The organism is Streptomyces sp. NPDC002643 (assembly GCF_053592555.1).
The window spans coordinates 193,210-250,322 of sequence record NZ_JBSFVY010000010.1 but is presented as its reverse complement, the minus strand read 5'-3'; the positions used below and the strand labels follow the sequence as shown (position 1 = coordinate 250,322).

The following is a 57,113-nucleotide window of genomic DNA, read 5'->3' as shown; positions in this document are numbered from 1 at the left end:
TCCGGCATCCCAGCGGAGCGTTGCCGCGTACATTGATCCACATGCCGCCGCTGCCCAAGTCCCGCACCAACCCAGACGGTTCAGCAACAATCCGCGTACTCAGCTACAACATCCGCTCCATGCGCGACGACACCACCGCCCTGGCCCGAGTCATCACCGCCTGCGCCCCCGACCTGGTCCTCATCCAGGAAGCCCCCCGCTTCTTCCGCTGGCGCAAGAAACTCGCGAGGCTCGCCGCGACCTCGGGCCTGGTCACCCTCTCCGGCGGCGCCACGGCGTCCGGCCCCGCCCTCCTCTGCGGCCTGAGGGCCACCGTGGAACGTACCGAGGACATCCTGCTCCCCCTCACCCCGGGCCTGCACAGACGAGGCTTCTCCACGGCAGTGGTCCGCTTCGGCGCCGCCCGCGTGGGCGTACTGTCCTGCCACCTCTCCCTGCGGAGGGACGAGCGCTACGAGCAGGGCGGCATGCTCCTGGACTATCTCGCCGCACTGGGCGTGGACCACGCGATCGCGGGCGGCGACCTCAACGAACGCCCCGACGGCCCCACGTTCAAACGCCTCGCCACCGAACTCCAGGACTGCTGGACCACGGCCCCCTGGGGCGGCGAGTACACCTCCACCCCGGCCGACCCCCACCAGCGCATCGACGCGATCATGGCCACACCGGGCATCGAGGTCCTCGGCTGCGGGGTCCCCCTCGGCCACCCCGGCATCACCGACCACGACCTGAGGGCGGCCACGGACCACCTCCCGGTCCTGGCCGCCCTCAAGATCCCCGCAGGGCACTAGTCCACCGGCCCCGGCCGTGTTCGACCGACGTAAAGCCTCGCTGTGTCCACCGGCGTCAGCCCACGCTGCGTCCACCGGCGTCAGCCCCCGCCGAATCGACCGGCGTCAGCCCCGCCGTGTCGACCGGCGTCAGACGACCGCCCCGCGCCCGGGATCGTCGTCGTCCTCGTCGTCGCCCTTCATCCGCATCACCAGCGTCGCGAACCCGCCGAGGAAGCCGCCGATGCCCAGGGTGGTGAGCCACCAGGTCATCTCCCAGCCGAGCAGCACGGCGAGCAGCAGCAGGACCGGACCGCCGACGACGCCCAGCCAGGCGAACTTGGCGGTGACGTCGGCCTCCGGCAGCGGCGGCGGCTCCGGCGGTACGAAGTGGCCCTCGTCGTCGTCCCCGTCGTCGTCCCCGCCCGTGTCCTCCCCGACCGGGTCCGGCACGCTGTAGTCGCGCGGACCGGCACCGGCACCGACACCCGGCGCGAACGCCACCGAACTGCCGAGCGGCTTGGGCGTCGAGGGCCCGGCGTCGTCGCCGGAGCCCCCGGAGGGCTTGTCGGCCGAGTCGTCCGGCTCCGCCTCCAGCAGGGCCAGGTCCTCCACCGACCGGAACGGCTTGGCCCCCGGCGGGTCCGGCGGCTCCTCACCGAACCCGGCGACGATGGCCCGCCACGCGGCGTCCTCGTCGAACGGCACGTGCTGCTCCTCGCCCGGCGGTTCACCGGAAGAGCCCCCCGAGGAGTTGTCGCGCGCGTCGCCCTGGCGCTCGCCGCGCGACACGCCCTGCTCCTCCGGCTCACGCTCGGAGTCGTGCTCAGCCACCAGTGGCCGTCCCTTCCCTCTGCCTCACGAATCCCACACCTGTCCTGTCCCGGACTGCTGTACGGATTCCGTGCCGGACTTCTTCACCCGGCTCCCGGACTCCTTCACCAGCCGGGTGACGAACGCGTGGCTCTCCTCGAAGATCCGGTCCGCGTCGTGGTCCAACGTCGCCACGTGGTAGCTCTGTTCCAGCAGGATCTCCGTGACGTCCCTGGACGACACCCGGCTGAGCACGCGCGCGGAGTCGGCCGGTGGCACCACATGGTCCTGGGGGCTGCGCAGAAGCAGCAGCGGCTGGGTGACCTGGGGCAACTCGCCATCGACGAGTCGGAAGAACCGCCGCAGCGAGTGCGCCGAGTGCAGCGGCACCTTGTCGTACCCCACCTCCACGACACCCTCCTTGGCGATGTCGCTGGCGATGCCCCTGGTGGTGGGGACGAGATGCCGTACGACGGGCAGGGCGTGGGCGGCCAGGCCGTGCACCTTGTTCGCCGGGTTGACGACCATGACGCCGTCGACCGCGTCCCCGTGCTTCGCGGCCAGCCGCAGCGCCAGCGCGCCGCCCATCGACAGCCCCGCCACGAAGACATGCGCACAGCGCTCGCGCAGGGCGTACAGCTCGCGGTCCACCTCCGCGTACCAGTCCTGCCAGCCGGTGATCCGCATGTCCTCCCAGCGGGTGCCGTGGCCCGGCAGCAGGGGCAGCGCGACCGTCAGACCGCGCTCGGCGAGGTACTCCGCCCAGGGGCGCAGCGACTGGGGACAACCGGTGAAGCCGTGGCAGAGCAGGACGCCGACGTCCCCGCCCTCGTGGCGGTAGGGCTCGGCTCCGGGGAGGACCGGCACGGTTCGGTCTCCTGTTCATGAGAAGGGTGTGAAACGAGTCCGGGTGTGGTTCACCGTACGCGACCGCACCGACACCGACCAGGGGCTTCGGCGAGCCGTGCGGTGCGTCCGAGGACCCCGGCATCGGCCGGGGCGTCGGACTCTTCCTCGGCCGTCCGGGTTAAGGTCTGATCCTCGGAAACACAGAGAGGCACTCGGTTGTTGTACGGCGCGATGAAGGTCGCCATCGGGGGACCGCTGAAGGTCACCTTCCGGCCCTGGGTGGAAGGTCTGGAGCACATTCCGGACGAGGGCCCGGCGATCCTGGCGAGCAACCACCTCTCGTTCTCCGACTCCTTCTTCCTGCCCGCGGTCCTCGACCGCAAGGTCACGTTCATCGCGAAGGCCGAGTACTTCACCACCCCCGGCGTCAAGGGCAAGCTGACGGCCGCCTTCTTCAAGGGCGTCGGCCAGCTCCCGGTGGACCGCTCCGGCGCGCGTGGCGCGGGCGAGGCCGCCGTGAAGAGCGGCATCCAGGTCATCGAGAGCGGTGAGCTGTTCGGTATCTACCCCGAGGGCACCCGCTCGCCCGACGGCCGCCTCTACCGCGGTAAGCCCGGCGGCCTCGCCCGCGTGGCCCTCGCCACCGGCGCCCCCGTCATCCCCGTCGCCATGATCGACACCGAGAAGATCCAGCCGCCGGGCAAGGTCCTGCCGAAGGTCATGCGCCCCGGCATCCGGATCGGCAAGCCGCTGGACTTCAGCCGCTACCAGGGCATGGAGCACGACCGCTTCGTCCTGCGCGCCCTGACCGACGAGGTCATGTACGAGATCATGAAGCTCTCCGGCCAGGAGTACGTCGACATCTACGCGACCGCCGCCAAGCGGCAGCTCGCGGACGCGGCCAAGGCGGAGAAGGAGGCCGGCAAGGCGGCGAAGGCGGCCCTGGCCAAGGCCGAGGCCGAGGCAAAGGCCAAGACCGAGACCGAGAAGGACCAGCGGGGTTCGTAGCGGCCGCGTTCCCGGTACGGTCGCGTACCTGGACATGACAGTCGTGGCCTCGTGAGCCTTGTGGACCTCGGGAACGCCATGGCCGTCACGGATGTCAAGGCGGTCACGGATGTGATCGCTGTCAGAGATGTCACGGCCGCCAGAGATGTCACGGTCGTCGTGGGTGGGGTGGGGGCATGCCGAAGCGTGAGCGGGTCATGACGATGTCGGTCGAGCAGCCGCTGTGGCGCGCGCTCACCGGCTATCGCGTCCTGACGACGATCTACGCGATCGGCCTGTTCATCAGCGCGTACGACAGCTTCACCCGCCCCTGGCTGGCCATGGCCTACTACGCGGTCCTGGTCGGCTGGACCCTGCTGACCCTGCCCAAGGTCGCGAACGCGGCCGGCTGCACCAAGCGGTTCCTGGCCGCCGACCTCACCCTCGCGATCGTCGGCATCCTGCTCACCCGGCTCGCCGACTCGACCGCGCGGATCGAGGCCGGCGGCCCGACGCTGCCGTCGATATGGACCGCCGGTGCCGTGCTGGCGTTCGCCATCAAGGGCGGCTGGCGCTGGGCCGCCTTCGCCTCCACCCTCGTCGCCGTCGCCAATCTGATCCACCGGGGCTCCCCGACCCGCGACACCATCCACAACGTGCTGCTGGTCTGGGTCGCCTCCATCGCCATCGGCTATGTCGTCGAGGTCGCCCGCGCCTCCGAGCGCACCCTCGCCCGCGCCCTGGAGATCGAGGCCGCCACCCGTGAACGCGAGCGCCTGGCCCGGGACATCCACGACAGCGTGCTCCAGGTCCTCGCCATGGTGCAGCGCCGTGGCACGGCCCTCGGCGGTGAGGCGGCGGAGCTGGGCAGGATGGCGGGCGAGCAGGAGATCGCCCTGCGCACCCTGGTCTCCGGCGGCCTGGTCCCGGTCTCGCGCATCTCGGAGGACGCGGCCGACGGCGCCCTGGTCCGCATGGTCGAGGAACCGGACGCCCCGGACACCGGGGACGCGTCGGACCCGGTGGATCTGCGTGCCCTGCTCGCCCCGTACGCCGGCGCCAGGGTCACCCTCTCCGAGCCCGGCAGCCCGGTACCGCTCGCCCGGCCCGCCGCACGCGAGCTGGCCGCGGCGGTCGGCGCCGCCCTGGACAATGTGCGCGAGCACGCGGGCGACGAGGCCCAGGCCTGGATTCTGGTCGAGGACTGGCCGGACGAGATCATCGTGACCGTACGGGACGACGGCCCCGGCATCCCCGAGGGCCGTCTCGCCCAGGCCGAGGGCGAGGGACGGCTCGGGGTGGCCCTGTCCATCCGGGGCCGACTGCGCGACATCGGCGGCACGGCCGAACTGATCTCGGTCCCCGGCCAGGGCACGGAAGTCGAACTGAAGGTACCCAAGGCCCTGGAACGCCCGAAGGACACACGGGGGAAGGCGGAGAAGCGGTGACGGAGAACAACACCACGGGTACTGGCGGGAGCGGTGGCCCCCTCAAGGTCATGGTGGTCGACGACCACCCCATGTGGCGCGACGCGGTCGCCCGCGACCTCGCCGAGTCCGGCTTCGAGGTGGTCGCCACGGCGGGCGACGGCGAGCAGGCGGTACGCCGGGCCAAGGCCGTCGGCCCCGACGTCCTCGTACTCGACCTGAACCTGCCCGAGAAGCCCGGCGTCCAGGTCTGCAAGGAACTGGTCGGCGCCAACCCCGCCCTGCGCGTCCTGGTCCTCTCGGCGAGCGGCGAACACGCGGACGTCCTGGAGGCCGTGAAGTCGGGCGCCACGGGCTACTTGGTCAAGTCGGCGTCCACCGAAGAACTGATCGACGCGGTCCGCCGTACGGCAGTCGGCGACCCCGTCTTCACCCCCGGCCTCGCGGGCCTGGTCCTCGGCGAGTACCGCCGCCTCGCCTCCGAACCGGCCCCCGCCCCGGGCGGCGACGAGCCCAAGGCCCCCCAACTCACCGACCGCGAGACCGAGGTGCTCCGCCTGGTCGCCAAGGGCCTGAGCTACAAGCAGATCGCCGAACGCCTGGTCATCTCCCACCGCACGGTCCAGAACCACGTCCAGAACACCCTCGGCAAGCTGCAACTCCACAACAGGGTCGAGCTGGTCCGCTACGCGATCGAACGCGGCCTCGACGACGAATGATCACCGCGCCCACCCCGACGGCAAATGATCATCGGAGCAGTGGGCCAATCCCAGCAGTAGACCGATCCCAGCAGTAGACCAATCCGAGGAGTAAACCAACCTCCCGACAGTTCACCGGAATTGCCCCTACTCGGTCATATCGAAGTGACCTGGGTCACCATTACCGTGCTGCGCAAGGCTCTTACGGCAATCGCGGCGAAGGGACATTTCCATGCGGGTCGGAGTACTGACCGGGGGCGGCGACTGCCCCGGGCTCAACGCCGTCATCCGGGGCATCGTCCGCAAGGGCGTGCAGGAGTACGACTACGACTTCGTCGGCTTCCGGGACGGCTGGCGGGGACCACTGGAGAACGACACCGTCCGCCTGGACATCCCCGCCGTACGCGGCATCCTCCCGCGGGGCGGCACCATCCTCGGCTCCTCGCGCACCAACCCCCTGAAACAGGAGAACGGCATCCGCCGGATCAAGGACAACCTCGCCAAGCAGGAGGTCGAGGCCCTGATCTGTATCGGCGGCGAGGACACCCTCGGCGTGGCCGCACGCCTGTCCGACGAATACGCCATCCCCTGCGTGGGCGTGCCGAAGACGATCGACAACGACCTCTCGGCCACGGACTACACCTTCGGCTTCGACACGGCGGTCGGCATCGCGACGGAGGCCATCGACCGCCTCCACACCACCGCCGAGTCCCATATGCGGGTCCTCGTCGTCGAGGTGATGGGCCGTCACGCCGGCTGGATCGCCATCCACTCCGGCCTCGCGGGCGGAGCCAACGCCATCCTCATCCCGGAGCAACGCTTCGACGTCGACAAGGTCTGCGCCTGGGTGACCTCCCGCTTCAAGGCGTCGTACGCGCCCATCGTGGTCGTCGCGGAAGGGGCGATGCCCAAGGACGGCGACATGGTCCTCAAGGACGAGTCCCTGGACTCCTTCGGCCATGTCCGCCTCTCCGGCGTGGGTGAATGGCTGGCCAAGCAGATCGAGAAACGCACGGGCAAGGAGGCCCGCACCACGGTCCTCGGCCACGTCCAGCGCGGCGGCACCCCCTCCGCCTTCGACCGCTGGCTCGCCACCCGCTTCGGCCTCCACGCCATCGACGCGGTTCACGACCGAGACTTCGGCAAGATGGTCGCCCTACGCGGCACGGACATCATCCGAGTCCCCATCGCCGAAGCCACGGCCAAACTGAAGACGGTAGACCCGAAGCTGTACGAGGAGGTAGGAGTCTTCTTCGGCTGAGGCGCGGACTCGTCTTTCCTGGGGGGCAAAGTGGCCGCAGGCCCTTTGCCCCCCAGGGGCGCGGGGAACTGCGCGAGCAACCCCAACGAACCCACAGCCCCTGGAGGGCGGGAATGGGTAGGGGCGGCGGGGGCGAAAGCACCCCCTACCGAGCCCGAAGCACCCGAACCCCCTCCACAAGCCCCCGCACCACCCCCACCCCACCCAACGTCAAAACCGACTCGGGATGAAACTGCACCCCCGCGAACCCATCCCCCCGCACCGCATGCACCTCCCCGTTCTCTGCCCGGCTCACCTCGACCCCCCGCGCCGCCAACTCCCCCCGCACCTCGTCATCACAACGCGCCACAAAACTGTTGTAGAACCCGACGACCTCCTCCCGCCCGAACAGATCGACCGCGACCTGCGCCCCCTGATACGGCACTTCCTTCCGCACGATCTCCAGCCCCAACTCGGCCGCGATCAGCTCATGCCCGAGACACACCCCGAGCACCCCGTGCCGATGCCCCCGCAGCACCTCGGCCGTCAGCCCCCGCAGAAACCGCATCTTGGGATCACCGAGATCGCAAGGATCACCGGGCCCCGGCCCCAGCACGACCGGCCCCTCATGCGCGAGCACCGCCTCCCGCAGCCCCGGCTCGTCGTACCGCCGAACGGTCACCTCAAGCCCACCCGACCGCAGCACATGCGCCAGCATCGAGGTGAAGGTGTCCTCCCCGTCGACGACAAGGGCGTGCCCGGTGATCTCGGCCGCGTGCTCCCGCATCCGCAGCCAGAACGGCGCCAGCCGATCCCGCCGCCCGTCCAGCGCCGCCCGCACCCGGGGATCGTCGGCGAGAGCCGGCCGTACCGACTCCACCGACGGCCGTGACGGCCGTACCCCGAGCGCCGCCAGCACCCCCGCCGCCTTGGCGTGCGTCTCCGCGACCTCGCTCACCGGATCGGACCCCCGTACGAGCGTGGCCCCCACCGCCACCTTCAGCCGCCCGTCGGCCCCGATGTCGGCCGTACGGATCAGAATCGGCGAGTCCAGGGTCTGCGCCCCACCCGCGTCCCGCCCGACGAGGGCCAGCGCCCCGGCGTAGTACCCGCGCCCACCCGCCTCATGCCGCTCGATCACCCGGCAGGCGTTCTGCACCGGCGATCCGGTGACCGTCGCCGCGAACATGGTCTCCCTCAGGACCTCCCGCACATCCAGCGAGGAACGCCCGCGCAGCTCGTACTCGGTGTGCGCGAGATGCGCCATCTCCTTCAGCCGGGGCCCGACCACCACCCCGCCCATGTCGCCGACCGTGCACATCATCTTGAGCTCCTCGTCGACGACCATCGACAGCTCCTCGATCTCCTTGCCGTCGGCGAGGAAGGCCAGCAGGTCCTCCGGTGTGGGGCCGGAGTCCGGGTAGCGGTACGTCCCGCTGATCGGGTTCATGACGACGGTCCCGCCCGACATCCGGACGTGCACCTCGGGGGAGGCCCCTACCAGCGTCCGCTCCCCGGTGTGGACGACGAACGTCCAGTACGCCCCCCGCTCGCCCTCCAGCAGCCGCCGGAACAGCGCGAGCGCGTCGGCGCGGCCGAAACCGGGGACCGAGCCCTCGTAGGTGCGCCGGATCACGAAGTTCGCGCCCTCGCCCCGCCCGATCTCCTCGCGCAGCACCCGGCCGACGATCTCCGCGTACGCCTCGTCGGACACGTCGAAGCCACCGCCCTCGACCCGGACGTCATGCGCGGGCAACTGCGCGAGCACCTCGGCCAGCGGCAGCTCGTACGACTCCTCGGGGGTGAGCACCGACAGCGGTGTCCCGTCGTCGCGGACGTCGAAGCCGCGTTCGCGGATCTGCCGGAACGGGACGAGCGCCAGCCCTTCGTCGGGGAGGTCGGCGAGCCGCTCGCAGTCGGTGACCGGGCCGATCAGCAGCTCGACCGTCTGTTCGTCGCGGCCGGGGGTGCGGCGGCGGAGCAGGGCGAAGGGACGGGGGTCGTCCAGCAGCCGTGCCAGATCCATGGGTTCCTCTTCCGTCGGGATCGAGATCATGTCGATGCCGGTCGAGGAACGACCCCTTCGAACGCCGAAGGCCGCCCCTCGGGCGGCCTTCGCGAAGTCGTGCGTACGCGCGATCAGTGGGCCGCCGGATGAGCGGTCCACCACCAGTTCTGGATCGAAAGCGCGAACATGCGCCGCACCCTACCCCATGCGCCCCGGGTCCGAGGGTCATATGCCCCCGGGCCGAGAGGCCGTGTGCCGCCGGTCCACACCTGACAGACTCCGTCTCACCTGTCGGGCTGGACGAAAAGGACTGGACACGACCCCGTAATGTTGAGCCCGTGACCGTGAACGCTAAGTCCAGCGCGAGCGCTGGCAACACCTGGCGAGACCTGCCCGCGGCGCAGCAGCCCGAGTACCCCGACCCCGAGGCTCTGCGCGCAGTCGTTGCGGAGCTGGAGTCGTATCCGCCGCTCGTCTTCGCGGGCGAGTGCGACCAGCTGCGCGCCCGGATGGCGTCCGTCGCCAAGGGAGAGGCGTTCCTCCTCCAGGGCGGCGACTGCGCCGAGGCCTTCGACGCCGTCTCGGCCGACCAGATCCGCAACAAGCTCAAGACGCTCCTGCAGATGGGTGCCGTCCTCACGTACGCGGCCTCGGTGCCGGTCGTGAAGGTCGGCCGGATCGCCGGACAGTACTCCAAGCCGCGCTCCAAGCCCACCGAGACCCGTGACGGCGTGACGCTCCCGACCTACCGGGGCGACTCCGTCAACGGCTTCGACTTCACCGAGGCCGCCCGTGTCCCGGACCCCGAGCGTCTGAAGCGGATGTACAACGCCTCCGCGTCCACGCTCAACCTGGTCCGCGCCTTCACCACCGGCGGCTACGCCGACCTGCGCCAGGTGCACGCCTGGAACCAGGACTTCGTGAAGTCGTCCCCGTCCGGCCAGCGCTACGAGCAGCTCGCCCGCGAGATCGACAACGCGCTGAACTTCATGCACGCGTGCGGCGCCGACCCGGAGGAGTTCCGCACCGTCGAGTTCTTCTCCTCGCACGAGGCGCTGCTGCTCGACTACGAGGCGGCCCTCACCCGCGTCGACTCGCGCACGGGCAAGCTGTACGACGTCTCCGGGCACATGGTGTGGGTCGGTGAGCGCACCCGTCAGCTGGACCACGCGCACATCGAGTTCGCCTCGCAGATCCGCAACCCGATCGGCATCAAGCTCGGCCCGACCACCACGGCCGAGGAGGCGCTGCAGTACATCGAGCGCCTCGACCCCGACCGTGAGCCGGGCCGGCTGACCTTCATCGTCCGTATGGGCGCCGACAAGGTCCGCGACAAGCTGCCCGAGCTGGTCGAGAAGGTCACGGCGTCCGGCGCGGTGGTGGCCTGGGTCACCGACCCGATGCACGGCAACACCTTCGAGGCGGCCTCCGGCCACAAGACCCGCCGCTTCGACGACGTGCTCGACGAGGTCAAGGGCTTCTTCGAGGTCCACAAGGGCCTCGGCACCCACCCGGGCGGCATCCATGTGGAGCTGACCGGCGACGACGTCACCGAGTGCGTCGGCGGCGGCGACGAGATCTTCGTCGACGACCTCCACCAGCGCTACGAGACGGCCTGCGACCCCCGCCTCAACCGCAGCCAGTCCCTGGACCTGGCGTTCCTCGTGGCGGAGATGTACCGGGACCAGTAGCGGATCGACAGGGCGAGCCTCTGTTGCCGCGCATGTCGCCGTGCATGGAGTGGGGCGCGGATCACATACGATCCGCGCCCCACTCCGCTTTTATGCTCTCCACCCGCCGGGTAAGGTTAGGTTAGCCTCACCGATCATTCGGGATGGCACATCCGATCGATTCCCGGCGGGAGGTGGACCGCGTGTTCGTCTGCAGTTGCTTCGGCATCACCGAACAGCAGGTCAAGCAGCACGCGGCGGACGGGGCCTGCACCCCCCGCCAGATAGCGTCCGCCTGCAAGGCGGGCACGGACTGCGGTTCGTGCGTACGACGTATCCAGGCGCTCCTGGGCCGGGGCGCGTGCCCCCGCCGTGAGCTGGTGGAGCAGGGCCAGCCGGTCCTGACCGAGCTCAAAGAAGCGGCCTAGCGCTCCCCGGCGTCTGGCTCAGCTCTCCGGCTGTTCGATCAGCTGCGCGATGTAGAGCGCCTCGCCGAGCTTCTCCACCAGATCCAGCTGGGTGTCCAGGTAGTCGATGTGGTGCTCCTCGTCCTCAAGGATCGACTCGAAGATGTTCGCGGAGGTGATGTCGCCCTTCTCGCGCATCACCTTGATGCCGCGCTTGAGGCGGTCGATCGCCTCCACCTCGATCTGCCGGTCGGCCTCGAACATCTCCTTGACCGTCTGGCCGACGCGGACGTGGAACAGCCGCTGGTAGTTCGGCAGACCGTCCAGGAAGAGAATCCGGTCGGTGAGTACCTCGGCGTGCTTCATCTCGTCGAACGACTCGTGCCGGGTGTACTTCGCGAGCTTCGTCCAGCCGAAGTTCTCCTGCATCTTCGCGTGCAGGAAGTACTGGTTGATCGCGGTGAGCTCACCGGTGAGCTGCTCGTTGAGGAATTCGATGACCTCGGGGTCGCCCTGCATCGCGAAGGGCTCCTTCCAAGCGCGGGGAACTGGAGGTTGCGCCGCGATGATTGCACCGCCTTCGAAGATCGTCCAGTAAGTGCAAGCTTAGTAAGTTAGCCCATCCTTAGTTGAATTTGTCCGAATCGGGTCGACCCTGGTCATGTGCACCAGTCGGGGTCTGTCAGGATGGAGTCATGGGCCAGCCGGTGGAACGCGAATCGGGAGATCGCGCGTCTGAGAACTCCGACAACGCGGCACAACCGCAGCTCCCGCCGGGGCAGCGCCTGCAACGCGGCTGGCCGGTCACGCACTACGGTCCCGTTCCCAAATTCCGCCCCGAACGCTGGGATTTCCGGGTCTTCGGTGCCACGGCCGACGGTGAGAAACACTCCTGGAACCATGAGGAGTTCACCGCGTTGCCGTATGCCTCGGTGGTGGCGGATCTGCACTGCGTGACGAAATTCAGCATGGTCGGCGCGGAATGGGGCGGCATTCCGGCGCGCACGATTCTCGATCTCGCGCCACCGGCCGCCGAGGTCACCCATGTGATGGTGTGGGCCGAATACGGCTTCAGCTCCAACCTCCGGCTCGCGGACTTCGCCTCAGATCGCACGATCTTCGCCACCCACAAGGACGGCGAACTCCTCACCGCCGAACACGGCTTTCCGCTCCGCCTGATCGTCCCCGGCCTGTACGCCTGGAAGGGCCCCAAATGGGTCCGCGGAATCGAGTACATGACCACTGACCGCCGGGGCTTCTGGGAGGAACGCGGCTACCACAACATCGGCGACCCCTGGCAGGAACAGCGTTACTCGTACCAGGAGGAACCGGGGGACGGGCCGGAGCTGTGACCCGCGGGGAGGGCGGGCGCTGCCGCTTCCACTGCCGGTCTGCGCCGGTGGCGGGCGGGTGGCGGTCGGTGGCCTGTGCCGGTGGCAGGCGGTGGTGGTCGGCGGCGCGTCCGGGTCAGCCGTCCCGGAGTTTCTTCAGTCGCTCCACGTCCGCCGCGTGACCCTGCTTGCCGCCCGGGGTCTCGATGATCAGCGGTACGCCCTCGGTCGCGGGGTGGGTCATCAGCGCGCGGAACGGGTCCTCGCCGATATGGCCGGAGCCGATGTTCTCGTGGCGGTCCTTGTGGGCGCCGACGACGTCCTTGGAGTCGTTGGCGTGGATCAGCTTCAGCCGGCCCTCGCCGACGGTCTCCACCAGCAGATCGAGGGTCTCGTGCATACCGCTCGGCCCGGTCAGATCGTGCCCCGCCGCGAAGATGTGACAGGTGTCGAGGCAGACGCCGAGCCTGGGGTGCGCGTCCAGCGCCTCGAAGTAGGGCCCGAAGTCCCAGGTGCGGGAGCACAGCGAAGAGCCCTGGCCGGCGGTCGACTCCAGCAGCAGATACGGGTCGTCGTCGTGCGTCAGCTCGTCCAGCAGCGGCAGCATGTACTCCCGCACCTGCTTCAGCGCCACGGACCGCTCCCGCCCGCCGGTCGCGCTCCCGGTGTGCACGACCACCCCGAGCGCCCCGATCTCCCGTCCCCGCCGCAGCGAGTGCCGCAACGACTCGACCGACCTCTCGACGGTCGCCTCGGTGTGGGAGCCGAAGTTGATCAGATACGGGGCATGGACGTACGCCGGGATCGACTCGGCCGCACACGCCGCCCGGAACTCCTCGTCCTGCCGGGGATTCCCGACGGGCGTCGCCCATCCCCGGGGGTTGGCCACGAAGACCTGCACGGTCTCGGCCTTCAGATCACGGGCATAGGTCAGCCCCACGGAGTTCAGGCCTCCGGCGACGGGGACGTGACCGCCGACGGGATTGCGGGACGGCCAGGACGGATCGGGGTGCCGACGGGACTGCTGAGCGCTCACGGCTCAAGGGTGTCATGCGCCCCGGAACGTCCGACCGCCGCGTCCCGGCGGCGATCGGCCTCCCGCTCGGACTCCCCGCTCAGCCGATCTCGATCGTGATCGTCGACCCCTTGGGCGCCGTGTCGCCGCCGTCCACCGACTGTCCCTTGACCTCGTCGCCGAAGAGCCCGAGCAGCCCCCGGTCCTCCTCGACCTCGAAGCCCGCGTCCTTGAGCTTCTGGGTCGCCTCGTCGACGCTGTCGCCCACGACGTCCGGGACCTCGATCATCTCGGGGCCCTTGGAGATCGTCAGGGTGACCGTGTCACCCGTGCCGACCTGCTTGCCCGCGGCGGGCGACACCTCGGCGACCAGGCCCTTGTCGAACTCGGAGCTGATCTGCGCGGAGGCGATCTTCACCTTCAGGCCCTCGCGCTCCAGCAAGGCCGTGGCGTCCTCCACCGAGGCACCGGCGACCTCCGGGACCTCCACCGGAGCACCCCGGCTGACGACCAGGGCGACGGCCGCACCGGAGGACCGCTCGGTCCCGGCCGCCGGCGTGGTCCTGATCACCTGCCCCTTGATGACCTCGTCGCTGAACTCCCGCGTCACCATGCCCGGTTCGAGCCCGTCGTTCTTCAGCCGGGTCTTCGCCTGATCGAGGCGGTAGCCCTTGAGGTCGGGCACCTTCACGGTCTCCGGGCCCTTGGAGATCGTCAACGTGACGGTGTCGTTGTCACGAATCCGCGCACCGGGCGCCGGGTCGGTGCTGATCACCCTGCCGCGCTTGATGGTGTCGCTGAACGCATGCTTGATGACGACGTCGAGGCCCTCGCCCTCGATCCGCTCCACCGCGTCCGCCCGGGACTGGGCCAGCACCGCCGGGACCTTCGTGAACTGCCCCGAGTTGATGTACCAGACGCCGCCGCCCACCCCGAGGACCAGCAGTACGGCGACGACGACCGCCAGCACCCCGCGCCGAGGACCCGAGCGGGCCGAGCCGTCACGGGTACGCCGGGGCGGCGGCGGAGCCGACTCGAACCGGCTCGTGAGGTTGAGCTGATCGTCCGCGGCCCCCGCCCTCGGCACGGACAACGACCGCGGAATGACACTCGTCCGGTCCTCGGCGTTGTCGTGCGCGCCGGATATCGCCTGCGGCGGCATCGCGTCCAACTGCTCACCGCTCAGCCCGGCCCGCGCCTCCAGCGTCTGCGCCAGCAGCGCCACGGCGTCGTGGGGCCGCACCTCGGGGTTACGGGCCGTCGCCGAGGCGACCAGCGCGTCCAGCTCGTACGGCAGCCCGGGTACCGCCGCCGACGGGGGCGGTACGTCGTCGCTCAGCGCCTGGTACAGCACCTGGGCGGGGGTGTCCCCGGCGTGCGGTTTCCCGCCGGTGAGCATCTCGTAGAGCATCACCCCGCACGCGTACACATCCACGCGGGTGTCGGTCGTGCCGTGCTCCAGCTGCTCCGGGGCGAGGTAGGAGACGGTGCCGAGAACGGTGCCTGTGGTGCTCGTGACGCTGTCCACGGCCCGTACGAGCCCGAAGTCGGCGACCTTGACCCGGCCGTCGTCCCCTATCAGCACGTTCTCGGGCTTCATGTCCCGGTGCACGAACCCGGCGCGGTGCGCGGCGCCCAGCGCGGCCAGCACGGGCTCCAGGATGTCGAGCGCCGCCCTGGGCTGCAGTGCGCCCCGCTCGCGCAACACATCACGCAGCGTGCACCCGGCGACGTACTCCATCGCCAGGTAGACATACGACCCGTCGGTGCCCTGGTCGAAGACCCCCACCACATTGGGATGCGCCAGCCGGGCCACCGATTTGGCCTCGCGGATGAACCGCTCCACGAACGAGCCGTCCGCGGCCAGCGTCGGATGCATCACCTTGAGCGCGAGCACCCGGTCGAGGCGGGTGTCCACGGCCCGATAGACCGTGGCCATCCCGCCGACCGCGATCCGCGCCTCCACTCGATACCGGCCGTCGATCACCCGGCCCACAAGCGGGTCCTGAAGGGTCGTGTCCACGCAGGTGAGTCTACGAGTCACCGCCGACACCCGGCCCACCACCGGCTTCCCCGAGACCGACTGCAGCAGACCTGTGACCGTGCCTCCGCCCAAGAGCCCGGGGCAGACGGCCGCCGGGCGACTGAGGGTGGGTGGGGGTTGCTCGCGCAGTTCCCCGCGCCCCATAAAAGCATGGGCCTGCGGCCCTAAAAGCACGGCCCTGCGGGCCGATGAAAAATGCGGGGCGCAGCACCCGCATTTTTCAGGGGCGCGGGGAACTGCGCGACCAGCCCCCACCCACCCGCACCGACAAACCAACCCCCCAATCGCCTCGACGGGGGTCGAAGGGGCGCAGCCCCTGGGGATGGGACGGGTAGGGGCGGCGGGGGCGGGACAAACTCAGAAAGCCGGCCGCTCGGGGTCCAACCACGCCAGCCCCTCACCCGACGAGGACGCCTCCGCGAATCGCCGCCGCGGAATCCGCCCGGCCCGATACGCCAGCCGCCCCGCCTCCACCGCACGCCGCATCCCCTCAGCCATCAGCACCGGCTCCTGCGCCCGAGTCACAGCGGACGCCAGCATCACGCCGGCACACCCCAGCTCCATCGCCAGCGCCACATCCGACGCCGTACCGGCCCCCGCGTCCAGAATCACCGGCACACGCGCGTGCTCCACGATCAGCTCGAAGTTGTGCGGATTGCGAATACCGAGCCCGGACCCGATGGGCGACCCGAGCGGCATGATCGCGGCACACCCGACGTCCTCCAGCTTCCGCGCCAGTACGGGATCGTCGTTCGTGTAGGGCAACACCGTGAACCCGTCGTCGACCAACACCTCGGCGGCGTCCAGCAGTTCGATCGGATCGGGCAGCAGCGTCCGCTCGTCGGCGATGACCTCCAGCTTCACCAGGTCCGTCCCCAGCGCCTCACGCGCGAGCCGAGCGGTCAGCACGGCCTCACCGGCGGTGAAGCACCCGGCGGTGTTGGGCAGCACCCGGATGCCCAGCCGGTCGAGCACGGACAGCACGGAACCCCGCACGGAGGCGTTCACGCGCCGCATGGCGACCGTCGTCAGCTCGGTGCCGGAGGCCACCAGGGCGCGTTCCAGGACGTCGAGGCTGGGCGCACCGCCCGTCCCCATGATCAGCCGGGACGCGTAGGCCGTACCGCCGAGGGCGAAGGAGTCGTCCGCCATGGTTCAGCCTCCCTGGACGGCGGTGAGGACCTCGACGCGGTCCCCCTCGGAGAGGACGGTCGACGCCCACCGCGCGCGCGGGACGACGGTTTCGTTGAGCGCGGCGGCGACCCCGGAGGCGGACGGGGTGAGCGTCCGTACGACGGTGTCGAGGCCGGTGCCCGAGGCGACCTGCCGGGGTTCCCCGTTGACGAGGACGGTGACGTTCATGGGATGTGCGAAGTCCCCGGGGTCGGTCGTGCTCATACCGGCTGCTCCGTGAGTTCCTTGGTGCTGTCGGCCGCCGTCGGCGCGCCGGCGAACCGCAGCGGGGTGAAGTCCCGGGCCTCCTGAGGAAGTTCACCGGTGGTCAGGGCGTGTGCCATGACATCGCCGGTGACCGGGGTGAGGAGAACGCCGTTGCGGTAGTGGCCGGTGGCCAGGAGCAGGCCGTCGAGTTCGGTCGGGCCCAGCAGGGGCGCGTTGTCGGGGGAGCCGGGGCGCAGTCCCGCGCGGGTCTCGGTGAGCGGCAACTCGGTGATGCCGGGCACGAGTTCATGGGCGTCCCGCAGCAGCTCGTAGACCCCGCCGGCGGTCACGGTGGTGTCCCAGCCGAGTTCCTCGCTGGTGGCGCCTACGACCAGCTCGCCGTTCTCGCGGGGGACCAGGTAGACATGGCTGCCCCGGACCACCGCGCGCACGGTCCGGCTCAGGAAGGGCGCGTACGGCTTCGGCACGGTCAGCCGCAGCACCTGTCCCTTCACCGGCCGCACCGGCGGCAGCACCTTCTCCGGCACGCCCGCGAGCCGCCCGCTGAGGCTGCCCCCGGCGAGGACGACCTGCCCGGCGGTCGGCCGGGTGCCCCCCGAGGTCCGTACCCCCGAAGCCCGCCCTGAGGTCGTCAGCAGCTCCTCGGCCCAGGCCCGGTGGAAAACCACCCCGGCCCGCTCACAGGCCGTGACAAGGGCCCTCGCGAGCCGTCTCGGGTCGATCTGGTGGTCACCGTCCACCCGCAGCCCGCCGCGCACCCCCGGCGCCAGCATCGGCTCCAGACGTCGGCAGTCCCGGCCGCTCAGCCACTCGGAGTCCAGCCCCGACCGGCGCTGCAGGGCGTGCAGTTCCCGCAGATGGGCGCGGTCGTCGGCGTCCAGCGCCACCGCGAGCGTGCCGGACCGGCGGTAACCGAGGTCCTGCCCCGTGGCCTCCGTCAGTTCGGCCACGAAGTCCGGGTAGCGGCGCGCGGACTCCAGGTTGAGCCCCAGCAGCGTCTGCTCGCCGTAGTGCAGCTCGGTGACCGCGGCGAGCATCCCGGCCGCCACCCGCGCGGCCCCGCCACCGGGCTCGGGGTCCACCACGGCCGTGGTGAGCCCGCGCGACGCGGCCCGCCACGCCGTGACCAGCCCGATGATCCCGCCCCCCACGACGAGGACGTCTGACGTGTGTGTACGCGACATGGTCGTCCAGCTCCTCCCTTCGCCGGCATGACCCGGATCAGGTTCGTACGGTCGGAGGCCGCCAGCCTCCCTCTCAGCCCGGTGCGCCGGGCTCCCGCGAGTACTTTTCGTGCCGCGGGTCCGGGAGACGTCCCCCGGGGAGCGGCACGGTGGCCCACCCTAGCCCGCATCCGTTCGCCTCAGTAAGGGAGCCTCACGCCCATGCCCCGCTCACTCGACGGTCTCGTCCTCGCCCCCGTCGCCGACCAGGCACCCGGCCAGGTCGGCACCCGCACCCGGTTCGTCTACCACGAGGAGGACGGCCGGATCTGGGCCGAGTACGCGGGCGGCGACGTCGTGAGGGGCCACCTCGTCGGCACGCGTGCGGGAGACCGCCTCGACTTCCGCTACGTCCAGCTGAAGACCGACGGAACCACCGCCTCCGGCCACTGTGCCTCCCTGGTCGTCGAACTCCCCGACGGCCGTGTCCGCCTGGAGGAGGCCTGGGAGTGGGAGTCGCAGCCGGGCAGCGGGACGAGCGTGGTGGAGCAGCTGCGGGACGAACGCCCCACTGACTGACCAATGGTCAGTTGTCTATGGTGATCGGGTGAGCGAGCAGCAGGCGGAGCAGCGGAACGGTTCGGCGGCGCGGCGCGTGGTCGTCGTGGGCGCGGGGATGGCCGGGGTGCAGACCGCGGTCGCCCTGAGGGAACAGGGTTTCGCCGGCGATGTGACGCTGATCGGGGCGGAACCGCACCAGCCCTACGACCGGCCGCCGCTGTCCAAGGCCGTACTGCTGGGCAACGCCGAGGGCTCCGCCTTCGACGTCGACTTCGAGGCGCTCGGCATCGAACTCCAACTGGGCCGCGAGGTGCTGGGCGTCCGCCCCGGCGATCATGAACTCGACACCGCCACCGGCCCGGTCCCGTACGACCTCCTGGTCGTCGCCACCGGCGCGGAACCCATTCGGCTGCCGGGCGCGGAGGGTGTACCCGGGGTGCATCTGCTGCGCACCCTGGACGACGCCGAGCGGCTGCGGCCCGTGCTGGCGCGACAGCACGACATCGTGGTGGTGGGCGCCGGGTGGATCGGCGCGGAGTTCGCGACGGCCGCGCGGGAGGCGGGCTGCGCGGTGACGGTCGTCGAGGCCGCCGACCGCCCTCTGGCGGGGGCGCTGCCCGCCGAGGTGGCCGCGCCGATGAGCGCCTGGTACGCGGACAGCGGCATCACCCTGCGGACGCACGCGCGCGTGGAGCGCGTCGAGCCCGGAACGGTGATCCTGGACGACGGCTCCCGGGTGCCGGCCGGAGCGGTGGTCGTCGGGATCGGCGCCCGTCCGGCGACGGCGTGGCTGAAGGGCTCGGGCATTGAGCTGGGCACCCATGGAGAGGTGGTCGCCGACGACCACCTGCGCACCTCCGCCCCGGACGTCTACGCGGTCGGGGACTGCGCCTCCTTCCCCTCGGGCCGGTACGGCGAACGCCTCCTGGTCCACCACTGGGACAACGCCCTCCAGGGCCCCCGCACGGTCGCGGCGAACATCGTCGGCGAGGCCCCGGAGCCCTACGACCCCGTCCCGTACTTCTGGTCCGAGCAGTTCGGCCGCTTCATCCAGTACGCCGGTCACCACGCCGCCGCCGACACCACCCTCTGGCGGGGCGACCCCACCACCCCCGCCTGGACCGTCTGCTGGCTCCGCGACAACCACCTGGTCGCCCTCCTGGCCGTGGGCCGCCCCCGAGACCTGGCCCAGGGCCGCCGCCTGATCGAATCGTCCACCCCGATGAACCCCGACCTCCTGACCGACCCGGCGAGACCGTTGAAGGCGGCGACGGCGTAGGGGGCGTCGGTTGGAGGCGGCGATGGACTGGGGAGGCCGCCGGTTGAAGGCGGCGACGGGGTGGGGAGACCGTCGGTTGCAGACAGCGGTGGGGTGGGGAGACGGGCGGTTGTAGGCGGCGATGGCGTAGGTAGACGGACGGCTGCACGCGGCGAATGGAGTGGGGAGGCCGACGGCTGAAGACGGCGACCGCGTAGTAAGGCCGACGGCGAAGACCGCGTGGTCGAACGGCGTTCGGTTACGGCAGCGGGGTGGGCCGGTGGAGACGGCGAGGCGTGGGGGCGGGCGCCGACGCCCTTGTTCAGCCTCAGTCCCTGGCTCAGCCTCGGCCACTCGCTGAGCTTCAGCTACTCGGTCAGCCCAGCTACTCGGTCAGCCCAGGCATTCTTTTCCCGCCGCAGCGGAGAATGCCCCGATGGTGGTGCTCGGCGGTGCCGAACCGGCCATGACCCCGCCTTCCGTGATGAGCTTCGGCGCTTGCTCCCGGCAGGGGACTCCCGGCGGGTCTGGCGGCGCCCGCGCGTGTCCGTCGGGCGGTTCTCGGTAAGCCCTGCGGCCGTGTCTGGCGGTGCCCGGCGGTGTCCAGCCCGGCTGCGGCCGGTTTTCAGCGGTCTCCCCGGCAGGGCCCCGCACCCCTCGCCGGCCCCCGCCGGAGGGGAGGCCTACGGCTGGAGACGGCGAGGGGGCGGCGCCGACACCCTTGGTCAGCCTCAGCTACTCGGTCAGCCCAGGCATTCTTTTCCCGCCGCAGCGGAGAATGCCCCGATGGTGGTGCTCGGCGGTGCCGAACCGGCCATGACCTCCCTCCCGCGATGCTCCTCGGCACTCGTTCCCGGCAGCGGGTTCCCGGCGGGTCTGGCGGCGCCCGCCCGGCCGCGTCCGGCGGTGCCAGGCGGACCTGGCCGTGTCCGGCGGGCGGTGGCCCGGCGGTGCTGTGGCCGTGTCCGGCGGTGCCCAGTGGGGCCTGTGGCGGCGTCCGGGGGCCCGGCGGCGCTCGGCGGTGTCCAGCCCGGTCGCAGCACGTTTTCGGTGCCCGCCCGGCGGGCCCCGCACCCCCCGTCGCCCCCCGCCGGAGGCGTCTGCGCTACCCACTGTCAGTCCGGGATGGCAGTCTTGGTGACGTGACCGAGATTGACGCAAAGATCGATGCTCTCGTCCCCGCGTGGCTCAACCTCCCCGACATCGCAGAGATGCTCGATGTCGAGGTGACCCGCGTGCGGCAGCTGGTCAAGGAGGGCCAGCTCATCGCCGTACGCCGTGGTGAGAACCGCGCACTGCACGTCCCCGCCGCCTTCATCGACGGAGACAAGGTCGTCAAGGGCCTGACCGGCACCCTGACGCTGCTGAGGGACGACGGCTTCACCGACGAAGAGATGCTGGAGTGGCTCTTCACCCCCGACCCGAGCCTGCCCGGCACCCCGGCCCAGGCCCTCAGCGAGAATCGCGGCACGGAGGTGAAGCGCCGCGCACAGGCGCTCGCCGTCTGACCTGGAACGACTGAAGCACCCGCACCATCGGCACCACCTAGTAACTCCTAGTAACTCTCAGTAGCATCCGAAGCAGTCGCCTGTGCGGCGTACGACCCCCCGGCCCGGCCCCGTCGGGTCGCCGGCACCCGTACGCCGCACCGGCCCCATGAACGCACCGCCAACGGGGGACCTCGTATGCCCAACGCCGCCGCCCAGCTCGCCGACGCGCGGCTCTACCTCTGCATGGACGCCCGGAAGCGTCAGGGCGACCTCCCGGAGTTCCTGGACGCCGTGCTGAGCGCCGGTGTGGACATCGTGCAGCTGCGCGACAAGGGCATGGAGGCGGCCGAGGAGCTGGACCATCTCGCGGTGTTCGCCGACAGATGCAGGCACCACGGCAAGCTGCTCGCGGTGAACGACCGTGCCGACGTGGCCCACGCCACAAGGACGTCGCAGGCGTCGTACGGGCCCGGCGCCGACGTCCTGCACCTGGGCCAGGGCGACCTCCCGGTCCCCGCCGCCCGCGCGATCCTCGGCGACGACATCCTCATAGGCCGCTCCACGCACTCCGAGGCGGAGGCCGCCGCGGCCGCCGTCCAGGAGGGTGTGGACTACTTCTGCACGGGCCCCTGCTGGCCCACCCCCACCAAGCCCGGCCGCCACGCCCCCGGCCTGGACCTCGTGCGGTATACCGCCGCCCTCGGCACCGACCGCCCCTGGTTCGCCATCGGCGGCATCGACCTCGGCAATCTCGACGAGGTCGTGGAGGCGGGCGCCCGCCGGGTCGTCGTGGTCCGGGCGATCACGGAGGCCGACGATCCGGGAGCGGCGACGGCGGAGTTCGCCAAGCGCCTGCGTGCCCTCTGAGATCCCCGCCACACCCCCTGACACGGCGATGTCCAAGGGATGGACATTGAGCTGGCAAAGCGGGCAAAACGCCCTGGTCCGGTTGGGGGACCGGCTCGACCTGACTAACCTGCGGTCATGGCCCTAGGAACCGCTTCCACCAGGACGGATCGCGCACGCACGGTGCGCGACATGCTCGCCACGGGCAAGACCACGTACTCCTTCGAGTTCTGGGCACCCAAGACCGAGAAGGGCGAGCGGAACCTGTGGAACGCCCTCCGCAGGATCGAGGCGGTGGCCCCGAGCTTCGTCTCCGTGACCTATGGAGCGGGCGGCTCCACCCGGGCCGGCACGGTGAAGGCGACCGAGCAGATCGCCGCCGACACCACCCTCACCCCCGTCGCCCACCTCACCGCCGTCAGCCAGTCCGTCGCCGAGCTGCGCAACATCATCGGCCAGTACGCCGACGCCGGCATCCGGAACATGCTCGCCGTGCGCGGTGACCCGCCCGGCGACCCCATGGGCGAGTGGGTGCCGCACCCGCAGGGCCTGACGTACGCGGCCGAACTCGTCCGACTCATCAAGGAGTCGGGCGACTTCTGCGTCGGCGTCGCAGCCTTCCCGGAGATGCACCCGCGCTCCCCCGACTGGGACAGTGACGTGGCACGCTTCGTCGAAAAGTGCCGGGCCGGCGCCGACTACGCGATCACGCAGATGTTCTTCCACCCGGAGTCGTACCTGCGTCTGAGGGACGCGGTTGCGGCAGCGGGATGTGAGACCCCTGTGATTCCGGAGGTCATGCCCGTCACCAGCGTGAAGCAGCTGGAACGACTGCCGCAGTTGAGCAACGCCGCCATCCCGGATGTCCTTCGAGAGCGGATCGTCACAGCCAAAGACAATCCGGCCGCTGTACGCTCCATTGGCATCGAGTTCGCTACGGAGTTCTGCGCGCGGCTGCTGGACGAGGGAGTCCCCGGACTTCACTTCATCACCCTGAACAACTCCACGGCAACACTGGAAATCTACGAGAACCTGGGCCCGCACCACCCACCGAGGGCCTAGACCGGTCGCACTCGCGTACGACACACTGCGTAGCGGCCACAGGGAGAGGGGCGTACATGGGCTGGACGGTCCTCTACATCGCGTTCGGCATCGTCGCGTTGTGGTTGCTGGGTGAGGTGCTGCTCCAGTACAAGGCGCGGCTGCGCTGGCGGCTGCTCGCCTTCGTCGGTTTCCTCGGGGTCGTGCTCGGCGTGCTGATCCCGTCCGTGCTGGTCATCGCGCTGGGCGCGATCGGGTTCGCGGTCGGCCAGACCTTTGTGACGCTGTCGTTCCGCCGTGGCTTCGAGGCCGGCTGGGCCGTGCGTCCGCGCTCCGGAGAGACGGAGGACGCGGAGGGCGGTAAGCCGGGCAGGTTCGGCAAGAAGCGCCGACGCGGCGAGCCCGAGCACCCGGAAGCCGGTCTGGAGGTCCCCGACCTGCCGGATGCCGCTGCCGGAACGTCACACCAGGCCGTCGACGACCCCTTCGACCGGGACGACGACGTCTTCGTCCGCCCGCAGTCCGCCCCGTCCGCGGCCGAGACGACCACCGTCTACTCGCCGGAGCCCATGCCCGACGACACCAGCGCCTACGGCGTCTACAGCGAAGACGCCTACTCGACGCCCTCCGCCCAGCCCTACGCCAACGCCGACCAGTCCTCCCAGGACGAGGCCTTCGCCTACTACGGCTACGACCAGCAGCAGGGCTACGGCTACGACCCGGCCCAGCAGCAGTACTCCGCCTACTCCGACCCGTACATCGGCACCCAGACCTACGACGCGAGCGCCTCGTACGACCCGTCCTACGGCCAACAGGACTATGGGCAGCAGGGTTACGGCCAGGACCAGTACGGCGGCTCCTACAACGAGACTCCGCCCGGCGGTGTCTGGGTCCCGCAGCAGCGCAACACCGATGACGCGTTCGACCCGTTCGGCAACGGAGCGCCGTCGGAGCAGTCGTACCCGCAGCAGGGCGGCGGCAACGGCGGGAACGGCAACGGTTACGACGAGCAGCAGCAGTACCGTTTCTGAAGCCACGGCCATACGGAGGCGGAGAGCCCTCCGCCGGACCCGGAGCGGCCTGCGCGGGACGTGGGGGCGCTTGGTCGGCGCCCCGCCCTCACTGTGAGCCCCGGAACTCCGGGCCCTCCACGATCAGTCCGGCCACCAGGGCGCCCGACATCCCCGCGTGCGGAAGACCGCCACCGGGGTGCGACCAGCCGCCGACCGTGAACAGGCCCGGTATCGCCGTGCTGTTGGACGGATGCAGCAGACGGCCGTCGCCTGCGGCGAGCGAGGGAGCGGGGATCGCCCCGCCCTCCGCGCCGGTCGCGTCGTGGATGTCGGCGGGGGTTCGCACCTCGTGCCAGAGGAGTCGGTCGCGGAGGTCGGGTATGGCCCGCTCCGCGGCGGTGATCAACTGCTCGCCGTGGTGGTCGAAGACCTCCCGCTCCGCCCAGCTCCAGTCCGACTGGGCAGGCACTGTGGAAGTGATGGTGATCGCCTCGTGGTCGGCGTCCGGTATGAGCGCCGGGTCGTCGGGGCGCAGCACAGTGACTGTCGGACGGGCGGCCATCCCGGACCCGGGCCCGAACAGCAGCTCCAGCTCGGCCTCCGAGTCCTCCCCGTGCACCACCGTCCGATGCGCCGTGCCCTCCGGGCGGCCGCCGCGCAGCGCCAGCAGCACCGTGAGCCGGCTTGCCACCGCGCGCTGGGGCGGGGCCTCCCCGCCGCCGCGTACGGAGGACTGCCGTACGGCCCGGTCCAGTACCCCGGGCGCGATCCCGGCGACCACGAAGTCGGCCTCTGCGATCGTGCCGTCCCGTAGCTCGACCCCGGCCGCGCGGCTGTCCTTCTCCACGATCCCGGTGACCTCGGAGTCGAAGAGGAACTCGACCCTCCGCGCCAGACACCGCTCGTACAGCGCTCGCGCCAACTCCCGTATCCCGCCCCGGACATACCAGGTGCCGAAGGCGTGCTCCAGGTACGGCAGCACGGCCGCGCTCGCCGGGGTGGACCGGGGGTCGAGGCCGTACCCGAGGGCGTGGCTCTCCAGCAGGGCCGCCAGCCGGGGGTCGCGCAGCTCCCAGGCGGCGATCTCGGCGAGGGTGGTGGCACGCCGGGTGCGCAGGAGGCGCTTGTGGGGCACCGAGGGGTATGGCTCGCGCTCGCCGAGGGCCTGCCAGTCGGACCACAGCGGCTCTTCGAGGAGGGGGCGGCGGGTGCGGTCCCACGCCTCGCGGGCGCGCACCAGGAAGTCGCCCCAGCGGTCGCCCGCGCCCGAGCCGAGCGCCGAGTTCAGCGCGGCGACCACGCCCGCGCGTGAGGCGTTCGGCACCAGCAGGTCCGTGCCGTCCGCGAAGAGATGCCGGGCCGCCGGGTCCACCTGGACCAGGTCGACGCACTTCTCCAGCGGCTCCTTGCCGGTCTTGAGGAACAGATCGCGGTAGACGGCGGGCAGCGGCAGCAGCCCCGGGCCCGTGTCGAACGCGAAGCCGTCGCGCTCGAACCGGCCCACCCCACCGCCGTACGTCGCCGTGCGCTCATGCACCACCACCCGGTGGCCCGCGACGGCCAGCCGGGCGGCGGCCGCCATCGCGCCGAGCCCGGCGCCGATCACCACAATCCTCGCCATGTCAGGGACTGTATCGGCCACCACTGACAACGCGACCTCGCGGGCTCCGCCCGTACGAGCGAGCAGGTCCGGAGCCGCACGCGATGCCGGTCCGGAGTTGTACGAGAACGCCGGTCCGGAGCCGTACCAGAGTGCCGGTCCGGCGCCGTACGGCGAGCGCCGGTCCGAACTGGCCGCGTCCCCCGCGGGCCACCTCGAACCGGCGCTTCCCCGTATCCCCTTGTTTCCCGTTACCGTCCGTACCGTGTAGGTCCGTTCGGCCACCCCCGGGTTTCCCCCGTGCCTCGCTCCCGTCGACGTGTCGATGGCTTCGAACTCGTCGACGGAAGGAGCGGTCAGGAGCGCGAGCCGTTCCGCCGCCCCGTGTCGGCGGTGCCGGAGCCGTGCCCCCTTCCGTGCCTCCACTCTCCCGTTTCCGCAGGTGGGAGCCCATCCGCGCGCGTACTCATCTCACGACTGGGTACGCGTACTCAGGGACTGCGTGCTCACACCCGGCCCGCATCGTTGCCGACTGGTGACGAACGCGTCCGCGCTCGTACTCGCCGAGGCCGTGCCGGGGCCGGCTAGTCCTTGCCGCTCACCCGGCCCTGCAGCAGTCGGGACAGCGCCGAGTGGACGTCGTCGAGCGTGCGTTCCGGCTGGAAGGCCTTCCAGTCCAGGGCGGCCACCAGGACCATGCCGACCAGGGCGGACGCGGTCAGGCCGATGTCGATCTCGTCGCTCAGCTCACCGGCGGCGACACCGTCGCGCAGGACGCCCTCGACGACCGCGACAGCCTCCTCCCGGACGACCGTCAGTGTCGACTGCCAGGCCCGGTTGGTGCGCCACAGCTCGGCCACGTACAGCTGCGTGAAGGACGGATAGCGGTCGATGAAGAGGAGTCCGGCCCGGATCATGGCGTCGAGGGCGTCGACTCTGGTGCCGCCCTCCTCGGCGGTCCGCTCGGCCGCTTCCCGGAGGGAGGCGGTGAGGAGTCCCACGCCGTGCCGCAACAACTCCTCGAAGAGGACGGACTTGCTGGCGAAGTTGTAGTACACCGTGCCCTTGGCGACTCCGGCGCGCTCGGCGATCTCGTCGACCGTGGTGGCGGAGAACCCCTGCTCCGCGATCAGGGTGACGGCCGCCTCGTAGAGTTTCTGCCGGGTCGCCTCGCGGCGGCCCCCGCCCGCGCCGCCGGGGGCATTGCTGCTTTCCATGGCCCTGATTGTCACAGGAACCGTGCGGTGCGCGGGAGCCGTCCCGAGCGAGGTCACAGGCTCAACTCCGGGTGCAGCCGGTCCAGCGTCCACACCTGCTTGCGGCGGGCCGACAGCGCGGTGAGCGCGAGGGCGCCCGCGGTGAAGGCCCCCACTACGGCGCACGCCTGCCACACCGGGCCCATGTCGCCGCCCGTGATCAGCCTCCTGAGGGCGTCCACGACATGGCTCATCGGAAGGAAGAGGTGCACCGCGTTGAAGAAGTCCGGGCTGGTCCGCACGGGATAGATGCCGCCCGCGGACGTCAACTGGAGCATCAGGAAAGCGAGTACGAGGATGCGGCCCGCCGCTCCGAAGCGTGCGTTGAGCCACTGCACGATCGCCGCGAAGCACGCCGTCACCAGGAAGAGGAAGCCCACCGTCCCGGCCGCCCGCGCCATCTCCAGGCCGACCGCCCAGTGGAGCACCGCCATCAGCGCGACCGTCTGCAGCACGCCCGGGGCGGCCACCGGAAGCCAGCCCGCCAGCGCGATCCGCCAGCCCGAGGCGCCCGTCGCGAGCGCGCGCCGGTTGAGCGGTGGGACCAGCATGTACGCCACCATCGCGCCCACCCACAGGGAGAGCGGGATGAAGTAAGGGGCGAATCCGGTGCCGTAGTTGGGCGCCTTGTGCAGGTCTTCGGATGCCAATCGCACGGGATCGGCCATCACTTCGGTGCGCCGGTCGCGGTCCCGCGCGTCGTGGTCCGGGATCTGCTCGGCCCCGTCACGCAGCCCGCCCGCGAGCTTCCCCGAGCCGTCGGCCAGTTTGAACATGCCGCCCTTGAGGCCCTGCGCGCCCGTCTTCAGATCGCCGACACCCGTGTCCAGATCGTCCGCACCGGCTGTGGCGGTGCCCAGGCCGGTGTGCAGGGTTCTGGCCCCCTTGGCGACCTTCGTGGCGCCCTTGTCGAGCGCGTTCACCTTGGTGACCGCGTTGTCGAGGTCATCGGAGAGGGTGGGGGCCGCCTCGGCGAGGGCGCGGGCCTGCCGCTCCAGGGCCTTCAGGTCCTCACCGAACGTTTTCAGGTCTCCGCCGTAGTTCTTCATTCGGCGGTCGGCGCCGTCTTCACGAAGGCGTCCAGGTGTGCCCGGATCGTCGCCGCCGAATCGGCCACCAGGGTGGCGGTGTCGGCGATCGTCCCGTCGTTCTCCTTCAGGAACGGCCGCACCTGATCGGCGACTCCATTGACCTGTCGGCGAGCTTCCCCGTACCGTCCGCGACCTGCCGGGCGCCCTCCTCCAGATCGCCGGCGCCCTCGTCCAGGTCCTTCAGACCGCCGGACAGCTTCCCGCTGCCCTCCTTGGCCTGCTTCAGCCCGTTCGCGAGGTCCTTGGAGCCCTGCTCCGCCTTGTCGATACCGCCCTTGAGATCGTCGGCCCCGTCGGCCGCCTTCTCGGTCTCGTCGTGGATGTCGGAGAACGAGATGAAGATCCGGTCCAGGAACGACCGCGACGCCTTCGTCGACGCCGCCGTCCGTACCTCCGAGAACACCGTCCGGGAGATCTGCCCGACGATGTAGTTGTTCGCGTCGTTCGTGCGCACCTGAAGCGCGCCCGTCTCCGGCTCGTCCCCGGAACCGGAGGCGATCCGTTCGCTGAAGTCCGACGGCATGGTCAACGACAGGTAGTACGTGCCGTCCTCGACGTCCTTACGGGCCTCGGCGGCGCTCACCCGGTGCCACTCGAAGGTGTCGCTGTCCCGCAGCCCCTCGGCGATGTCGTCACCGGCCCTCAGCCGCCGCTCGCCGACCGACGCTCCTTTGTCGTCGTTCACCAACGCCACCGGGACACGGTCGAGTCGGCCGTAGGGGTCCCAGAACGACCACAAGTAGAGGGCGCCGTACAGCAGGGGCAGCAACAGGAGCGAGACCAGCGCGGCCCGTGGCAGCCTCCCGCGGCCGAACCGCCTCAGCTCAAGGGCGGCCAGTCCCGGCGAACGCATCTGCCGTCTCCTTGTCGTCGTCGGGATCGCTGCCGTCGCTGTCGCCATCGCCCTCGCCGGTCTCGGCTCTTGGCCATGCCAGGGAAGTGCCCTCACGCGCGCGTGCCGCCTCCTCGGACCCCGTCGACACGACGACCGCCGCCTCCGCCGGGGCCTCGCCGCACACCGCGACGACCGTCACACCGGACTCGGCGACGGACTTCAACAGGGCCCACATCTCGGCCCGTTCGGCGTCGGAGAGCTTCAGGTCGGCGTCGTCCACACCGAGCAGCCGGGGCCGGCCGACGAGGGCCAGGGCGACGGACAGCCGCAGGGCCTCCATCCGGTCCAGATCGCGTACGGCGGTCCGGGCGCCCTTGGGCAGCGATCCCAGGTCGAGCCCTGCGGCGGCCAGCGCGGTGTCGATGCGGAGCCCCGTCTCGGCGGCCCGCTCCCTGCGGGACCTGAGCAGCCCCCGCAGGGAGCCGTCGAACCGCCGTTGCAGCAGGGCCCGTTCCCGTAGATGCTCCGCGACGGTCAGGGCCGGTTCGAGGTCGGTGACACCGGGGACATGGGCGAGGGCGCTGATCCGGCGTACGGCGGCCATCTGCTTCGGCAGCCGCAACGAACCGATCGAGGCATGCCCCTCGCTCGGTTTCATCCGCCCGGTGAGCGCGAGCAGCAGCGACGTCCGCCCCGACCCGGACGCCCCCTCGACCACGACCAGGTCCCCCGGCCCCGCCTCGAACCCGACCCCCCGGAACACCCGGCCACGCGACCCCGCGAGCCCGAACCCCTCAACTCGGACCGCGACCCCACCGGCGGCCTCGGTCGCATCCGGTCCGGCGTCCGCCCTCGGCGCCTCGCTCATGGCCGGACCCTCCACACATTTGAACTGACTGGTCAGTGCAAAAACTATCCCGAACCTCTGAACGAAGCAAAAGGCCAGGTCAGAACGGATTGTCAGTGGCATACCTCACGATGGGCACATACGGCACCTCGTGGCAGAGCGTGCCGTCACCCAGACGACAGGAGGTTCGTCATGGCCAGCTACCACGCCGCAGCCGCCAACCGGCGCCGCGCCACCGGCCCTGCCCCCTCACTGACAGGCCCGGCGAGCGATGTGCACCCCGTGCTGCGCCGGGCGACCGCCCCGCCCGCCGCCCTGGACCTGCTCACCCAGGCCCGCGCCGGACTGGAGGAGGCGTCCACGCTCCAGACCCCCAACGAGCGCTACGCCACCGCCCACCTCGCCGCCCTGCGCACCGCCGCCGCGGTGCTCGCCGCCCGAGGGCGCCCCGAGCCCTCCGTGAAGCGCAGGGCCAAGATCCGGAGCGCCTGGGAAGTGCTCCCCGAGATCGCGCCCGAACTCGTCGAGTGGAGCGCCCTGTTCGCCTCCGGAGCCGCCCGCCGGGCCCGCGCCGAGGCCGGCATACGGGGCGCGGCCACCGCGCGCGACGCCGACGACCTCATACGCGACGTGGCGATGTTCCTGCGCCTCGTCGAGCGGATGCTGGTGCTCCAGCCGGTGCTGCCCCAGCCCCGGCATGACGGCGGCCGGGGCGTCCCCGACGCGGGCTGACCGACCCCGCCCGACCGTGCTCGCGCACCCCGGTCCGGGAAGGCCCCGGACGGGCTGACCGGCCGCCCCGGCCGCGCCCATTAGGGTTGGAGACACCCGCACCCTCCGCCGCGGCCACCCGGCCGCCGGCGGAGACGCAAGTCCACCGCTCCGCCGCACACCAGGCGGTGCCGTGCCGAGGAGTCAACTGCCGTGTCGGACCCCACGCGCCCCCGCGCCTCCCTCCGTACCGCTGTGGTCTGGGAGGTCCTCAAGGACGCTCTCGAACGCCGGGTGAAGGCCACGGGACGTGACACGCTCGACGTACTGGACACCGGAGGCGGCAGCGGCAAGTTCGCCGTGCCCGTCGCCCGCCTCGGCCACCGCGTCACCGTCGTCGACCCCAGCCCGAACGCGCTGTTCGCGCTGGAGCGCCGCGCCGCCGAGGCCGGAGTCGCCGACCGTGTCCAGGGCGTCCAGGGCGACGCGCACGGTCTGTTCGACGTCGTCGAGCGCGGCGGCTACGACGCCGTCCTGTGCCACGGCGTCCTGGAGTACGTCGACGACCCCGCCGAGGGCATCGGCAACGCCGTCGCCGCCCTGCGCCCCGAGGGTGTGCTCAGCCTGCTCGCCGCCGGACTGGGCGGCGCGGTGCTCGCCCGTGCCCTCGCTGGACACTTCAAGGAGGCCAAGCAGGCGCTCGACGACCCGAACGGACGCTGGGGCGAGGGTGATCCGGTGCCCCACCGCTTCACCGCCGAGCAGCTCACCGCGCTGGTCGAGGGCGCGGGCCTGACCGTCGCGGCCGTGCACGGCGTACGGGTCTTCGCCGACCTGGTTCCCGGCGTCCTCGTCGACACCGAGCCCGGCGCCCTGGAGGCTCTGCTCAAGCTGGAGGCCGCCGCCGCCGAGCTGCCCGCGTTCCACTCCGTGGCCACTCAGCTCCATGTGCTCGGTGAGACACGAGGGACCGTCGAGGCCTGAGTCGCCCCCCGAGGCCGAATCGGTCCGAACCGGGGTGACCCGCTGATCAGCGGCTCGACGGCGGATGGAGTACGCCACAGGCCCCCCGATCGGGCGCCCGGAGCCGTATGATCGAGGGAGACCGTCCGGCATGACGGGCCGTCCGCTGGGGAATTCACCCCTCAGCGAGTCGGGGTGCCATGGCGGGTTCCGGTTGGCGAATTGGCGTAGAGGGGCGGGTTTCAAGGGGGCGATTCCCTGCCTATCCTGAAGGTGACCCCCCGGGTCGTCCCTGGCGACCGCACGATGAGGAGGACTCCGTGCCGCTCTCAGAGCACGAGCAGCGCATGCTCGAGCAGATGGAGCGAGCGCTGTACGCCGAAGATCCCAAGTTCGCGTCAGCGCTTGAGGGAAGCGGGCTGCGTACGTACACCCGGCGGCGGGTCTACCAGGCGGTCGCGGGCTTTCTTGTGGGTATCGCGCTCCTCATGGCCGGAATGGTCGCACAGCAGATCTGGATCAGCGTGGTGGGGTTCCTCGTCATGCTGGGCTGCGCGGTGCTCGCCGTCACCGGTTGGCGCAAGGCCCCGAAGCCGGGTGAGCAGCCCACCGGCGCCGCGGGCGCTTCCGGCGCTCGTCATCAGACACGACAGCGCCGCTCCATGATGGACCGCATCGAACAGCGCTGGCAGCGCCGCCGAGACGAGCAGGGCGGTCACTGAGCACCCCGTGGCACGGGTCGGCAGCGGCTACAGCTGAAGACGGATGAAGGGTGACCGTTCCTGGGACGGTCACCCTTCACGTGTGCGCAGATGAAGACCCGACGGTGTGCGCAGGTGAAGACCCGACGGGGCGCGGGGTCCGTCGTGGCTCGGCCCCTTCCGTGCGTCGGACGCCAACCGCGCGTTGTGGTGGGCGTCTCCGCATGCGGCTACGGTGCCGCCTGCCCGCCTGCCCGCCTGCCCGCCTGCCCGCCTGCCCGCCTGCCCGCCTGCCCGCCTGCCCGCCTGCCCGCCTGCCCGCCTGCCGCCCGGCCCCCGAACGCTGTCCTTCGGTCTCAGCCGTGTCCGCCCCGCCCCGCATGGACTTCAAACGCGTCTGCCCCCACTGGGCGAACCCGGTGGGGGCAGACCCCTGGTCGACTCTCAGCTGTGCCGGCTGGGCGACGGGCGACGCCAGGGCGCCGTCGGGATACGGGACGCCAGGTCGGCGTTCAGGGCCGTCCAGCGGGCCGATGCCGCCCAGACCACCCGGATGGTGGAGCGGGGCAGCACGATGGCCCGGAAGCGGGTCCAGCGGCCGACGTGGGTGCCGAGGCCGACCGTGACGAGATGGGCGTCCTTGGCCAGACCCTCCGGGATTCTCGGGTGCGGAGCGAAGAGGACCTGCTCCACGGCTCCCGCGATCCGGTGCATCGCCGCCTCCGCCGGTGGATCGAGCTTCCCGAGCCGCACGATCCGCTCGGCGGCCTTGCGGGGCGTCTGGGAATCGTCCGGCGCGATCCCGTAGTCCCAGGCCGTGTCAGTCACCTCCCGCCAGGCGGCGAGGGCATGGGCAGCCGTCGGCTCCGGGCGGCCACGACCAGGGCCGACGGAGGCACGCGGCGGTGCCCCGCCGCCCGGAGAGACTCCGTGCTCCTCCACCTCGTGCCCGGCAGCCGACGGATCGGGCCCCGCTCCCGCCGCCGTGAGACCCTGCGTGCCGAGACGCCGGGAGCGGACGCGCAGGCGCCACAGCATCGGCAGCAGGGGGATCGCCAGCAGCGCCAGGGCACCCGGAAGCGCCAGCAGAATCCAGGGCGACAGGAAGAGCAGGGACCACAGGGAGCGATCCTCGTCGTCGGAACCCGGCGCGGCCACCGCCGACTCGGTCGAGCAGCCGCCGTCCAGGCGCCGCTGGGCGGCCGGGCAGCTCTCGGTCGGCGACGCCTCGGCGGACGGGGCCGTCGACGCCGACGCCGAGGGGCGCGGCACATCGGGGAGGCCACCGGTGTCGGAGGACTCGGGGATCGTGTACTCGGGGGTCGTGCCCCGGTTCGGGGTCGGCTCGAAGCGGGTCCAGCCCACGCCCTCGAAGTACAGCTCCGGCCAGGCGTGCGCGTCACGCAGCCCCACCGACATCGAACCGTCCGACATCGGGGTGCCCGGAGTGAAGCCCACCGCCACCCGGGCCGGGATGCCCAGCGTGCGGGCCATCGCCGCCATCGCGAACGAGAAGTGGACGCAGAAGCCCTCCTTCTCCTCCAAGAAGCGGGCTATCGCCCGCGCACCCGTGCCGACCTGGACCTCGGTGTCGTAAGTGAACTCGCCGCTGAACGCGAACCAGTCCTGGAGCTTCACGGCCCGCTCGTAGTCGTTGTTCGCACCCAGGGTGATCCGCGCGGCCGTCTGCGCCACCACCGGCGGCAGCGACTGCGGGACCTCGGTGTACTCCCGCACCAGGGCCGGCGGCGGCTCGGGCGCCGACGACAGCTGCTTGGCGGTGGGTTGCACGATCAGGCTCTCGATCTTGTACTGCACACCCTTGGTGTCCTGGTCGTGGTCGCCGACGAGGGTGCGCCCGACGGGCTCGTACCGCCAGTCGCCGTCGATGTCCACGCTGGTCACCGGGTACGGCATCGGCAGCCAGTCCTGCTCGTAGTCCTTCGCCGCCGCGACCCGGGTCTCGATCTTGGTCCGCTTGACCTCGGACCCGAGGCCGATCGGTGTGCCGAAGTCGTCCGGGACCTCGGTGATCGCCCGCTCGGTGGGCTTCCAGGAGGTGCCGTCGAAGTCGTCCAGGGAGACGATCCGCAGATACATGTTCTGGATGTCGTCGGTGTTGGTGCGGTACGACAGGACTTCGCGGTCTTGGTCCACGTTCAGGCTGTCGCGCAGCGACACCAGAGGGTTCACCGCGGAGATCGTGCCGCCGCCACCGGAGCCCGAGCCGATACCCGTGCCCGCGCCGTCCAGCAGCCCACCGTCCAGGGAGGGCAGGGCGAGCGGCACCACCAGGGCGATGCCCAGCGCGACGGCGCCGATACGACGTCCGGTGCGCACCGGGGCCACGGCGGTGCCGCCACCGGACTCCGCGCCGGGGACACGCGGAGCGCCGCCGAAGACCCGGCCCCACTGCGAGAGACGGTCGCGGCTCTCGGTGAGCAGCAGCATCAGATAGCCGGCGGAGGCGATCAGGAAGAACAGCCAGGCGGCGCCGTCGGACAGGCCCGCCGCCACCGAGTACAGCGCGAGCAGCGGCAGACCGGCCGGGGCCGCGCTGCGGAACGTCACCGCGAGCGCGTCGACCATCAGGCCGATGATCAGGACGCCACCGATCAGCATCAGATGGATGCCGTCGGACAGCGGCGCCGGGATCGCGTACCGTCCGATGTCCTCACCGCCGTCCCGCAGCAGTGTCGCGAAGTGCTGGAACGCCTCCGGGCCGGGCACGAACCCGGCCAGTGCGTACTCCCGGGCGAAGACCACGGTCAGCATCATCAGCATGACCAGGAGCTGGGCCGCGATGGTCAGCGGCCGGGCCAGCGGGACCCGCCGGGTGAGCGCGCCCACGACGGACAGCACACCCAGCATGAAGGCCGCCTGGAGAATCCAGGTCGCCGGGTCCACCAGCGGCAGCAGTGCGCTCGCCGCCATGATCGTGGCGGCCCAGGCGCACAGCGCCAGTCTCGCCCGACCGCTCATGACCGTCCCCCCGTACCGCTCCCCGCCGCGACACCGGCGCGCTGCCGGTCCGCCTGGCGCCACAGATCCGACAGGGAGGCGCCGCGCGGCACGCTCAGCGCCGTCCAGCCCGCCTCGCGCAGCAGCCGCAGCGTCTCCTCGCCCGCGCTCTCCTCGCCGGGCCCGGGCACCTCGCCCGGCTCACGTATCCACACATCGCTGTCCAGCAGGAAGGCGATCGCCCCGCCGCCGCGTCGGCGCATCTTGCCGATCAGTGTGGCCTGCTCCTCGTCGAGGTCGCCCAGGAAGGCGACCAGCAGCCCCTCGTTGCCCCCGCGCAGCGCGTCGTACGCGGGCGACAGGCCGGTGCCGTCCGAGTGGTCGATCACCGCGAGGGTGTCCATCATCAGCCCGGCCGCGTCGGCGGACTCCTGGGTGGAACCGGCGAAGCCGTCCGCGCCCTCGCCGGGCACCGAGCTGCCGGTGTCCGTCAGCAGCCGTACGGAGAAGCCCCGCTCCAGCATGTGGACCAGCATGGACGCGGCGCCGGATACGGCCCACTCGAAGGCCGAGTCCGGGCCCGCGCCCAGAAAGGCCTCGGCCCGGGTGTCCAGCAGAACCGTGCAGCGCGCCCGCTGCGGCTGCTCCTCGCGGCGGACCATCAGCTCGCCATAGCGTGCGGTCGAACGCCAGTGCACCCGGCGCAGATCGTCGCCGTGCCGGTACCCGCGCGGGATCACGTCGTCGTCGCCGGCCAGCGCCACCGAGCGCTGACGGCCGTCGCCGTACCCCTTGGCCTCACCGCTCAGCCGGACCGGCGGCAACGGCTCCACGCGCGGGATGACCGTCAGCGTGTCGAACGTGGAGAAGGAGCGGGTCAGCTCGCACATGCCGAAGGGGTCCGTCAGCCGCAGCTGCAGCGGCCCCAGCGGATAGCGGCCCCGCAGATCGGAACGGACGCGGTACGACACCTCGCGGCGCCCGCCCGCCTCCACCCGGTCCAGGACGAACCGGGGGCGCGGGCCGAGCACGTACGGCACCCGGTCCTGGAGCATCAGCAGTCCGGTGGGCAGCCGCGAGACATTGTCCATCCGCAGATGGACGCGGGCCTCGCTGCCGGCGGGCACGCGCGCGGGGGAGAGACGGCGGCTGCCCGCGACCCGGTAGCGGGTGCGGTACAGCACGGTCGCGCAGACCAGCGGCAGCACGGCGAGCAGCAGGCCCACCCGGAGCAGATCGCTCTGCCCGAGGACATAGGCGCAGATCGCCGCCGCGACCCCGGCGGCCAGGAAGGAGCGCCCGCGTGTGGTGAGCCCGGCGAGGGCCGTGCGCAGCCCGCCCTTGTCCTGCTCCGGGGCGGCTGCGGGGGGCCCTGCGGTGGTCATCCAAGCCTCCGGGGCGGCTGCTGCGGATAGGCCGGGGCGGCGTGGACCGTGCCGTAGCCGCCGCTGGGCGGGGCGGCCTGGGGCACGGGGGTGCGCTGGAGGATCTCCTGCACGACCTGCTCCGGCGTCCGGCGGTTGAGCTGGGCCTGGGCGGTGGGCAGCAGCCGGTGGGCGAGGACGGACACGGCGAGCGACTGGACGTCGTCCGGCAGCGCGTACTCCCGGCCGTTCAGAGCGGCGGTGGCCTTCGCCGCGCGCAGCAGGTGCAGCGTGGCGCGCGGCGAGGCGCCGAGTCTGAGGTCCGGGTGGGTGCGGGTGGCGCCCACCAGGTCCACGGCGTAACGCCGGACCGTCTCGGCCACGTGCACACCGCGGACGGCCTCGATGAGCTTCACGATCTCGTGCGCGTGCGCCACCGGCTGCATGTCCTCCAACGGGGAGACCCCGCCGTGGACGTCGAGCATCTGCAGCTCGGCCTCCGGGCTGGGGTAGCCCACGGAGACCCGGGCCATGAAGCGGTCGCGCTGGGCCTCGGGGAGGGGATAGGTGCCCTCCATCTCGACCGGGTTCTGCGTGGCCACCACCATGAACGGGGTCGGCAGCTCGTAGGTCTTGCCGTCGATCGTGACCTGGCGCTCCTCCAGGGACTCCAGGAGCGCGGACTGCGTCTTCGGCGAGGCGCGGTTGATCTCGTCGCCGATCACGATCTGCGAGAAGATCGCGCCCGGCTTGAACTCGAACTCCTTGCGCTGCTGGTCCCAGATGGACACGCCCGTGATGTCCGACGGCAGCAGGTCGGGCGTGAACTGGATACGCCGTACCGAACAGTCGATGGACTTGGCCAGCGCCTTGGCCAGCATGGTCTTGCCGACGCCGGGGACGTCCTCGATCAGAAGATGTCCCTCGGCGAGCAGCACAGTCAGCGAAAGCCGTACGACCTCAGGCTTGCCTTCGATCACCTGCTCGACCGAACTGCGGACTCGATCCACAGTGCTGGTCAGATCAGTGAGGCTCGCTCGATCGTCATAGGTCGTCACCCGGCCCTCCTCGGCCCGTTACTTTCTCCGGGCCGTCGCTCTGCGATGCGGACCGGCCCACCCCGAAACACGGACACCACGCGCGAACAGTCCTGCTTCCACGTGACGCCACACCAGCATTCTTGCCGCCGTTACCAATCCGTGTCACTCGCCTGTGGATAACGGTCTTCGATTTGCCGGTCTTGCTATGTTTCGCACCCCGAGATGCCAGGAGATTGACAGGAAACCCGGGCTGCGAAGCGGCGTCGGAGACGGTAGGAGAGCGGGCGGGGCGGGCCGGATCGATGTCGCTCAGGCCGGGGTGATCTCCCGCAGCAGCCCCGTCTTCACATCGAAGACGAAGCCCCGCACATCATCGGTGTGCAGCAGGAACGGATTGGTCCGCACCCGCTGCATGGACTGCCGAACGTCCTGGTCCACGTCCCGGAAGGACTCCACCGCCCACACCGGACGCTGGCCGACCTCCAGTTCCAGCTCGGTGCGGAAGTCCTCGGTGAGGGCCTCCAGACCGCAGCCGGTGTGGTGGATGAGGACCACACTGCGCGTGCCCAGCTTGCGCTGGCTGATGGTGAGGGAACGGATCACGTCGTCGGTGACCACACCGCCCGCGTTGCGGATGGTGTGGCAGTCGCCCAGCTCCAGGCCGAGCGCCGCGTGCAGGTCGAGGCGGGCGTCCATGCAGGCCACGACGGCTACACGGAGGATGGGATGGGCGTCCATCCCGGGGTCGGTGAACGCGGTGGCGTACCGCTCGTTCGCCTCGACGAGACGGTCGGTGACCGTCCCCTCGGATATGGCGCCTTCGGGTCCGGCGGGAACTTCTGCGGAGGTCGTCATAGCGATGACGGTACTGGTCACGTGGCTGGAAGGCGCTGTGTGAGAGGGGACAAAGAATGTCATTGAGGCTGGTTGTGAGGTAAGCCACAGGAGTGGCCTGAACCCGCCCATTCGAGTGAATTCTTCGGTTCCGGTGCTTCGCTCCCGGAAGATCCCGCGACGCGCAAGCCGATTGATTGACCGCGAAGGGCCGTGGACTAGAGTGACGCCGAGCGGGCGGCGAGACCCCCGCCCGACCGAAACCCCAAGGAGACCCGGCGATCGCCCGGAGTCTCCCCGCGTGCGCGGCGCGTACGTGCGGCTCACGCAGGATGATCCTGAGAGGGTCCCTTGAGCAACAGCCGCCACGTCCCCGTCATGCTCCGGCAGTGCCTGGACATGCTGGCCCCGGCCCTCACCGAGCCCGGCGCCGTCGTGGTCGACTGCACACTCGGCCTCGGCGGCCACAGCGAGGCCCTTCTCAACCGCTTCCCCGAGGCCCGCCTCGTCGCCCTCGACCGCGACAAGGAAGCGCTGCGCCTGTCCGGCGAACGACTCGCCCCCTTCGGGGAGCGCGCCACCCTCGTGCACGCCGTCTACGACGAACTCCCCGACGTACTCGACCGCCTGGGCCTCCCGCGCGTCCAGGGCGTCCTGTTCGACCTCGGCGTCTCCTCCATGCAACTCGACGAGGCCGACCGGGGGTTCGCCTACGCCCAGGACGCCCCCCTCGACATGCGCATGGACCAGTCGACCGGCATCAGCGCCGCAGAGGTCCTCAACACCTACCCGGCGGGCGAACTGGTCCGCATCCTCAGGGCGTACGGCGAGGAGAAGCAGGCCAAGCGGATCGTCTCCGCCATCGTGCGCGAGCGCGACAAGGAGCCCTTCAGTAACAGCGCGCGCCTCGTCGAACTGATCCGCGACGCCTTGCCGCAGGCGGCCAAGCGCACCGGCGGCAACCCCGCCAAGCGCACCTTCCAGGCGCTGCGCATCGAGGTCAACGGCGAACTCACCGTCCTGGAGCGGGCGATCCCGGCGGCCGTCAAGGCCCTCGCGGTCGGCGGCCGGATCGCCGTGCTGTCGTACCACTCGCTCGAAGACCGCCTGGTGAAGCAGGTGTTCGCGGCCGGCGCCGCCTCCACCGCGCCCCCCGGGCTGCCCGTCGTCCCCGAGCGCTACCAGCCGAGGCTCAAGCTCCTCACCCGTGGTGCCGAACTTCCCAGCGAGGAAGAGGTGGCCGAGAACCGGCGCGCGGCCCCCGCGCGGCTGCGCGGCGCCGAGCGCATCCGGGAGGACGCCGAATGAGGGGGAAATGGGCGTGAGTCCGAAAAACCAACTCGCCCGCACTCCCGATGAGCCGATGCCGGGTGTGAGTCCGGAAACCGAACTCGCAGGGAGGGCACGTGAGTAGGAAACCCGAACTGAGGGGGCGTGCCGCCCGGCTCGCGCGGCTGCTGCCCGCCCACACCGGCCAGGCCGCCCGCACCCCGTTCGTCCTCCTTGTCGTGCTGCTCCTCGGCGGCGGCCTCATCGGACTGCTCGTGCTGAACTCCGCGCTCAGCGAAGGGGCGTTCAAACTGGACGACCTCCAGGACGACGTGAAGAGCTACACCGACGAGGAACAGGCGCTCCAGCGCGATGTGGACGCCTACTCCGCCCCCGAGGCCCTCCAGCGCCGCGCCCGCGAGCTGGGCATGGTGCCCGGCGGCGACCCCGCGTTCCTGAACCCCGACGGCACCGTCAAGGGCGTACCGGGACCGGCCGTCCAGCAGTCCAGCGCGCGCGTGCCCCTCGTCCTCGCCCCCGAAGTCCTCGACGACCAACCGCCCGAGGCCCCCACACCGACGCCCACGCCCTCGGCCGCTCCGGAGCGGCAGGCCCCGGCCGAGGAGCCCGCGGCGGCACCCGAGCAGGCGCCCGCGGAACAGCCCGGAGCCGCCGAGGCACCCGTGGAAGCACCAGCGGAGGCTCCGGTGGAGGCACCGGCTGCGGCGCCCACCCCCTCCGTACAGTCCACCCCGCTCTCGATGAACCCCGGCAGGTGACGGAAGTGGTCGATTCAGGCAGGCAGCCGCCTCGCCGCCGGGTGCCCGGACCCGCCAGGCCCGCGCGCCCCGGCTCCCCGCAGCGCCGCCCTGGCCCGGGCGCCCGGCCCGCCGCCCAGCGTCGGCCACCCGCGCCCCGACAGCCCGCCGGGCGCACCATCCGCCTGGGCAGCCCCCGCCCCCGGCTGCGCATGGTGAGCCTCGCGCTGACCCTGGTGATGATCGCCTTCGTCGTACGACTGCTCCAGGTGCAGGCCGTCGACGCGAGCGAGTACGCGGCCAAGGCCGATCAGAACCGCTACGTCGGCCGGGTCCTGGCCGCCGACCGGGGCGGTATCACCGACCGCAACGGCGTCGCCCTGGCCATCAGCACCGACGCCAACGACATCACCGCCGACCCCACGATGTTCACGCGCGAGCAACTCAAGATCGACGACGGCCCCGAGCAGGCGGCCGCCCTCCTCGCCCCGATCCTCGACGCCGACCAGGAGACGATCGCCGAGAAGCTGCGCACCGAGAACACCCGCTATGTGCTGCTGGCCCGCCGCCAGACCCCCCAGGTCTGGAACCAGATCAGCGACCTGAAGAGCGCCCTCGTCAAGAAGGCCGCCGACGACAAGAGCACCGTCAACGTCCTCGCCGGCGTCTTCCAGGAGCCCAGCAGCAAGCGTGTGTACCCCAATGGCGACCTCGCCGCCGGAATACTGGGCTGGGTCAACGCCGAGGGCAAGGGCGGCGGCGGCATCGAGCAGCAGCTGAACAAGACGCTGGCCGGCAAGGACGGCAAGATCCGCTACGCCCAGTCCGGCGGCCGGCTCGTCCCCACCGCGGGCTCCACCGAGACCCCCGCCGTGGCCGGCTCCGACGTCGAGCTGACCATCGACCGGGACATCCAGTGGGCCGCGCAGAACGCCATCACCGAGCAGGTGAAGGAGTCCAAGGCCGACCGCGGTTACGTGATCGTGCAGGACACCCGCACCGGCGAGATCCTCGCCATGGCCAACTCGCCCGGCTTCGACCCCAATGACCTCACCGAGGCGAACCCGGACGCCCTGGGCAACGCGGCCGTCCAGGACGCCTACGAACCCGGCTCCACCGCCAAGGTCATGTCAATGGCCGCCGTCCTGGAGGAGAACGTCGCCACACCCGAGACGCATGTCACGGTGCCCAACCGACTGCACCGCGGCGACCGGCTTTTCCAGGACGACATCAATCACCCGACGTGGTATCTCACGCTCAACGGAGTCCTCGCCAAGTCCAGCAACATCGGCACCATCCTCGCCACCGGCGAACTCGGCAAGAACCAGCGGGAGTCCAACCGCGTTCTCTACTCCTACCTGCGCAAGTTCGGCATCGGCAGCTACACCGGCCTCGGCTTCCCCGGCGAGACCAAGGGCATCCTCGCCGCCCCCGCCGACTGGTCCACCTCGCAGCAGTACACGATCCCCTTCGGCCAGGGCGTGTCGATAAACGCCCTGCAGGCGGCCTCCGTCTACTCGACGATCGCCAACGGCGGCGTACGCGTCGAACCGACCCTCGTACGGGGCACCAAGGGGCCCGACGGGCGGTTCACCCCCGCGGCCGAGCCGAAGAAGAGCAGGGTCGTGAGCGAGAAGACGGCGAAGACCCTCGCCAGGATGATGGAGTCCGTCGTGGACGACGAAGAGGGCACCGGCACGAAGGCGCGCATCCCCGGCTACCGGGTCGCGGGCAAGACGGGCACGGCCAACCGTGTGGACCCGGCCACCGGAAGGTACCGCGGCTACACGTCGTCGTTCGCCGGGTTCGCACCCGCCGACAACCCGAGGATCACCGTCTACTGCGCGATCCAGAACGCCACCGAGGGCAGCTACTTCGGCGGCCAGATCTGCGGGCCCATCTTCAAGGAGGTCATGGAGTTCTCCCTGAAGACCCTCCAGGTCCCGCCGACCGGCGCGAAGCCCGCGAATCTGCCCGTCACGTTCACACCGTGAACGGCCCACCGATCCCCAGCCAGGAACCCACCCGTGACCATGATCACTCCCGACCGGGGGAACCGAGAAGCACAGCCCCCCTCGCCCAAACCCTCGCCCACCCGTCATCCACCACCGCCCTCGCCGGACCGCGCTTCGCGCGGGCTCCCTTTTAGCTCCGGCGGGGGTGTGCCCGGTACGCTCACCGCCGTGCCACACGCTGATCAGTCCCAAACCACCCAGAAGGGCGTTCCCGTGAACCATCCGGGACTGCCCAGGCCGACCCAGGTCTCCGCCACACCCCTCGCGGAGCTGGCCGAACAGCTGGGGCTCACCGCGCCGGAGGCCGCCGCCGGGATCACGGGCATCACCCATGACTCGCGCGCCGTCCGCCCCGGCGACCTCTATGTCGCCCTCCCCGGCGCGCGACTGCACGGCGCCGACTTCGTCACCCAGGCCGCCGGCCTCGGCGCGGCGACCGTGCTCACCGACCCGAGCGGCGCCGAGCGCGCCACCGCGACGGGCCTGCCCGTCCTGGTCGTCGACAACCCGCGCGGGCGGATGGGCGAGGCGGCGGCCACCATCTACGGCCGCCCCGGGGACGACCTGCTCCAGATCGGCATCACCGGCACCTCCGGCAAGACCACCACGGCCTACCTCGTCGAGGGCGGCCTGAACGCCACCCGTCCCAGCGGCCTCATCGGCACCGTCGAGATCCGTGTCGGCGACGAGCGCGTCAAGTCCGAGCGCACCACCCCCGAGGCCACCGACCTCCAGGCCCTCTTCGCGGTCATGCGGGAAAGGGGCGCCGAGGCGGTCGTCATGGAGGTGTCCAGCCACGCCCTGGTCCTCGGCCGGGTCGACGGCTGTGTCTTCGACGTCGCCGTGTTCAACAACCTGAGCCCGGAACACATGGAGTTCCACTCCGACATGGAGGACTACTTCCAGGCGAAGGCCCGGCTGTTCACGCCGGAACGCAGCAGGACCGGCGTGGTCAATCTCGACGACGAGTACGGCCGCAGGCTGGTGAAGGAGGCCACCGTCCCGGTCGTCACCTTCTCCGCCGAGGGGCACCCCGACGCCGACTGGCGTGCCGAGGACGTCGAGGTCGGGCCGATGGACTCCACGTTCACCGCGCTCGGGCCCAAGGACGAGCGGATCACCGCCAAGGCGCCGCTGCCGGGCCCCTTCAACGTCGCCAACGCCCTCGCCGCGATCGTCGCCCTGGCCACCGCCGGGCTCGACCCGCGGGCCGCCGCCGACGGCGTCGCCGCCGTACCCGGGGTGCCGGGCCGCCTGGAGCGCGTCGACGCCGGACAGCCGTATCTCGCGGTCGTCGACTACGCCCACAAGACGGACGCCGTCGAGTCGGTCCTCAAGGCGCTGCGCAAGGTCACCAAGGGCCATCTGCACGCCGTCCTCGGCTGCGGCGGCGACCGGGACCGCACCAAGCGCGCGCCCATGGGTGCCGCCGTCGCCCGGTACGCCGACACCGCCGTACTGACCTCCGACAACCCCCGCTCCGAGGACCCCCTCGCGATCCTCGCCACCATGCTCGAAGGCGCGGCCTCCGTGCCCGCGCACGAGCGCGGCGAGGTCCTCCTCTTCGAGGACCGGGCCGCCGCGATCGCCGCCGCCGTGGGACGCGCGCGACCCGGCGACACCGTGCTGGTCGCGGGCAAGGGCCATGAGCAGGGCCAGGACGTCGCCGGTGTGATCCGTCCCTTCGACGACCGCCAGGTGCTTGGCGAAGCCATCCGGAAAACCCAGGGATGAAAATCCAGAAGATCCAGGGGATGTACTTGTGATCGCCCTCTCTCTCGCCGAGATCGCGGAAGCCGTCGGCGGGCAGACGCACGACATACCGGATACATCGGTCCAGGTCACCGGGCCGGTCGTCCGGGACTCCCGTGAGGTGGAGCCCGGCAGCCTCTTCGTCGCCTTCGTCGGCGAACGCGTGGACGGTCACGACTACGCGACCGCCGTCGTCGAGGCGGGCGCGGCGGCCGTGCTTGCCTCCCGCCCCGTCGGCGTACCCGCGATCGTCGTACCGGACGTGCCGAGGGCCCTCGGCGCCCTCGCCCGCCACGTCGTGACGAAGCTCGGGGCGACCCTGGTCGCCCTCACCGGCTCCGCGGGCAAGACCAGCACCAAGGACCTCATCGCGCAGGTGCTCCAGCGCAAGGCGCCGACCGTGTGGACGCCCGGCTCCTTCAACAACGAGATCGGGCTGCCCCTCACCGCGCTCAGCGCCACCGGGGAAACCCGTTTCCTGGTCCTGGAGATGGGCGCCCGAGGCATCGGTCACATCCGCTACCTCACCGATCTGACCCCGCCGAGGATCGGCCTCGTGCTCAACGTCGGCACCGCCCACATCGGCGAGTTCGGCGGCCGGGAGCAGATCGCGCAGGCCAAGGGCGAGTTGGTCGAGGCCCTTCCGCCCGCGAGCGAGGGCGGCGCGGCGATCCTGAACGCCGACGACCCCCTCGTACGCGCCATGGCGTCCCGTACGAAGGCGAAGGTGCTCCTCTTCGGCGAGTCCGACGAAGCGGACGTACGGGCCGAGAACGTGACGCTCACGGACGCGGGACAGCCGATGTTCAGGCTTCACACACCCTCCGGTGCAAGCGATGTGACCATGCGCCTGTACGGTGAGCACCACGTGTCGAACGCGCTCGCCGCGGCCGCCGTCGCCCATGAGCTGGGCATGTCCGCGGAAGAGATCGCCACCGCGCTCTCCGAGGCGGGCTCCCTCTCCCGCTGGCGGATGGAGGTCACCGAGCGCCCGGACGGCGTGACGGTCGTCAACGACGCCTACAACGCGAACCCCGAGTCCATGCGAGCCGCTCTGCGCGCGCTCGCGGCGATGGGCGAAGCCTCACGGGCAAAAGGGGGTCGTACGTGGGCGGTGCTCGGCAAGATGGCCGAGCTCGGGGACGAGGCGCTCGCCGAGCACGACGCGGTCGGACGGCTCGCCGTCCGGCTCAATGTCGGCAAGCTCGTCGCGGTCGGGGGCAGGGAAGCGTCCTGGCTGCAACTGGGCGCATATAACGAGGGTTCGTGGGGTGAGGAGTCGGTGCACGTGTCCGACGCACAGGCGGCGGTCGACCTGTTGCGCAGTCAGTTGCGCCCGGGAGACGTCGTACTCGTGAAGGCGTCCCGTTCGGTCGGGCTGGAGAGCGTTGCGCAGGCGCTGCTCCAGACCGGTGCCGAGGGTGAGGTTTCCGCCCGATGATGAAGCAGATCCTGTTCGCGGGAGTCATTGGCCTCTTCCTGACGCTGATCGGCACGCCGTTGCTGATCAAGCTGCTCGCCCGCAAGGGCTACGGCCAGTACATCCGCGACGACGGCCCGCGCGAGCACGCCAGCAAGCGCGGTACGCCGACCATGGGTGGTATCGCCTTCATCCTGGCGACGATCGCCGCCTACTTCCTGTCCAAGCTGATCACCGGCTACCCGCCGACCTTCTCCGGTCTGCTGGTGCTCGGTCTGATGGGCGGCATGGGCCTCGTCGGCTTCCTCGACGACTACATCAAGATCGTGAAGCGGCGTTCGCTGGGCCTGAGGGCCAAGGCGAAGATGGCCGGCCAGCTGATCGTCGGTATCGCCTTCGCGGTCCTCGCACTGCAGTTCCCGGACGCCCGCGACCAGACGCCGGCCTCCACCAAGCTCTCCTTCGTGCAGGACTTCGGCTGGACGATCGGCCCCGTGCTGTTCGTGATCTGGGCCCTGTTCATGATCCTCGCCATGTCGAACGGCGTGAACCTCACCGACGGTCTGGACGGCCTCGCCACCGGCGCCTCCGTCCTCGTCTTCGGCGCCTACACCTTCATCGGCGTCTGGCAGTTCCAGGAGTCCTGCGCCAACACGCTGACCCTGACCAACCCGGCCGCCTGTTACGAGGTACGAGATCCCCTCGACCTGGCGATCGTGGCCTCCGCGCTGATGGGCGCCTGCCTCGGCTTCCTGTGGTGGAACACCTCCCCGGCGAAGATCTTCATGGGCGACACCGGTTCGCTGGCCCTCGGCGGCGCGCTCGCCGGTCTCGCGATCTGCTCCCGCACCGAGCTGCTGCTGGCGCTCCTCGGCGGTCTGTTCGTCCTCATCACCATGTCGGTCGTCATCCAGGTCGGCTCGTTCAAGCTGACCGGCAAGCGGGTCTTCCGGATGGCCCCGCTCCAGCACCACTTCGAACTCAAGGGGTGGTCCGAGGTCCTTGTCGTGGTCCGCTTCTGGATCATCCAGGGCATCTGTGTGATCGTCGGACTGGGCCTCTTCTACGCGGGATGGGCGGCCGAGAAGTGATCGACTGGCAGGGCAAGCACGTCACCGTCGCCGGCCTCGGCGTCTCCGGCATCCCGGCGGCCAAGGTCCTGCACGGCCTCGGCGCCGCCGTCACGGTCGTCAACGACGGCGACGACGAACGCGCCCGGGCACAGGCCGCCGAACTGGAGGCGCTCGGCATCACCGTGCGCCTCGGCGACGGCGCGACCCTGCCCGAGGGCAGCGAACTCGTCGTCACCACCCCCGGCTGGAAGCCCGACAAGCCGCTGTTCGCCGCGGCCCGCGCGGCCGGCCTGGAGATCTGGGGCGACGTCGAGTTGGCGTGGCGCCTGCGGGGCCCGGATGCCGCGCCCTGGCTGGCCGTCACCGGCACCAACGGCAAGACCACGACCGTGCAGATGCTCGCCTCGATCCTGACGGCGGCGGGCCTGCGCACGGCCGCCGTCGGCAACATCGGGGTCTCCCTGCTGGACGTCGTCCTCGGCGACGAGCAGTACGACGTGCTGGCCGTGGAGTTGTCCAGCTACCAGCTCCACTGGGCGCCCTCCCTGCGCGCCCACTCCGCCGCCGTCCTCAACCTCGCCCCCGACCACCTCGACTGGCACGGTTCCATGGAGGCGTACGCCAAGGACAAGGGCCGTATCTACGAGGGCAATCGCGTCGCCTGTGTGTACAACGTGGCCGAGAAGGTCACCGAGGACCTGGTGCGCGAGGCGGACGTCGAGGAGGGCTGCCGGGCCATCGGCTTCACCCTGGGCACCCCCGGGCCGTCCCAACTCGGCGTCGTCGAGGGCATCCTGGTCGACCGTGCCTTCGTCGAGAACCGGCAGAAGAACGCCCAGGAACTCGCCGAGGTCTCCGACGTCAACCCGCCCGCCCCGCACAACATCGCCAACGCCCTCGCGGCGGCGGCCCTCGCCCGCGCCTTCGGGGTGCCTCCCAAGGCCGTACGGGACGGACTGCGGGCCTTCACCCCGGACGCGCACCGCATCGCGCACGTCGCCGACGTGGACGGCGTCGCCTACATCGACGACTCCAAGGCGACCAACACCCATGCCGCGCAGGCTTCGTTGGCGGCGTACGAGTCGATCGTGTGGATCGCGGGCGGGCTCGCCAAGGGCGCCGTCTTCGACGAACTCGTCGCGGCCTCCGCGAAGCGGCTGAGGGGTGTCGTGCTGATCGGCGCCGACCGCGCCCTGATCCGCGAAGCGCTCGCGCGACACGCCCCGGAAGTGCCCGTCGTCGACGTCGACCGGACCGACACTGGGGCGATGCTCGCGGCGGTCCGCGAGGCGCGGGGGCTCGCACAAGCGGGCGACACGGTGCTGTTGGCACCCGCGTGCGCCTCCATGGACATGTTCGTCAACTACAACAAACGCGGGGACGCTTTCGCGGACGCCGTTCGTGAACTGGCCTCCGCCGACGGCTGAGCCGGGCCCGCCCAGCCCGGCGGCCGAGCCGGGTCAACTCGGGAGGGAACACGTGACACGGATCTGGTCGGTCGCCGGGGAAGGCGCCCGCGATGCCGAGTAGCCGTACGAGACGTGCCCCCCTCCAACGCGTCACGCGGCGGCCCCCCGTCCCCAGGCCGCCGCGTGAGAACCCCCTGCGCCGGTACTACCTCCGGGCCCGCAAGGCCTGGGACCGGCCGCTCACCGCGTACTACCTGATTCTCGGCGGCACCCTGCTGATCACCGTGCTGGGCCTGGTGATGGTCTACTCGGCCTCGCAGATCACGGCACTGCAGAAGTCGCAGCCGGGGACGTTCTTCTTCCGCAAGCAGTTCCTGGCCGCCTCCATCGGCACCGTGCTGCTTCTGATCGCCACGCGGATGCCGGTGAAGCTGCACCGGGCGCTGGCCTATCCGATCCTGGCCGGCTGTGTCTTCCTGATGGCGCTCGTCCAGGTCCCCGGGATAGGGCAGTCGATCAACGGCAACCAGAACTGGATCGCCGTCGGCGGCTCGTTCCAGATCCAGCCCAGCGAGTTCGGCAAGCTCGCCCTCGTGCTGTGGGGCGCCGACCTGCTCGCCCGCAAGGAGGACAAGCGGCTGCTCACGCAGTGGAAGCACATGCTGGTGCCGCTCGTTCCGGTGGCGTTCATGCTCCTCGGGCTGATCATGCTCGGCGGCGACATGGGCACCGCGATCATCCTCACGGCCATCCTGTTCGGCCTGCTGTGGCTGGCCGGAGCGCCGACCCGGCTGTTCGTGGGCGTGCTGTCCATCGCCGGGTTCATCGGCTTCATCCTGATCCGGACCAGCGAGAACCGTATGGCCCGGCTGGCCTGTATCGGCGCCACCGAGCCCCGCTCGGGCGGGGTCGACTGCTGGCAGGCCGTGCATGGGATCTACGCCCTCGCCTCGGGCGGAATCTTCGGCTCCGGGCTCGGCGCCAGTGTGGAAAAATGGGGCCAACTCCCGGAAGCGCACACCGACTTCATCTTCGCCGTCACCGGTGAGGAACTGGGCCTCGCGGGGACGCTGTCGGTGCTCGCCCTCTTCGCGGCTCTAGGCTATGCGGGTATCCGCGTGGCCGGACGCACGGAGGACCCCTTCGTCAGGTATGCCGCGGGAGGCGTGACCACCTGGATCACCGCTCAGGCGGTGATCAACATCGGTGCGGTGCTCGGCCTGCTGCCGATCGCCGGAGTCCCGCTCCCGCTGTTCTCCTACGGAGGGTCCGCCCTGCTGCCGACCATGTTCGCCATCGGGCTGCTGATCGCGTTCGCGCGCGACGATCCCGCTGCGCGGGCGGCGCTTGCGATGCGGCAACCCCGCTTTGGTAGAAAGCGGGGCGGCGGCCCTTCGGGGCCCGGGAGATGGAACACGATGCGACGGCGTGCCGCCTCGGCACGCTCGTCCGGAGAGCGGTGAATTTCGGTGCATGTCGTCCTCGCCGGTGGCGGAACCGCCGGTCACATCGAGCCCGCGCTCGCCCTCGCGGACGCCCTGCGCAGGCAGGACCCGACCGTCGGGATCACGGCCCTGGGCACGGAGCGCGGCCTTGAGACACGCCTCGTCCCCGAGCGCGGCTACGAACTCGCGCTGATCCCCGCCGTACCCCTGCCGCGCAAGCCCACCCCCGAGCTGATCACCGTGCCCGGCCGGCTGCGCGGCACGATCAAGGCGACCGAGCAGATCCTGGAGCGCACCAAGGCGGACGCCGTCGTCGGCTTCGGCGGCTATGTCGCCCTGCCCGGCTATCTCGCCGCCAAGCGCCTCGGCGTACCGATCATCGTCCACGAGGCCAACGCCCGCCCCGGCCTCGCCAACAAGATCGGCTCCCGGTACGCCGCCCAGGTCGCCGTCTCCACCCCGGACAGCAAGCTCCGTGACGCCCGCTACATCGGCATCCCGCTGCGCCGCTCCATCGCCACCCTCGACCGGGCCGCCGCCCGCCCCGAGGCCCGCGCCCTGTTCGGCCTCGACCCGAACCTGCCGACCCTGCTGGTCTCCGGCGGCTCCCAGGGTGCCCGCCGCCTCAACGAGGTCGTCCAGCAGGTCGCCCCCTACCTCCAGCAGGCCGGCATCCAGATCCTGCACGCGGTCGGCCCGAAGAACGAACTGCCGCAGGTACACCAGATGCCGGGAATGCCCCCGTACATCCCGGTACCGTACCTGGACCGGATGGACCTCGCGTACGCCGCGGCCGACATGATGCTCTGCCGCGCGGGCGCGATGACCGTCGCCGAACTCTCCGCCGTCGGGCTCCCCGCCGCCTACGTCCCGCTGCCCATCGGCAACGGCGAACAGCGGCTCAACGCCCAGCCGGTGGTCAAGGCCGGCGGCGGACTGCTGGTCGACGACGCGGAACTGACCCCCCAGTGGGTCCAGCAGAACGTCCTGCCCGTACTCGCCGACCCGCACCGGCTGTACGAGATGTCCCGCGCCGCCAGCGAGTTCGGCCGCCGGGACGCCGACGACCTGCTGGTGAGGATGGTGTACGAGGCCATCGCCTCGCACCGGCGGTAACACCTCGGCGAGTGAGCCGAAGGGGCGCGTCGGTGTCGAGGGACCGAGCGCGCGGAGGCCCGAAGGGCTGAGCACGGTCGGGGTCTCGACACCGCCACGCGGCGGTAGCCGCACATTGGGCACTGTGGCGCCCCGGAGGCGAGGGAGCCATGAAAGGAGCGCGCGTGGCCGGACCGACCACCGCCGAGCGTGGCGCAGACGAGGATCTGGATTCCGGCCCGCTCCTCGGCGGACGCCGCCCCGGCCCCCGTGTACTCATCGCCGTCGCCGCGGCCCTGGTGCTGCTCGGCGGATTCACGGTGTGGGCGCTGTACGGCTCGTCGTGGTTCCGGACCGAGGCCGTCTCGGTCTCCGGCACCCGTGTGCTGACCGAGGCTCAGGTCCGGGAAGCCGCCGAGGTGCCCGTCGGTGATCCGCTCATTTCCGTCGACCTCGACGGGATCGAAGCGCGACTGCTCAAGAAATTGCCCCGAATTGACTCGGTTGAGGTCATCCGTTCCTGGCCTCATGGAATCGGGCTGAAAGTGAGCGAACGCACTCCGGTTCTCATTGTCGAAGCGGCCGGAAATTCGGGCAAGTACGTCGAAGTGGACGCGAAGGGTGTGCGTTTCGCGACGGTTTCGCGCGCCCCGAAGGGCGTTCCGCTTCTCGAATTGGAGCTGTCTCGTTCCGGTTCCTCCGCAGCCAGTCTGCGGCGATTCGGCGAGGGGCGACTCGTGTGCGAGGCAGTCCGGGTCGCCGACGCCATTCCGGCCGCCGTCGCGCGCGACACCCTGGTGGTCAAGGTCCGTTCGTACGACGCCATCTCACTGGAGTTGACGGACGACCGTACCGTCGCGTGGGGAAGCGCGGAGAAGGGTCGCGCGAAGGCCCGTGCGCTCACCGCCCTGATGAAAGCCGCCCCGGACGCCGGGCACTTCGACGTGAGTGTTCCCACCGCGCCCGCGTCATCAGGGAGTTGACGTACATCCGCGCAGGCCAGCACCCTGGTTGGCTAGCGCTATGGCTGATCACATAGGGTGAAAAGAAAAACGGGAGGTTCGGCGTGTTCGTTGAACGTGCGCCACTTGTCGACTTAGTGTCCTGTTCGGAAGAGTCCAAGGAACAGACACACTGGTAACCCTAAACTTCAGGGTTAGGGTTCGGGTCGGCGTTCGGACCGTCCCACTTCGGCATCAGTCGTCGCATCGCGAGCCCCTCGCGAGACGGCGACACGTAACTCGAGGCGAGAGGCCTTCGACGTGGCAGCACCGCAGAACTACCTCGCAGTCATCAAAGTCATCGGTGTCGGCGGCGGTGGTGTCAATGCCATCAACCGGATGATCGAGGTCGGTCTGAAGGGCGTCGAGTTCATCGCCATCAACACCGACGCGCAGGCGCTGTTGATGAGCGACGCCGACGTCAAGCTCGACGTCGGCCGCGAACTCACGCGAGGCCTTGGCGCCGGCGCCAACCCGGCGGTCGGCCGCAAGGCCGCCGAGGACCACCGCGAGGAGATCGAGGAGGTCCTCAAGGGGGCCGACATGGTCTTCGTGACGGCCGGCGAGGGCGGCGGCACCGGCACCGGCGGCGCACCCGTCGTGGCCAACATCGCCCGCTCCCTGGGCGCCCTCACCATCGGTGTGGTCACCCGCCCGTTCACCTTCGAGGGACGGCGCCGCGCCAACCAGGCCGAGGACGGCATCGCCGAGCTCCGCGAAGAGGTCGACACCCTCATCGTCATCCCGAACGACCGGCTGCTGTCCATCTCGGACCGCCAGGTCTCGGTCCTCGACGCCTTCAAGTCCGCCGACCAGGTCCTGCTCTCGGGTGTCCAGGGCATCACCGACCTCATCACCACGCCCGGTCTGATCAACCTCGACTTCGCCGACGTCAAGTCCGTGATGTCCGAGGCCGGTTCGGCCCTCATGGGCATCGGCTCGGCCCGCGGCGACGACCGCGCGGTGGCCGCCGCCGAGATGGCGATCTCCTCGCCGCTGCTGGAAGCCTCCATCGACGGCGCCCGGGGCGTGCTGCTCTCCATCTCCGGTGGCTCCGACCTCGGTCTGTTCGAGATCAACGAGGCCGCCCAGCTGGTCAGCGAGGCCGCCCACCCCGAGGCCAACATCATCTTCGGTGCCGTGATCGACGACGCCCTCGGCGACGAGGTCCGCGTCACGGTCATCGCGGCCGGCTTCGACGGCGGCCAGCCCCCGGCCAAGCGGGACAACATCCTCGGCTCGGCCGCGGCCAAGCGCGAGGAGCCGGCGCCGGTGCGGCCCGCCGAGACCCGCCCGAGCTTCGGCTCGCTCGGCAGCGTCAAGCCGAAGGAGGAGCCGGTGCCCGCCCCCGAGCCGGTGAACGACCTTCCGCTCTCCCCGCCCGTACCGCCGTCCCGCTCCTACACGGACAGCGCGGCGGAGGAACTGGACGTGCCGGACTTCCTCAAGTGATCCTTCTGACGTGATAACACAGCGCGAGAACACGAGCGGCGCCCACTTCGCCTTCACCGACCGGTGGGGCGGGGTGAGCGCCGCTCCGTATGAGGAGCTCAATCTCGGCGGGGCGGTCGGGGACGACGCCGAGGCCGTACGCACCAACCGGGAGCTGGCGGCCAAGTCGCTGGGCCTGGAGCCGGACCTGGTGGTCTGGATGAGGCAGGTGCACAGCGCCGATGTCGCGGTGGTCGACGGACCGTGGGGTTCCGGCGACATCCCGGCCGTCGACGCGATCGTCACCACCCGGCCCGGTCTCGCCCTCGGAGTGCTCACCGCCGACTGCGTGCCCGTCCTGCTGGCCGACCCCGTCGCCGGAGTGGCGGCCGCCGCCCACGCGGGGCGGCCCGGCATGGTCGCCGGGGTGGTCCCCGCCGCCGTCAAGGCCATGATCGAACTCGGCGCCGAGCCCGCCCGGATCGTCGCCCGCACCGGACCCGCCGTCTGCGGTCGTTGTTATGAAGTGCCCGAGGCGATGCGCGCCGAGGTGGCCGCCGTCGAGCCGACGGCGTACGCCGAGACCAGTTGGGGCACGCCCTCTGTGGATGTGTGCGCCGGAGTGCACTCCCAACTGGAGCGGCTCGGGGTGCACAACTGGGAGCAGTCGCCGGTGTGCACGCTGGAGTCGCGCGACCACTTTTCGTACCGCCGCGACCGCACCACAGGGCGACTCGCGGGATATGTCTGGCTGGGCTGAGGGACATGACGGACCGTAGGGAACAACTCGCCGAAAACCTGGCGAAGGTGGAGCGTCGTATCGCCGAGGCGTGCGCGGCCGCGGGTCGCAAGCGCGACGAGGTGACGCTGATCGTGGTCACCAAGACGTATCCGGCGAGCGATGTGCGGATTCTGTCGGAACTCGGTGTGCGTCATGTCGCCGAGAACAAGGACCAGGACGCGGCACCCAAGGCGGCCGAATGCTCGGATCTGCCCCTTGTATGGCACTTTGTTGGGCAGTTGCAGACCAACAAGGTCCGTTCCGTGGTGCGTTATGCGGATCTCGTGCAGTCCGTGGATCGTTCCAGGCTTGTCACGGCTCTGTCCAAGGAAGCGGTACGCGTCGGGCGCGAGGTGGGGTGTCTCATCCAGGTCGCGCTCGACGCGGACGAGAGCGGACGGGGGGCGCGCGGTGGTGTGGGGCCGGGCGGAATCGAAGAGTTGGCCGACCTCGTCGGGGAATCGCCGGGGGTGCGGCTCGATGGTCTGATGACCGTAGCGCCGCTGGCTGGGGAGTATGCCGGACGGCAACGGGCGGCCTTCGAGCGGTTGATGGATTTGTCGACCCACCTGCGCCGAGCCCATCCGGCTGCGAACATGGTCTCGGCAGGGATGAGTGCGGACCTTGAGGATGCCGTGGCGGCCGGGGCGACACATGTACGCGTCGGCACTGCGGTACTCGGAGTCCGTCCCGGGCTCGGGTAACGTCGCCAAGAAGTCGGACCACAGCAGAAAATATGGTCATTCCGTCGAAGGGCGGGCGCAACGACCTCGTGGATCGCGGGCACTTGGGAAGTCGTCAGTCGATCCACCACAGAGCGGAGGACTCAGAGCATGGCCGGCGCGATGCGCAAGATGGCGGTCTACCTCGGCCTCGTGGAGGACGATGGGTACGACGGCAGGGGATTCGACCCCGATGACGACTTCGAGCCCGAGCTCGACCCGGAGCCCGAGAGGGACCACCGGCGCCACGAGCCGGTGCATCAGGCGCACCAGTCACACCAGCCCCAAAGGGAAGAATCGGTACGAGTGGTGCAGCCGCCGGTGCAGCGCGAACCGGCCTCGCACGCGCCTTCGCTCCCCGCGGAATCGGTGCGACCCGCCCGGATCGCGCCCGTGGCGTCCATCACACAAGAACGTTCGAGTCTGGAGAAAAGCGCACCGGTGATCATGCCCAAGGTCGTGTCCGAGCGAGAGCCTTACCGGATCACCACGTTGCACCCGCGGACCTACAACGAGGCCCGTACCATCGGGGAACACTTCCGTGAAGGCACTCCGGTGATCATGAACTTGACTGAGATGGACGACACAGATGCGAAGCGACTTGTCGACTTTGCTGCCGGTTTGGTGTTTGGTCTTCACGGCAGCATCGAGCGGGTGACGCAGAAGGTGTTCCTGTTGTCGCCTGCTAACGTCGATGTCACGGCGGAGGACAAGGCCCGCATCGCAGAGGGCGGGTTCTTCAACCAGAGCTGAGACGCACCACCGGAACGAAACGCACGAAACGGAAACTGGGGAGAGGTAAGCGCAGATCATGAGCGTGGTCCTGCAAGTCATCTACATCGCGCTGTTCTGCTTCCTCATCGTGCTGATCTTCCGGTTGGTCATGGACTATGTGTTCCAGTTCGCCCGCTCATGGCAACCCGGCAAGGCGATGGTGGTCGTTCTGGAGGCCACCTACACTGTCACTGATCCACCGCTCAAGCTTCTGCGGCGGTTCATTCCGCCGCTGCGTCTCGGGGGCGTGGCGCTCGACCTGTCCTTCTTCGTACTGATGATCATCGTCTACATCCTGATCGCGATCGTTGGTGGTCGGCTGTGATGAGCGATGTGACTAACGTCTTGCCGAATGCCGACGACTACGTTGAGGTGAAGAGATGCCGTTGACCCCCGAGGACGTGCGGAACAAGCAGTTCACGACCGTCCGCCTCCGAGAAGGCTATGACGAGGACGAGGTCGATGCCTTCCTCGATGAGGTCGAAGCCGAACTGACGCGCCTGCTCCGCGAGAACGAGGACCTGCGGGCCAAACTGGCCGCCGCCACGCGCGCTGCTGCCCAGAACCAGCAGAACATGCGCAAGCCTCCGGAGGGCCCCGGCGGTCCGCAGGACCAGCAGCAGGGCGGCATGCAGCAGGGCGGCATGCCGCAAGGGGGCATGCAGCAAGGCGGCGGCATGCAACAGGGCGGTATGCAGCAGCAGGGTATGCGCGGTCCCGGTGGACCCGTACCCGCTGGGATATCGGGCCCGCCGCAGCAGATGGGTGGCCCCATGGGTGGTCCTCCCCAGCTGCCGAGCGGCGCCCCGCAGCTGCCCGCGGGCCCCGGTGGGCAAGGGCAGCAGGGTCCCGGACCGATGGGTCAGGGACCGATGGGCCAGGGCCCCATGGGTCAGGGCCAGATGCAGCCGCAGATGGGCCAGGGCCAGCTCGGCCAGGGTCCCATGGGCGGCCAGCCTCCCATGCAGCAGCAGATGGGTGGCCCGATGGGCGGTCCCATGGGCGGTCCGATGGGCGGCCCCGGTCAGGGTCCCGGTGGCGACAGCGCCGCGCGTGTCCTCTCGCTGGCCCAGCAGACCGCCGACCAGGCGATCGCCGAGGCCCGCTCCGAGGCCAACAAGATCGTCGGCGAGGCGCGTTCGCGTGCCGAGGGTCTTGAGCGTGACGCCCGTGCCAAGGCCGACGCCCTGGAGCGGGACGCGCAGGAGAAGCACCGCGTCGCGATGGGCTCCCTGGAGTCCGCCCGCGCCACGCTGGAGCGCAAGGTCGAGGACCTGCGTGGCTTCGAGCGCGAGTACCGCACCCGTCTGAAGTCCTACCTGGAGTCGCAGCTGCGTCAGCTGGAGACCCAGGCCGACGACTCGCTGGCCCCGCCGCGCACCCCGGCGACCGCGTCGCTTCCGCCGTCCCCGGCGCCCTCCATGGCACCGGCCGGCGCGAGCGCCCCGTCGTACGGCGGCAACCCGGGCGGTATGGGCGGTGGCATGGGCAGCGGCCCGGCGCCGGCCGCCCCGTCCTACGGCGGTCAGCAGCAGATGTCCCCGGCCATGACCCAGCCGATGGCTCCGGTCCGGCCGCAGGGCCCCGGCCCGATGGGTCAGGCTCCCTCGCCGATGCGGGGCTTCCTGATCGACGAGGACGACAACTGACGCATATAGGTACGCCGTAGGCGTCGGCAGCGTTCAGGGCGGGGCCCCGGATTTCGATCCGGGGCCCCGCCCTTTCGCTGTGCGCGGGTGTACGTCGGTGGGGGCGGATGTTCGACGTGCGCGACGCCGAAGGCCTGGGCGCCGAAGAATTCTCGGTGCTCCAGGCCTTCTCAGTGCGCCCGGCGACTGGGGCTGGGCGGGGGGACGTTCCACAGCTCGGCGGTTATGAGGTGCCGCCTGCGCCCACCCGTGCCGCCCCAGCGGCACGATGGCCCGCAGCTGAA

At 70.7% G+C, this 57,113-nt stretch carries 51 protein-coding genes, 1 pseudogene and 1 riboswitch; of the genes and pseudogenes, 34 read left to right on the top strand and 18 right to left on the bottom strand.

Annotated features, from left to right (window positions below; genetic code table 11):
* Positions 1-41: 41 nt before the first annotated feature.
* The gene (locus ACWD4G_RS17845; RefSeq protein ID WP_451294327.1) at positions 42-791 is read left to right on the top strand and encodes an endonuclease/exonuclease/phosphatase family protein; all 750 of its coding nucleotides are present in this window, start codon (positions 42-44) and stop codon (positions 789-791) included.
* 129 nt (positions 792-920) lie between these two features.
* Here the strand turns inward: ACWD4G_RS17845 and ACWD4G_RS17840 are convergent, their stop codons facing one another.
* Entirely contained in the window at positions 921-1,604 is a 684-nt protein-coding gene (locus ACWD4G_RS17840; RefSeq protein ID WP_451294325.1) for a hypothetical protein, read from the bottom strand.
* Between the two features lie 24 nt (positions 1,605-1,628).
* On the bottom strand, positions 1,629-2,450 hold the full coding sequence (locus ACWD4G_RS17835) for an alpha/beta hydrolase (RefSeq protein WP_451294323.1): 822 nt from the start codon (positions 2,448-2,450) through the stop codon (positions 1,629-1,631).
* 213 nt (positions 2,451-2,663) lie between these two features.
* Here ACWD4G_RS17835 and ACWD4G_RS17830 point away from each other — a divergent pair, with 213 nt between their 5' ends.
* The 4 genes from ACWD4G_RS17830 to ACWD4G_RS17815 all read left to right on the top strand — a co-directional run bounded on the left by ACWD4G_RS17830 (position 2,664) and on the right by ACWD4G_RS17815 (position 6,805).
* On the top strand, positions 2,664-3,440 hold the full coding sequence (locus tag ACWD4G_RS17830; RefSeq protein WP_451294321.1) for a lysophospholipid acyltransferase family protein: 777 nt from the start codon (positions 2,664-2,666) through the stop codon (positions 3,438-3,440).
* A 176-nt stretch (positions 3,441-3,616) separates the two neighbouring features.
* Positions 3,617-4,867, top strand: a complete 1,251-nt coding sequence (gene macS, locus ACWD4G_RS17825) for a MacS family sensor histidine kinase (protein WP_451294319.1) — start codon at positions 3,617-3,619, stop codon at positions 4,865-4,867.
* A 50-nt stretch (positions 4,868-4,917) separates the two neighbouring features.
* Entirely contained in the window at positions 4,918-5,565 is a 648-nt protein-coding gene (locus ACWD4G_RS17820; RefSeq protein ID WP_451294422.1) for a response regulator, read from the top strand.
* Between the two features lie 211 nt (positions 5,566-5,776).
* Positions 5,777-6,805, top strand: coding sequence for a 6-phosphofructokinase (locus ACWD4G_RS17815; RefSeq protein ID WP_451294317.1), 1,029 nt, complete (start codon positions 5,777-5,779; stop codon positions 6,803-6,805).
* 145 nt (positions 6,806-6,950) lie between these two features.
* On the opposite strand, the gene ACWD4G_RS17810 is transcribed toward ACWD4G_RS17815, so the two are convergent.
* The gene (locus tag ACWD4G_RS17810; RefSeq protein ID WP_451294420.1) at positions 6,951-8,810 is read right to left on the bottom strand and encodes an anthranilate synthase family protein; all 1,860 of its coding nucleotides are present in this window, start codon (positions 8,808-8,810) and stop codon (positions 6,951-6,953) included.
* Between the two features lie 113 nt (positions 8,811-8,923).
* Positions 8,924-8,980 (bottom strand): trp operon leader peptide, encoded by a 57-nt coding sequence (locus tag ACWD4G_RS17805; RefSeq protein WP_115913573.1) that lies wholly within the window; start codon positions 8,978-8,980, stop codon positions 8,924-8,926.
* A gap of 150 nt (positions 8,981-9,130) precedes the next feature.
* Here ACWD4G_RS17805 and ACWD4G_RS17800 point away from each other — a divergent pair, with 150 nt between their 5' ends.
* Positions 9,131-10,483, top strand: a complete 1,353-nt coding sequence (locus ACWD4G_RS17800) for a class II 3-deoxy-7-phosphoheptulonate synthase (protein ID WP_451294315.1) — start codon at positions 9,131-9,133, stop codon at positions 10,481-10,483.
* A gap of 143 nt (positions 10,484-10,626) precedes the next feature.
* The gene (locus ACWD4G_RS17795) at positions 10,627-10,890 is read left to right on the top strand and encodes a (2Fe-2S)-binding protein (protein ID WP_451294313.1); all 264 of its coding nucleotides are present in this window, start codon (positions 10,627-10,629) and stop codon (positions 10,888-10,890) included.
* Between the two features lie 18 nt (positions 10,891-10,908).
* Here ACWD4G_RS17795 and bfr read toward each other — a convergent pair whose 3' ends face one another.
* Complete coding sequence (gene bfr / locus ACWD4G_RS17790) at positions 10,909-11,388, bottom strand: bacterioferritin (protein WP_451294311.1); 480 nt, start codon at positions 11,386-11,388, stop codon at positions 10,909-10,911.
* 176 nt (positions 11,389-11,564) lie between these two features.
* Between bfr and ACWD4G_RS17785 the strand changes: the two genes are divergently transcribed.
* Positions 11,565-12,221 carry a sulfite oxidase-like oxidoreductase gene (locus ACWD4G_RS17785; protein WP_451294309.1) on the top strand — a complete coding sequence of 219 codons (657 nt, stop codon included), beginning with the start codon at positions 11,565-11,567 and terminating at the stop codon, positions 12,219-12,221.
* 115 nt (positions 12,222-12,336) lie between these two features.
* Here ACWD4G_RS17785 and ACWD4G_RS17780 read toward each other — a convergent pair whose 3' ends face one another.
* The 5 genes from ACWD4G_RS17780 to thiO form a co-directional block, all read right to left on the bottom strand.
* Positions 12,337-13,236 (bottom strand): deoxyribonuclease IV, encoded by a 900-nt coding sequence (locus ACWD4G_RS17780; protein WP_451294307.1) that lies wholly within the window; start codon positions 13,234-13,236, stop codon positions 12,337-12,339.
* A 79-nt stretch (positions 13,237-13,315) separates the two neighbouring features.
* Positions 13,316-15,238, bottom strand: coding sequence for a Stk1 family PASTA domain-containing Ser/Thr kinase (pknB, locus tag ACWD4G_RS17775; RefSeq protein ID WP_451294305.1), 1,923 nt, complete (start codon positions 15,236-15,238; stop codon positions 13,316-13,318).
* A 378-nt stretch (positions 15,239-15,616) separates the two neighbouring features.
* Positions 15,617-16,411: a thiazole synthase gene (locus ACWD4G_RS17770; RefSeq protein WP_451294303.1), complete on the bottom strand. Its 795-nt coding sequence runs from the start codon at positions 16,409-16,411 to the stop codon at positions 15,617-15,619.
* A gap of 3 nt (positions 16,412-16,414) precedes the next feature.
* Complete coding sequence (gene thiS, locus ACWD4G_RS17765; protein WP_451294301.1) at positions 16,415-16,657, bottom strand: sulfur carrier protein ThiS; 243 nt, start codon at positions 16,655-16,657, stop codon at positions 16,415-16,417.
* Positions 16,654-17,844 (bottom strand): glycine oxidase ThiO, encoded by a 1,191-nt coding sequence (gene thiO / locus ACWD4G_RS17760; protein WP_451294299.1) that lies wholly within the window; start codon positions 17,842-17,844, stop codon positions 16,654-16,656. The genes thiS and thiO overlap by 4 nt, the downstream gene beginning before the upstream one ends.
* Positions 17,841-17,952: riboswitch (TPP riboswitch) on the bottom strand. Its footprint overlaps the gene before it by 4 nt.
* A gap of 93 nt (positions 17,953-18,045) precedes the next feature.
* Here thiO and ACWD4G_RS17755 point away from each other — a divergent pair.
* From ACWD4G_RS17755 to ACWD4G_RS17730, 6 genes are all read left to right on the top strand, one after another.
* Positions 18,046-18,402, top strand: a complete 357-nt coding sequence (locus tag ACWD4G_RS17755; protein WP_451294297.1) for a hypothetical protein — start codon at positions 18,046-18,048, stop codon at positions 18,400-18,402.
* Between the two features lie 97 nt (positions 18,403-18,499).
* Complete coding sequence (locus ACWD4G_RS17750) at positions 18,500-19,663, top strand: NAD(P)/FAD-dependent oxidoreductase (protein ID WP_451294418.1); 1,164 nt, start codon at positions 18,500-18,502, stop codon at positions 19,661-19,663.
* Positions 19,664-20,784: 1,121 nt separating this feature from the next.
* Entirely contained in the window at positions 20,785-21,150 is a 366-nt protein-coding gene (locus ACWD4G_RS17745; protein ID WP_451294295.1) for an Rv2175c family DNA-binding protein, read from the top strand.
* A 177-nt stretch (positions 21,151-21,327) separates the two neighbouring features.
* Positions 21,328-21,999, top strand: coding sequence for a thiamine phosphate synthase (thiE, locus tag ACWD4G_RS17740; RefSeq protein ID WP_451294293.1), 672 nt, complete (start codon positions 21,328-21,330; stop codon positions 21,997-21,999).
* 117 nt (positions 22,000-22,116) lie between these two features.
* Positions 22,117-23,040, top strand: coding sequence for a methylenetetrahydrofolate reductase [NAD(P)H] (metF, locus tag ACWD4G_RS17735; RefSeq protein WP_451294291.1), 924 nt, complete (start codon positions 22,117-22,119; stop codon positions 23,038-23,040).
* A 56-nt stretch (positions 23,041-23,096) separates the two neighbouring features.
* Positions 23,097-24,050 (top strand): SCO2102 family sporulation regulator, encoded by a 954-nt coding sequence (locus ACWD4G_RS17730; protein ID WP_451294289.1) that lies wholly within the window; start codon positions 23,097-23,099, stop codon positions 24,048-24,050.
* A gap of 88 nt (positions 24,051-24,138) precedes the next feature.
* On the opposite strand, the gene ACWD4G_RS17725 is transcribed toward ACWD4G_RS17730, so the two are convergent.
* A complete protein-coding gene (locus tag ACWD4G_RS17725; protein WP_451294287.1) occupies positions 24,139-25,653 on the bottom strand; it encodes a phytoene desaturase family protein in 1,515 nt (504 codons plus the stop codon).
* Here ACWD4G_RS17725 and ACWD4G_RS17720 point away from each other — a divergent pair.
* Entirely contained in the window at positions 25,652-25,903 is a 252-nt protein-coding gene (locus ACWD4G_RS17720; protein WP_451294285.1) for a hypothetical protein, read from the top strand. The two genes, ACWD4G_RS17725 and ACWD4G_RS17720, sit on opposite strands and share 2 nt — an antisense overlap.
* 313 nt (positions 25,904-26,216) lie before the next feature.
* On the opposite strand, the gene ACWD4G_RS17715 is transcribed toward ACWD4G_RS17720, so the two are convergent.
* From ACWD4G_RS17715 to ACWD4G_RS17705, 3 genes and pseudogenes are all read right to left on the bottom strand, one after another.
* Positions 26,217-26,849 carry a TetR/AcrR family transcriptional regulator gene (locus tag ACWD4G_RS17715; RefSeq protein WP_451294283.1) on the bottom strand — a complete coding sequence of 211 codons (633 nt, stop codon included), beginning with the start codon at positions 26,847-26,849 and terminating at the stop codon, positions 26,217-26,219.
* Positions 26,850-26,902: 53 nt separating this feature from the next.
* Positions 26,903-28,832, bottom strand: a pseudogene (locus tag ACWD4G_RS17710) (YhgE/Pip family protein).
* Entirely contained in the window at positions 28,804-29,682 is an 879-nt protein-coding gene (locus ACWD4G_RS17705) for an ABC transporter ATP-binding protein (protein ID WP_451294281.1), read from the bottom strand. Before ACWD4G_RS17705 ends, ACWD4G_RS17710 begins: the two are co-directional and overlap by 29 nt.
* A 171-nt stretch (positions 29,683-29,853) precedes the next feature.
* On the opposite strand from ACWD4G_RS17705, the gene ACWD4G_RS17700 reads away from it, so the two are divergent.
* The 3 genes from ACWD4G_RS17700 to ACWD4G_RS17690 all read left to right on the top strand — a co-directional run bounded on the left by ACWD4G_RS17700 (position 29,854) and on the right by ACWD4G_RS17690 (position 32,057).
* Complete coding sequence (locus tag ACWD4G_RS17700) at positions 29,854-30,393, top strand: SAV_6107 family HEPN domain-containing protein (RefSeq protein ID WP_451294279.1); 540 nt, start codon at positions 29,854-29,856, stop codon at positions 30,391-30,393.
* A 192-nt stretch (positions 30,394-30,585) separates the two neighbouring features.
* On the top strand, positions 30,586-31,356 hold the full coding sequence (locus ACWD4G_RS17695) for a methyltransferase (protein WP_451294277.1): 771 nt from the start codon (positions 30,586-30,588) through the stop codon (positions 31,354-31,356).
* Between the two features lie 299 nt (positions 31,357-31,655).
* Positions 31,656-32,057: a DUF3040 domain-containing protein gene (locus tag ACWD4G_RS17690; RefSeq protein WP_451294275.1), complete on the top strand. Its 402-nt coding sequence runs from the start codon at positions 31,656-31,658 to the stop codon at positions 32,055-32,057.
* A gap of 423 nt (positions 32,058-32,480) precedes the next feature.
* Here ACWD4G_RS17690 and ACWD4G_RS17685 read toward each other — a convergent pair whose 3' ends face one another.
* The 4 genes from ACWD4G_RS17685 to ACWD4G_RS17670 all read right to left on the bottom strand — a co-directional run bounded on the left by ACWD4G_RS17685 (position 32,481) and on the right by ACWD4G_RS17670 (position 38,319).
* Complete coding sequence (locus tag ACWD4G_RS17685) at positions 32,481-35,018, bottom strand: transglutaminase TgpA family protein (RefSeq protein WP_451294273.1); 2,538 nt, start codon at positions 35,016-35,018, stop codon at positions 32,481-32,483.
* Positions 35,015-36,382 carry a DUF58 domain-containing protein gene (locus ACWD4G_RS17680; RefSeq protein ID WP_451294271.1) on the bottom strand — a complete coding sequence of 456 codons (1,368 nt, stop codon included), beginning with the start codon at positions 36,380-36,382 and terminating at the stop codon, positions 35,015-35,017. Before ACWD4G_RS17680 ends, ACWD4G_RS17685 begins: the two co-directional genes overlap by 4 nt.
* On the bottom strand, positions 36,379-37,419 hold the full coding sequence (locus ACWD4G_RS17675; protein ID WP_451294269.1) for an AAA family ATPase: 1,041 nt from the start codon (positions 37,417-37,419) through the stop codon (positions 36,379-36,381). The genes ACWD4G_RS17680 and ACWD4G_RS17675 overlap by 4 nt, the downstream gene beginning before the upstream one ends.
* Positions 37,420-37,710: 291 nt before the next feature.
* Entirely contained in the window at positions 37,711-38,319 is a 609-nt protein-coding gene (locus ACWD4G_RS17670; protein ID WP_451294267.1) for a beta-class carbonic anhydrase, read from the bottom strand.
* A gap of 267 nt (positions 38,320-38,586) precedes the next feature.
* Between ACWD4G_RS17670 and rsmH the strand changes: the two genes are divergently transcribed.
* From rsmH to ACWD4G_RS17590, 16 genes are all read left to right on the top strand, one after another.
* Positions 38,587-39,543, top strand: coding sequence for a 16S rRNA (cytosine(1402)-N(4))-methyltransferase RsmH (gene rsmH / locus ACWD4G_RS17665; RefSeq protein WP_451294265.1), 957 nt, complete (start codon positions 38,587-38,589; stop codon positions 39,541-39,543).
* Between the two features lie 98 nt (positions 39,544-39,641).
* Complete coding sequence (locus ACWD4G_RS17660) at positions 39,642-40,283, top strand: hypothetical protein (RefSeq protein WP_451294263.1); 642 nt, start codon at positions 39,642-39,644, stop codon at positions 40,281-40,283.
* Between the two features lie 191 nt (positions 40,284-40,474).
* The gene (locus ACWD4G_RS17655) at positions 40,475-42,256 is read left to right on the top strand and encodes a peptidoglycan D,D-transpeptidase FtsI family protein (RefSeq protein ID WP_451294416.1); all 1,782 of its coding nucleotides are present in this window, start codon (positions 40,475-40,477) and stop codon (positions 42,254-42,256) included.
* A 234-nt stretch (positions 42,257-42,490) separates the two neighbouring features.
* A complete protein-coding gene (locus ACWD4G_RS17650; protein WP_451294261.1) occupies positions 42,491-44,011 on the top strand; it encodes a UDP-N-acetylmuramoyl-L-alanyl-D-glutamate--2,6-diaminopimelate ligase in 1,521 nt (506 codons plus the stop codon).
* Between the two features lie 28 nt (positions 44,012-44,039).
* Positions 44,040-45,470, top strand: coding sequence for a UDP-N-acetylmuramoyl-tripeptide--D-alanyl-D-alanine ligase (locus ACWD4G_RS17645; protein ID WP_451294259.1), 1,431 nt, complete (start codon positions 44,040-44,042; stop codon positions 45,468-45,470).
* Positions 45,467-46,540, top strand: a complete 1,074-nt coding sequence (mraY, locus tag ACWD4G_RS17640; protein ID WP_451294257.1) for a phospho-N-acetylmuramoyl-pentapeptide-transferase — start codon at positions 45,467-45,469, stop codon at positions 46,538-46,540. Before ACWD4G_RS17645 ends, mraY begins: the two co-directional genes overlap by 4 nt.
* Entirely contained in the window at positions 46,522-47,949 is a 1,428-nt protein-coding gene (gene murD, locus ACWD4G_RS17635; RefSeq protein WP_451294255.1) for a UDP-N-acetylmuramoyl-L-alanine--D-glutamate ligase, read from the top strand. Before mraY ends, murD begins: the two co-directional genes overlap by 19 nt.
* A 92-nt stretch (positions 47,950-48,041) precedes the next feature.
* Positions 48,042-49,394: a putative lipid II flippase FtsW gene (gene ftsW / locus ACWD4G_RS17630; protein WP_451294253.1), complete on the top strand. Its 1,353-nt coding sequence runs from the start codon at positions 48,042-48,044 to the stop codon at positions 49,392-49,394.
* Positions 49,395-49,400: 6 nt separating this feature from the next.
* Positions 49,401-50,492 (top strand): undecaprenyldiphospho-muramoylpentapeptide beta-N-acetylglucosaminyltransferase, encoded by a 1,092-nt coding sequence (gene murG, locus ACWD4G_RS17625; RefSeq protein WP_451294251.1) that lies wholly within the window; start codon positions 49,401-49,403, stop codon positions 50,490-50,492.
* A gap of 164 nt (positions 50,493-50,656) precedes the next feature.
* Positions 50,657-51,454 carry a cell division protein FtsQ/DivIB gene (locus ACWD4G_RS17620; protein WP_451294249.1) on the top strand — a complete coding sequence of 266 codons (798 nt, stop codon included), beginning with the start codon at positions 50,657-50,659 and terminating at the stop codon, positions 51,452-51,454.
* Between the two features lie 279 nt (positions 51,455-51,733).
* Positions 51,734-52,924, top strand: coding sequence for a cell division protein FtsZ (gene ftsZ / locus ACWD4G_RS17615; RefSeq protein WP_451294247.1), 1,191 nt, complete (start codon positions 51,734-51,736; stop codon positions 52,922-52,924).
* Positions 52,925-52,934: 10 nt separating this feature from the next.
* A complete protein-coding gene (gene pgeF, locus ACWD4G_RS17610) occupies positions 52,935-53,663 on the top strand; it encodes a peptidoglycan editing factor PgeF (protein WP_451294245.1) in 729 nt (242 codons plus the stop codon).
* 5 nt (positions 53,664-53,668) lie between these two features.
* Positions 53,669-54,388, top strand: a complete 720-nt coding sequence (locus tag ACWD4G_RS17605) for a YggS family pyridoxal phosphate-dependent enzyme (protein ID WP_451294243.1) — start codon at positions 53,669-53,671, stop codon at positions 54,386-54,388.
* Positions 54,389-54,517: 129 nt separating this feature from the next.
* On the top strand, positions 54,518-55,159 hold the full coding sequence (gene sepF / locus ACWD4G_RS17600) for a cell division protein SepF (RefSeq protein ID WP_451294241.1): 642 nt from the start codon (positions 54,518-54,520) through the stop codon (positions 55,157-55,159).
* A 58-nt stretch (positions 55,160-55,217) separates the two neighbouring features.
* A complete protein-coding gene (locus ACWD4G_RS17595) occupies positions 55,218-55,505 on the top strand; it encodes a YggT family protein (protein ID WP_451294239.1) in 288 nt (95 codons plus the stop codon).
* A 55-nt stretch (positions 55,506-55,560) separates the two neighbouring features.
* Positions 55,561-56,829, top strand: coding sequence for a DivIVA domain-containing protein (locus ACWD4G_RS17590; protein WP_451294237.1), 1,269 nt, complete (start codon positions 55,561-55,563; stop codon positions 56,827-56,829).
* Positions 56,830-57,113: the final 284 nt, after the last annotated feature.

What these genes read in the sequence shown, in the direction of transcription:
- ACWD4G_RS17845 (WP_451294327.1), top strand. Translation starts at nt 42, where the DNA reads ATGCCGCCGCTGCCCAAGTCCCGCACCAACCCAGACGGTTCAGCAACA.
- ACWD4G_RS17830 (WP_451294321.1), top strand. Translation starts at nt 2,664, where the DNA reads ATGAAGGTCGCCATCGGGGGACCGCTGAAGGTCACCTTCCGGCCCTGG.
- macS (WP_451294319.1), top strand. Translation starts at nt 3,617, where the DNA reads ATGCCGAAGCGTGAGCGGGTCATGACGATGTCGGTCGAGCAGCCGCTG.
- ACWD4G_RS17820 (WP_451294422.1), top strand. Translation starts at nt 4,918, where the DNA reads ATGGTGGTCGACGACCACCCCATGTGGCGCGACGCGGTCGCCCGCGAC.
- ACWD4G_RS17815 (WP_451294317.1), top strand. Translation starts at nt 5,777, where the DNA reads ATGCGGGTCGGAGTACTGACCGGGGGCGGCGACTGCCCCGGGCTCAAC.
- ACWD4G_RS17810 (WP_451294420.1), bottom strand. Translation starts at nt 8,810, where the DNA reads ATGGATCTGGCACGGCTGCTGGACGACCCCCGTCCCTTCGCCCTGCTC.
- ACWD4G_RS17795 (WP_451294313.1), top strand. Translation starts at nt 10,627, where the DNA reads ATGGCACATCCGATCGATTCCCGGCGGGAGGTGGACCGCGTGTTCGTC.
- bfr (WP_451294311.1), bottom strand. Translation starts at nt 11,388, where the DNA reads ATGCAGGGCGACCCCGAGGTCATCGAATTCCTCAACGAGCAGCTCACC.
- ACWD4G_RS17785 (WP_451294309.1), top strand. Translation starts at nt 11,565, where the DNA reads ATGGGCCAGCCGGTGGAACGCGAATCGGGAGATCGCGCGTCTGAGAAC.
- ACWD4G_RS17770 (WP_451294303.1), bottom strand. Translation starts at nt 16,411, where the DNA reads ATGGCGGACGACTCCTTCGCCCTCGGCGGTACGGCCTACGCGTCCCGG.
- thiS (WP_451294301.1), bottom strand. Translation starts at nt 16,657, where the DNA reads ATGAGCACGACCGACCCCGGGGACTTCGCACATCCCATGAACGTCACC.
- thiO (WP_451294299.1), bottom strand. Translation starts at nt 17,844, where the DNA reads ATGTCGCGTACACACACGTCAGACGTCCTCGTCGTGGGGGGCGGGATC.
- ACWD4G_RS17755 (WP_451294297.1), top strand. Translation starts at nt 18,046, where the DNA reads ATGCCCCGCTCACTCGACGGTCTCGTCCTCGCCCCCGTCGCCGACCAG.
- ACWD4G_RS17750 (WP_451294418.1), top strand. Translation starts at nt 18,500, where the DNA reads ATGGCCGGGGTGCAGACCGCGGTCGCCCTGAGGGAACAGGGTTTCGCC.
- thiE (WP_451294293.1), top strand. Translation starts at nt 21,328, where the DNA reads ATGCCCAACGCCGCCGCCCAGCTCGCCGACGCGCGGCTCTACCTCTGC.
- metF (WP_451294291.1), top strand. Translation starts at nt 22,117, where the DNA reads ATGGCCCTAGGAACCGCTTCCACCAGGACGGATCGCGCACGCACGGTG.
- ACWD4G_RS17730 (WP_451294289.1), top strand. Translation starts at nt 23,097, where the DNA reads ATGGGCTGGACGGTCCTCTACATCGCGTTCGGCATCGTCGCGTTGTGG.
- ACWD4G_RS17720 (WP_451294285.1), top strand. Translation starts at nt 25,652, where the DNA reads ATGTCAGGGACTGTATCGGCCACCACTGACAACGCGACCTCGCGGGCT.
- ACWD4G_RS17725 (WP_451294287.1), bottom strand. Translation starts at nt 25,653, where the DNA reads ATGGCGAGGATTGTGGTGATCGGCGCCGGGCTCGGCGCGATGGCGGCC.
- ACWD4G_RS17715 (WP_451294283.1), bottom strand. Translation starts at nt 26,849, where the DNA reads ATGGAAAGCAGCAATGCCCCCGGCGGCGCGGGCGGGGGCCGCCGCGAG.
- ACWD4G_RS17705 (WP_451294281.1), bottom strand. Translation starts at nt 29,682, where the DNA reads ATGAGCGAGGCGCCGAGGGCGGACGCCGGACCGGATGCGACCGAGGCC.
- ACWD4G_RS17700 (WP_451294279.1), top strand. Translation starts at nt 29,854, where the DNA reads ATGGCCAGCTACCACGCCGCAGCCGCCAACCGGCGCCGCGCCACCGGC.
- ACWD4G_RS17685 (WP_451294273.1), bottom strand. Translation starts at nt 35,018, where the DNA reads ATGAGCGGTCGGGCGAGACTGGCGCTGTGCGCCTGGGCCGCCACGATC.
- ACWD4G_RS17680 (WP_451294271.1), bottom strand. Translation starts at nt 36,382, where the DNA reads ATGACCACCGCAGGGCCCCCCGCAGCCGCCCCGGAGCAGGACAAGGGC.
- ACWD4G_RS17670 (WP_451294267.1), bottom strand. Translation starts at nt 38,319, where the DNA reads ATGACATTCTTTGTCCCCTCTCACACAGCGCCTTCCAGCCACGTGACC.
- ACWD4G_RS17655 (WP_451294416.1), top strand. Translation starts at nt 40,475, where the DNA reads ATGGTGAGCCTCGCGCTGACCCTGGTGATGATCGCCTTCGTCGTACGA.
- mraY (WP_451294257.1), top strand. Translation starts at nt 45,467, where the DNA reads ATGATGAAGCAGATCCTGTTCGCGGGAGTCATTGGCCTCTTCCTGACG.
- murD (WP_451294255.1), top strand. Translation starts at nt 46,522, where the DNA reads ATGGGCGGCCGAGAAGTGATCGACTGGCAGGGCAAGCACGTCACCGTC.
- ftsW (WP_451294253.1), top strand. Translation starts at nt 48,042, where the DNA reads ATGCCGAGTAGCCGTACGAGACGTGCCCCCCTCCAACGCGTCACGCGG.
- ACWD4G_RS17605 (WP_451294243.1), top strand. Translation starts at nt 53,669, where the DNA reads ATGACGGACCGTAGGGAACAACTCGCCGAAAACCTGGCGAAGGTGGAG.
- sepF (WP_451294241.1), top strand. Translation starts at nt 54,518, where the DNA reads ATGGCCGGCGCGATGCGCAAGATGGCGGTCTACCTCGGCCTCGTGGAG.
- ACWD4G_RS17595 (WP_451294239.1), top strand. Translation starts at nt 55,218, where the DNA reads ATGAGCGTGGTCCTGCAAGTCATCTACATCGCGCTGTTCTGCTTCCTC.
- ACWD4G_RS17590 (WP_451294237.1), top strand. Translation starts at nt 55,561, where the DNA reads ATGCCGTTGACCCCCGAGGACGTGCGGAACAAGCAGTTCACGACCGTC.